This is a genomic window from Serratia sp. FGI94, from assembly GCF_000330865.1.
In the GTDB taxonomy this organism is placed as follows: Bacteria; Pseudomonadota; Gammaproteobacteria; order Enterobacterales; family Enterobacteriaceae; genus Serratia_B; species Serratia_B rubidaea.
In genome coordinates this window covers 1839054-1895069 of sequence record NC_020064.1, presented here as the reverse complement: position 1 = coordinate 1895069, position 56016 = coordinate 1839054, and the positions used below count along the sequence as shown (strand labels likewise).

The following is a 56016-nucleotide window of genomic DNA, read 5'->3' as shown; positions in this document are numbered from 1 at the left end:
TCGTCGATACCGTCGGCGACAATACGCTCGCGCACCTTAAGGCGCAGCACCCAGAAGGACTTACCGTCATCTTCCAGCGCGATGTTCAAACGCACCTGATCCAGCGCCGGGTGTGAGGCAAACAGCGCCGTTTTAAACGCCTCAAAATGGCTCTGCGGCACGCTGATCTGCGCGTTGATGCCCTCTTTCGCCACATAAATACGGCCGAACACCTTCAGTTTTTCAAACTGAATATACAGGCTGTCGCGAAAGGCTTTAGGATCGTCGATGGTGAAGTATTTATAAAAAGAAACCGTGGTGCGCGGCTCGGTTTCAGCCAGCATGCGCGCCTTCAGTTCCTCATTAGAGATTCGGTTATGTAACACTGGCATGGTGTACGTTCCTGTTCTTTCTGAGGGAAATAATCGCCGCGCGTCGCCCCCGGAGCGGCGCGCGGCGCACATCATACCTGAAAATATCAGGCAGCACATCATGAACTGCCCGGCCAGCCTGACGGCTGCTAAACTTGATGCAGTTCACACATCCACCTACGGATAGTGCCGGCACCCGATGCCATGTACCGCGAAAAGAGGATATCAATGAGCCAGCTATTCAAACCCATTTCCCTGGGGAAACTCGCCCTGCCGAACCGCATTATTATCGCCCCGATGTGCCAATATTCCGCCCAAGAGGGGGCAGCGACGCCTTGGCATACCATGCACCTGGGCAGCCTGGCAATGTCCGGCGCCGGCCTGCTGATTGTCGAGGCGACGGCGGTATCGCCGGAAGGACGCATCTCGCCGCAGGATCTGGGGTTGTGGGACAATACCACCGAACAGGCGCTGGCCGAGGTCGTCAATGCGGTCAGACAGCATGCCACCATGCCGCTGGGCATTCAGCTGGGCCACGCCGGACGTAAAGCCTCCACCGCCGTTCCCTGGGAAGGCGGCGGCCAGATTGGCCAGGCAAACGGCGGCTGGCAGACGATTGCCCCCTCCGCAACGCCGTTCCATGCCGAGGATGAAGCGCCGGAGGCGATGAGCCTGGCGCAGATCGACCTGCTGAAGCAGCAGTTTGTCGAGGCGGCCAAACGCGCCGATCGCCTGGGCTTTGAGCTGATTGAGCTGCATGGCGCCCACGGCTATCTGCTGCACCAGTTCCTGTCGCCGCTGGCCAATCAGCGTGATGACCAATATGGCGGCTCGCTGCAAAACCGTATGCGACTGCTGCTGGAAATTTTCAGCGAGGTACGCGCAGTCTTCCCGGCGCACAAAGCCGTCGGCGTACGCATCTCCGCCAGCGACTGGGTGCAGGACGGCTGGGATGAACAGCAGTCGGTGGCGCTGACCAAGGCGCTGAAAGAGCTGGGCTGTGACTATATCCACGTCTCCAGCGGCGGTCTGTCGCCGCAGCAGCAAATCCCCGTCGGCCCGAACTATCAGGTGCCCTTCGCCGAGACCATCAAACGCGAAGTCGGCCTGCCGACCATCGCCGTCGGCCTGATCACCGAACCGGAACAGGCTGAAGCGATCGTCGCCACCGGCCAGGCCGATATGGTGGGGCTGGCGCGCGGCATCCTGTATAACCCGCGCTGGCCATGGCACGCCGCAGCCAAGCTGGGCGCAAAAGCCAGCGCGCCGCCGCAGTACTGGCGTTCTGAACCTCATGTCCTGAAAGGGCTGTTCAACAGTAACTAAGCGCCTGACGGCAACGTCATGCTTCCCCGGGTCATTCAACCGAATGACCCGCCTTCTCTTCTCCCGCACGCCGGAAAAAATCCGCCGCAGAGCGCACCATAACCTAATTGAGGATTTTCCTGTCACGCCAGAAAATGCCACAATAACCATCATTACCGGCAGAAAATGATACGCGTGCACAGCGTCCATTAGGGCAACGGACCATGCTAATTCGCTGTTATTAAACCAATAATTACCAAAAAGCTGAGAATACATGACACAACTTCCTTCTTTTAATCGTTCCCTGCTGCATCCGCGTTATTGGCTGACCTGGTTCGGTATTGGTCTGTTATACCTGCTGGTATTGCTGCCTTACCCCGTCATTTACCGCCTTGGCACCTCGCTGGGCCGTTTCTCCATGCGCTTTCTGAAACGCCGCGTGACCATTGCGCAGCGCAATCTGACGCTGTGTTTCCCGGATATGCCGCAGGCGGAACGCGATGCGCTGGTAGTGAAGAATTTCGAGTCGGTCGGCATGGGTCTGTTTGAAACCGGCATGGCCTGGTTCTGGCCGGACTGGCGCATCAAGCGCTGGTGCCGCCCTGAGGGGCTGGAGCACATTCAGCAGGCCCGGGACAACCAGCAGGGGGTTCTGCTGATCGGTCTACATTTTTTAACGCTGGAGCTGGGCGCGCGCATTTTTGGCATCTACAACCCCGGCATCGGCGTTTATCGTCCGCATGACAACAAGCTGCTGGACTGGCTGCAGACCTGGGGTCGGATGCGCTCGAATAAATCGATGCTGGACCGCAAAGATATCAAGGGCATGATCCGCGCGCTCAAACAGGGCGATATCATCTGGTATGCGCCGGACCACGACTACGGCCCGCGCAGCAGCGTCTTCGCCCCGCTGTTCGCCGTAGAGCAGGCCGCCACCACCACCGGCAGCTATATGCTGGCGCGGATGGGCAAACCGGCAATTATCCCCTTCGCCCCGCGCCGCCTGCCGGACGGCCAGGGTTATGAATTACTGATTCAACCGGCGGTGGAAGACTTCCCGCTGGACAGCGAACTGAGCGCCGCCACCCGGATGAACCAGGTGGTGGAGCACGGTATTCTGCTGGCGCCGGACCAGTATATGTGGCTGCACCGCCGCTTTAAAACCCGTCCGGAAGGCCAACCTTCTCTGTATTAATGCTACCCGCCTAACGGCGGGTTTTTTATGTCTGATGACTTGAGCTACGAGTCAAACAGTGTGAAGGTAACGGTTACCAACGAACGCTAACCATGGAGCGCAGCATGTACATTGTCAGCCTGACCTACCACCGCCCGATTGAAGAGGTCGACAGCCATCTTGAGGGGCATATTGCCTGGCTGAAAAAATATTTTGCTCAGGGTGATTTTATCGCCGCCGGACGTAAAAATCCGCGCAACGGCGGCGTGATCCTCGCCAAACAGATGCCGCGCCCGCAGTTGGACGCCATTCTGGCGCAGGACCCGTTCACTGCCGTAGCTAACTACGAGGTGACCGAACTGGCGGTGACCGCCGCCGGCGAAGATTTCAACAACCTGCTCAACCAGTAATGTCCCCGTCCCGCGCCGCCCGGCGCGGGATTATCGTCACCCTCACTTTTTGAAACTTTATTTTAATTGCTGCCAATCCGCCCTGAACGCATTTGAAGTCCGCGCATCGAAGGCGCATACTGAGCAGGCTAACTTTTTGCCTTGGCCGCTGCGCCATCGCCAGGCTCTTCTTCTGCTGTTACGGTAACCCATGGCCCCGGTATCAGAACCCATAAACTGGAAACGCAACCTCTTTGTCGCTTGGCTCGGCTGCTTTCTTACCGGCGCCGCCTTCAGCTTGGTCATGCCCTTTTTACCGCTCTACGTCGAGCTGCTTGGCGTCTCCGGGCATGAGGCGCTAAACCTGTGGTCCGGGCTGGTGTTCAGCATTACCTTCCTGTTTTCTGCCGTGGCCTCCCCCTTCTGGGGCGGGCTGGCCGACCGGCGCGGACGCAAGCTGATGTTGCTGCGTTCTGCGCTGGGCATGGCAATTGTGATGGTGCTGATGGGCATGGCGCAAAATATCTGGCAGTTCCTGGCGCTGCGTGCGCTGCTCGGCCTGCTCGGCGGCTTTATTCCCAATGCCAACGCGTTGATCGCCACCCAGGTGCCGCGCAACCGCAGCGGCTGGGCGTTGGGCACTCTATCAACCGGCGGCGTCAGCGGCGCGCTGATCGGCCCGCTGATCGGCGGCCTGCTGGCCGACCAGTACGGGCTGCGCCCGGTGTTCTACATCACCGCCGCCGTGCTGTTTGTCTGCTTTATGCTGACGCTGTTTTTCGTCAGGGAGCAGTTCACCCCGGTGCAGCGAAAAGATATGCTGCACGCCCGTCAGGTGTTCGCCTCGCTGAAAAACCCCAGGCTGATTCTGGCGCTGTTTGTCACCACCATGATTATTCAGATCGCCACCGGCTCGATTGCACCGATTCTGACGCTGTACGTGCGTGATTTAGCCGGCGATATCCATAACCTGGCGTTTGTCAGCGGGCTGATCGCCTCCGTACCAGGCGTCGCCGCGCTAATCAGCGCGCCGCGCCTGGGGAAACTGGGCGACCGTATCGGGCCAGAGCGCATTCTCGTCTGCATGCTGCTGTTCTCCGTGCTGCTGCTGATTCCGATGGCCTTTGTGCAGACGCCGTGGCAGCTGGCGGTGCTGCGTTTCCTGCTGGGCGCCGCCGACGGCGCGCTGCTGCCCGCGGTGCAGACGCTGCTCATCTATAACAGCAGTAACCAGGTGGCCGGACGCATCTTCAGCTATAACCAATCCTTCCGTGACGTCGGCAACGTCACCGGCCCGCTGCTCGGCGCGGCGGTCTCGGCCAACTACGGTTTCCGCGCGGTATTTGGCGTAACGGCGCTGGTAGTGATGTTTAACGCACTCTATTCATGGCGCTGTCTGCAGCGCCGTCCTAAACCCCCGCGGGAAAAGCAGCTGCAGGAAGAGCCTTAATTTCCCCGCCCTGCACGATTTTTTCCCATTAGCCGTCATTTCCCCCACTTTTGTTACGCATTTCATTTCGCCGCCGCAGGGCGCTTCAAGCACGCCGTAAACACCATATCCCATTGTTTATTAAACAGAATATCAACCACCACGCCATAAAGATGCTGTCAATCATATTTCGCGTTTTTCCAACATAAAAACTAAAAAAGTAGATGTTTGTCGACTTTTCATCTAATAAATGGGATATAGGTACTAGACAAAACCAACGGCCGATTATCAAATGGCTAAATAATATCACGCTGAGTGCCTGCACCCGGCTAAGTGAAGAAATGGTCGCGATGCTTTCCACGGCATACGGGCGTTGCGACCGCAGTTTTGTCCGGTAATCCGCTTTTACGGGATTATCACGCTTAACAACATATACATACCACACAATAAGCCGATGCAATCGGCAGACTTCATTGGGAATACGTTATGCAATCCTCTAGTAATAACCAAGAAAGCCGGACCTTTTTCGGCCACCCTTATCCGCTCGGCTCACTGTTCTTCACCGAAATGTGGGAGCGCTTCTCGTTTTATGGCATTCGTCCGCTGCTGATCCTGTTTATGGCCGCCACGGTTTATGAGGGCGGGATGGGACTGGCGCGCGAAAATGCGTCGGCTATCGTCGGCATCTTCGCCGGCAGCATGTATCTGGCTGCCCTGCCCGGCGGCTGGCTGGCCGACCACTGGCTGGGGCAGCGTAAAGCCGTCTGGTACGGTTCTATTCTGATCGCTCTCGGTCACCTGTCGATCGCTCTGTCCGCCATCATGGGCAACCCGCTGTTCTTTATCGGCCTGATGCTGATCGTGCTGGGCTCCGGGCTGTTCAAAACCTGTATCTCAGTGATGGTCGGTACGCTGTACAAGAAAGGCGATACCCGCCGCGACGGCGGTTTCTCGCTGTTCTATATGGGCATCAATATGGGCTCATTTATCGCACCGCTGATTTCCGGCTGGCTGATCAAATCTCACGGCTGGCACTGGGGCTTTGGCATCGGCGGTATCGGTATGCTGGTGGCGCTGCTGATCTTCCGCATCTTCGCCGTACCGTCAATGAAACGCTACGACAAGGAGGTGGGCCTGGACTCCACCTGGAACAGTCCTGTCGTGAAGAAAAACGGCGTCGGCGCCTGGCTGGGTGCCATCGCATTGGTTATCGTGGCGCTGACAGTGCTGATCGCCAACGGGACGATCGTGATTAATCCGGTGGCCGTCGCCAGTATGCTGGTTTACGTGATCGCCGCCTCGGTGACGCTCTATTTTATCTATCTGTTCGCCTTCGCCGGTTTGAGCCGCAAAGAGCGCGCCCGCCTGCTGGTATGCTTTATTCTGCTGATTTCCGCCGCCTTTTTCTGGTCGGCCTTCGAGCAGAAGCCAACCTCATTCAACCTGTTCGCCAATGACTACACCAACCGTATGATCGGCGGCTTTGAAATTCCGGCGGTCTGGTTCCAGTCCGTCAATGCGCTGTTTATTATCCTGCTGGCGCCGGTATTCAGCTGGCTGTGGCCGGCGCTGGCGCGCAAGCAGGTGCAGCTGAGCAGCATCACGAAATTTGTGATTGGCATTCTGTTTGCCGCCGCCGGTTTCGGACTGATGATGATGGCCGCCCAGCACGTGCTGAACAACGACGGCGCCGGCGTATCACCGCTGTGGCTGGTTGCCAGTATTCTGATGCTAACGCTGGGAGAACTGTGCCTGAGCCCTATCGGACTGGCGACCATGACGCTGCTGGCGCCGGAAAGAATGCGCGGCCAGATGATGGGGCTGTGGTTCTGCGCCAGCGCGCTCGGCAACCTGGCGGCCGGCCTGATCGGCGGCCACGTGAAGGCGGATCAGCTGGACTCGCTGCCGGAGCTGTTTGCCCGCTGTTCCATCGCGCTGCTGATTTGCGCCGCGGTGCTGGCCCTGCTGATTGTGCCGATTCGCCGCATGCTGGCCAATACCAAGGCCCAAACCGGCACGGAGCAGACACCGGCCACCAGCGTCTGAACGACCTGAGCTGTCACACCAACCGGCGCCCTCCGCGCCGGTTTTTTTATGCCTGCCACTGCTGCCGCTGCAGCACAACGTGATAACCATCCGGATCGACAAAAGTCTGGCCGTTGACATCCGAAATTCAGGTTCAGGGAGCTGCATCGCTTTGATTTCAGTGAATTCCGGACAAAAAAATACCGCCGTCAGCGACGGCGGTATCCGGTCTTATCACGCGTCCGGCGAATTAAAACAGTCCCTGCGCCTTCTCGGAGTAGCTGACCAGCAGGCACTTGGTTTGCTGGTAGTGCTCCAGCATCATTTTATGCGTCTCACGGCCGATGCCCGACAGCTTATAACCGCCAAAGGCGGCATGCGCCGGATAGGCGTGATAACAGTTGGTCCAGACCCGGCCGGCCTGAATGCCGCGCCCCATTTTATAGGCCAGCGAGCCGTTGCGGCTCCAGACGCCGGCGCCCAGGCCAAACGGGGTATCGTTGGCAATGGCCAGCGCTTCGTCCGCATCTTTGAAGGTGGTTACCGCCAGCACCGGGCCAAAGATCTCTTCCTGGAAAACGCGCATATGATTACGCCCGAACAACACCGTCGGCTCCAGGTAGTAGCCGTTGCTCAGCTCGCCGCCCAGATCGACGCGGTTGCCGCCAATCAGCACCTCCGCGCCCTCACGCTTACCGATTTCAATGTAGTCCATGATGGTTTGCAACTGGTCAGCAGAAACCTGCGCCCCCATCTGCGTCGCCATATCCAGCGGACTGCCGCGCCGGATCTTCGCCACGCGCTCCAGCGCCCTGTCGATAAAGCGCTCGTAAATGGATTCCTGAATCAGCGCGCGGCTCGGGCAGGTACAGACCTGCCCCTGATTAAAAGCGAACAGGGCAAACCCTTCCAGCGCCTTATCAAAGAAGGCGTCATCTTTATCCATCACGTCGGCAAAGAAGATATTGGGCGACTTGCCGCCCAGCTCCAGCGTCACCGGAATCACGTTCTGCGCGGCATAGCTCATAATCTGCTGCCCTACTTCCGTCGAACCGGTGAACGCCACCTTGGCGATCCGCGGTGAGGTGGCCAGGTATTCGCCAATCTTGGCCCCGGAGCCGTTGACCACGTTCACCACCCCCGGCGGCAGAATATCCTGGATAATCTCCATCAGCACCAGGACGGACAGCGGCGTCAGCTTGGCCGGTTTCAATACCACGCAGTTGCCCGCCGCCAGCGCCGGCGCCAGTTTCCAACAGGCCATCAGCAGCGGGAAGTTCCACGGAATAATCTGTCCGACCACGCCCAGCGGCTCATGGTAATGGTAGGCGACCAGCTCCGACTCAATATCGCTGATGCTCCCTTCCTGGGCGCGGATACAGGCGGCAAAATAGCGGAAGTGATCCAGCGCCAACGGCACGTCGGCCCCTTGGGTCTCACGCAGCGCCTTGCCGTTATCCCAGCTTTCCGCCGCGGCCAGCAGCGGCAGGTTAGCCTCCATCCGGTCGGCGATGGCGTTAAGCAACGCCGCACGCTGCGCCACTGACGTTTTCGCCCAGCCTGTTTTTGCCTGATGCGCGGCATCCAGCGCCAGATCCACATCCCGCGTATCCGAACTCGCCACCTCGCACAGCGGCTGTCCGGTGACCGGCGTCAGGTTGGTAAAATACTCGCCGCCGCTGGGCGCCGCCCACTGGCCGCCGATAAAGTTGTCATAACGTTTTTTCAGCGCAAAACCGGGCGTGATGTTATTTTTTGTCATCCATTTTATCCTCGTTGTGGTTATCATTATCCAAATAGCCAGAGCCGGGCGAAATCCCGGAACGTTTATTCCTTGGCATTAACAAAAAACAGGAAAGCCGGCGCTATTGTTACCAGACTAATATGCTCAGGTAAATAAATACGGGCCAGAAAGGCATTTATCTGGCAAATCTCACCATTTACCCGCGAAACAGCGCGAATCATTAAGATAATTCCATTCATTTGTTTAATTTAATTAAGAATCATCATGTTAATGCGCCGTGTTTAATCGTGTTATATCACTGCGCATTCAAAGAACTAATGATTAATTCTCAGCGGCGCGTTATTTCGGCCATCGCCACCCTGATTCCGCTACGATATGGCGCCGTCACCGGCAGCGTAAAAATAATGCATAAAAAATTTGCATCCTGCGCGGCGGCGACAACAATTAATTTTGACGTTTGTCATCCTGCTTCAGGGTATTCCTGCCCTGAAGCCCGCCGTTCCACCGCACTGTGACCGGAGATGATTATGGACCTGTATGACACACTGGAAGAAGCGATTGAAGCAGCGCGTGAAGCCTTTATCGAGTCCGCCGAAGAGGACGATAGCGAACCGCCGGTACCGCAACAGTTCAATTTGCAAAAATATGTGATGCTGGATGGTGATATCCTATGGCAGGCGGAGTTCTTTGCCGAAGAAGGCGAGTCGGTAGAATGTCTGACGCTGCGCAGCGGCGCCGCCGCCCAGGCGATTTTTGCCGGCGACTATGACGAAATAGAGATCCGCGAAGAGTGGCTGGACGAAAATACCCTGTATGAATGGGATGAAGACGATTTCCAGCTGGAACCGCCGCTGGATACTGAAGAAGGCAAAACCGCGGCCGACGAATGGGATGATGACCGTTAGGTCCCCTCAGCGGCCGCGACAGGATGGAAGGAGCGAGCATGATCATCAGACCGGCGCAGCCCGCCGATTACCCCGCTATTCTGGCGCTGCAGGCGCAAAACGTGCCGGAGCAGCTCAGCGCCGAACAGCGGCGGCAAGGATTTATCGTTTCGACAATGGATGAGGCCCAGTTGGCGCGTATCAATGCGGCGCTCGGGATTCTGGTGGCGGAAGCGGAAGGAGAGCTGGCCGGCTTTGTCTGCCTGACGCAGGCCAACGTGCAGCCTCGCCCTGAGGTGGTGGACGCTATGCTGACGACGCTGGAGTCACAGCGCTTTGACGGCCGGCCGGTTAACCAGCAGCGCTATTTTCTCTACGGCCCGGTCTGTCTGGACCGGCGCTGGCGCGGCAAAGGGGTACTGAAACAGCTGTTCGCGGCGGTCAAGGCGCATACGCGCGCATCGTACGATCTGGGGATTCTCTTTATTGACGACGCCAACCCGCACTCGCTCGCCGCCCATCAGCAAGGGCTGGGCATGACGACGGTGACAACATTTAGCTGCCGGGGCAAGCGCTATTACCTGCTGGCGTTCGCCACCCGCGACGCCGGCTACTCATAAGGCCCGTGCCGCGCATCAAACGGCAGCATGAAGGTATCCACCACCATCGACAGCGGTACGTCAATCACCGTCAGATAGCGCCAGGGCGTGTCACGCAGGTCCCACTGTACGCCCGGATAATATTGATGGCCATGGCCGGCGCCGGGCACCGTCCGGCTGATAATACTGCCGCAGCCGGACAGCGTCATAACGCCCAGCGTTAACAGCGCCGCCCGCAGCAAGAAACCTGTTTTCACTCTCTTAACCTATCTGTCGCCGGATAATACTGACGCGCAGTGTAACATGACGCCCGGCGTACAGAATGTCAGCATAATGTAAGGGCAAAAAAAAGGACGCGTAACAACGCGTCCTTTCATCAGGTAGGCAAACCGGCGCTTAGCGCTGGCCGGCCGGGTGAGCCTGCGCATTATGCGGCAGCTGCTGATAATGCGCCCGCCAGCCTTCACCTTCCGGCTGCTGCCAGACGCGCTGATGCAGGCGGGACAGCGCCACCGGATCGCTGAGCAGCTCGAGGCGCTTCAGTTTCTCCAGTTTTTCCGGGCCGACCTGCATCGCCTCGTTGACCCGCTCTTCACGAGCGCGCTCAATCGCCGCGCGCAGATGGTGACGCGCCGTCGCCATCGCCGTCGCCAGCGCGTTGAAGGACGGATTCACCACCGCGTGCATAAAGCCGTTACGCAGCGCACGGTTGCGGTTCTGCTGCAGGTACTCTTCGGTCGCCACCAGCACTTTCGGCGGCGAGTACTCTTCCGGGATCAGGAACAGCTTGGCGCGCTTGCTTTTCAGGCCGAGCGTCGCGCGGCTGGAGAGCACCGACACGAACGGCGACAGAATCAGCGAGAACACGATCGGCGCCAGCCACCACAGGAAGCGCAGGTCCAGCCACGCCATGCCGCCGGCCCATACCAGCCCCAGCAGCATTTGCGAGCCGTGACGTTTGAACGCTTCGCCCCACGGCGTATCGTCGTCGTCACGCTGCGGCGAATTCCACACCACTTCCCAACCGAGGAACGCGCTGACCACAAACACGGTATGGAACAGCATGCGCACCGGCGCCAGCAGCACCGAGAACAGCATTTCCATCAGCATCGAGATCAGCAGACGGAACGCGCCGCCGTACTCCTTCGCGCCTTTCGCCCAGATCAGGATCACGCTGAGCAGCTTCGGCAGGAACAGCAGCACCAGCGTGGTGGAGAACAGCGCTATCGCCAGCTCCGGACGCCACTGCGGCCATACCGGGAACAGCTGTCTCGGCTGCAGGAAGTACTGCGGCTCCATCAGCGTATGCACCACCTGCAGCGCCGTCGACAAAGCCAGGAACATAAACCACAGCGGTGCGGACAGGTAGGACATCACGCCGGTCAGGAACACCGCGCGGTGCACCGGGTGCATGCCCTTCACCAGGAACAGGCGGAAGTTCATCAGGTTGCCGTGACACCAGCGGCGGTCGCGCTTCAGCTCATCCAGCAGGTTCGGCGGCAGCTCTTCATAACTGCCCGGCAGATCGTAGGCGATCCACACACCCCAGCCGGCACGGCGCATCAGCGCAGCTTCGACGAAGTCATGGGACAGGATCGACCCGGCGAACGAGCCTTCACCCGGCAGCGGCGCCAGCGCGCAGTGCTCGATAAACGGCTTGACGCGGATGATTGCATTGTGACCCCAGTAGTGGGATTCGCCCAGTTGCCAGAAGTGCAGACCGGCGGTAAACAGCGGCCCGTAGACGCGCGTCGCAAACTGCTGAACGCGCGCATACAGCGTATCCATCCCGGAGGCCTTCGGCGCCGACTGAATGATACCGGCGTTCGGGTTGGCCTCCATCAGGCGCACCAGCCCGGTGAGACACTCGCCGCTCATCACGCTGTCCGCGTCCAGAATCACCATATAGCTGTAGTCACCGCCCCAGCGACGGCAGAAATCATCGATATTGCCGCTTTTACGCTTCACGCGGCGACGACGACGGCGGTAGAAAATACGTCCGTGGCCGTCCACATCGCGGCACAGTTCCATCCAGGCTTTCTGTTCCGCTACGCAGATATCGGGATCGTAGCTGTCGCTCAATACGTAAATATCGAAGTGATCCAGCTGCCCGGTCGCCTTGACCGACTCGTAAGTCGCACGCAGGCCGGCGAAAACGCGTTCAACGTCTTCATTACAGATCGGCATAATCAGCGCGGTGCGGTGCGCCGGATTGATCGGTTCATCCCCCTTGATGGTGGAGGAAATGCTGTATTTATCCTTGCCAATCAGCAGCTGCAGGAAGCCCATCAGCGCCGTCCAGAAACCCGCCGATACCCAGCAGAACAAAATGGCGAACAGAATCAGAATGCCGGTTTGCAGCACATATGGCAGCAGTTGCAGCACCGACTGCATCAGATCCTGGTCGAGCATGGCGATAGGATCGATCAGCGCCCAGCCCTGATACGGCAGGATGGTTTTCATATACCAGGTGGCGATGCCGGTCTGCACCAGCATCAGCACCAGCAAGACATAGCGACGCATCGAGCCTGCAATACGCCAGCGGTTTTCCGCATCGGCCTCTTCCTTGCTGGCGTGGCGATTGTGCGGCGAGCGGCCGAGCAGCGAGTCCCAAAAGCGCGCCACCGGGTTGGTGCGCCAGGCTTCGGGGAACATACTGGTGCGTTTGATCGGCGGCGTTGCTTTCAGAATCGCGCGCCCTTCCGCATCAGTATCGAAGTTTTCGTCATCAACCGCGTCCGGCCAGGCGCTTTCAATGCGGTTTTTCACCGAGGCCAGCGCGATATCATCTTCCGACAGCGTGGCGACGTTGGCGTCTTCAGCACCCATCTGGCGGTGCAGCGCTTGCAAAGACTGGCCGCCATCGGCGGCCAGTTGCTGATTGAGCGCCTCCGACCGCTCAGCGGTCAGAGGCATTGCCGCAAGATAATCCTGGGCAGTTTGAGTAGGCTTATTCATTGGCAGGTAGCTGATAGCTCCAGGTTTCCGACAGGGTCTTATCACCATTAACCAGTGCTGCACGCATTTCTACAGGTTTCTTGTCGTCTTTCACTTTCACACGCAGCGTCAGACGCCAACCTTTAGTCACTGGGTTATAGCGAACGTTGTTTTCCACCATTTCGCCGTTATCGCCGACGCTGACCTGTGAAGCCACCGGTGCCTTCTCATCCAGGCCTTTCAGGACCGGACCGACGAAGTCTACCAGGAAGGCAACGCTGCCGTCCGGCTCACGAATCAGGTTGGACTGCTTCACATCGCCGGTGGAGCGCATGGTCTGACTCACATAGGCAATATCCTGTGAATGCAGTTTGTCCTCATCACGGGTGAAGTGCAGACGATAATTCAGCGCCAGCGGCGTTTTGGCATCCGGCAGCACGTCCGGCGTCCAGAACGCTACGATATTGTCGTTGGTTTCATCGGCGGTCGGGATCTCCACCAGCTCAACCTTACCTTTGCCCCAGTCACCGCGCGGTTCGATCCAGCCGCTCGGACGCTGATCGTAACGATCGTCGAGATCTTCATAATCCTTGAAGTTGCGACCGCGTTGCAGCAGGCCAAACCCTTTCGGATGTTCAACGGTATAGGTGCTGACGGACAGGTGCTTCGGATTGTTCAGCGGACGCCAGATCCATTCGCCGTTGCCGGCATGGATGGACAGACCGTTGGAATCATGCAGCGCCGGACGGTAGTTCATCGTCGGCGACGGCTGGTTCGGCCCGAACAGGAACATGCTGGTTAATGGCGCAATGCCCAGTTTGCCCACTTTGTCGCGCAGGAACACCTTGGACTGTACGTCCACGACGGTATCGCGGCCCGGATAGACCACAAAACGGTAGGCGCCGGTGGCGCGCGGCGAATCCAGCAGCGTGTAAATCACCAGGTGTTTGTCGCCCGGCTTAGGCCGTTCGATCCAGTATTCGCGGAAGCGCGGGAACTCTTCACCGGAAGGCAGCGCGGTGTCGATCGCCAGGCCGCGGGCAGACAGGCCATACACCTGATCTTTACCCACCACGCGGAAATAGCTGGCGCCCAGCATGCTCATGATTTCATCGTTCTTATCCGCACTGTTGATCGGATACAGCACTTTGAAACCGGCAAAGCCCAGATTCTTCACCGACTCAGGATCGTGTTTCACCGAGCCGAAGTTGAAGTAATCAGGACTATATTTGATCTGTTTGACCGTGGTCGCAGTGACTTCGTTGATTTTCACCGGCGTGTCGAAGTACATGCCCTGATGATAAAACTCAAGCTTGAACGGGGTTTTCAGCTTGTTCCAATAGGCTTTATCGTGATTGAACTGGATCTGCTGGTAGTCCGCAAACTTCATGTCGCGGAACTGAGAAGGAAGGTTGCTCTTCGGCGCTTCAAAACGCTTGCCCGCCAAATCCTGCGCCTGTTTGGCGACATCATCGAGCGTAAAGGCCCACGCCTGCGAGCTGAACAGCGTGAACAACACTGTGGCACCTAACCAACGAACGCTCACGGCGCGTGGCTGTCTGGATAAAATATTAACTGGCACATCCCCCCCTATTCGTGTGCTCAAATCATTTAAAATCCATATTAATGGATTATTCAGCTATCCGACAACATGATAAATGATTGGTTCATGTTTCTGGCTCAGAGTTTAGGCAGCTGACGAAGCCCAGCGTAGCAAGCCCGCGCGCAAGACGCTATGGAAAATTACGGGGTGATATAGTAGGGTCTGAAATGAGATTTAACCCATGCTTGATTAATAAGCAGGTTAAAGAAGCCTCAATAAAAACTATCTGCGGTATCTTATGACTAACGGAAACAACCAGCGCGAGTTTTTCCTGGACTCTATCCGGGCATATTTAATGTTGCTCGGCATCCCTTTTCATCTTTCTCTGATTTACTCCAGCCATACCTGGTCAGTCAATAGCCTCGCGCCGTCGTTTTCACTGACGGTGCTGAACGATGTCATTCATGCATTTCGTATGCAGGTGTTCTTCATCATCTCCGGCTACTTCTCCTTTATGCTTTACCAGCGTTATGAACGTAAACACTGGCTCAAGGTGCGGCTGGAACGGGTGGCGATCCCGCTGTTAAGCTCTATCCCCCTCATTACCCTGCCGCAGTTTTTCCTGCTGAAATACGCGACGCATAAACTGGACGGCTGGGACGGATTTGACCTTTATCAGAAAATTAACGTTGCCGTTTGGGAGTTGGTGTCCCATTTATGGTTTTTATTAACGCTATCGCTGCTCACCTGCGCCGGTTTTTACCTGTTCAGAAAAATTAAGGCGATAAAAACGCCGATTGCGCCGTTCCCAATAAATAGCATGAATAGTTTAGGAAAGATCTCACTGTGCTTTCTTATTTATGGGGTAGTCTATTCGGTGGCACACCGTATTATTTTAATTACCGTACCGCAGCTGCTCGGTAATGGGCTATTCAATTTTGTGGTGATGGAAACGCTGTTCTACCTGCCGTTCTTTCTCCTTGGCGCCTACGCCTTCAAATACGCCTGGTTAAAAGCGATCTTCCTGACTCCGTCACCCAAGGCGGCGCTGGGCGCACTGCTGCTGTTCATCGCCTATATGCTTAACCAGAAGCTGCTGGCCCATAACGACCTGATGTTTGAGGTGGAAGTTCTTATCAAGATCGTATTGGGCATCCTGATGACCAACGTGGTGTTTTCATGCGGCCACCGGTTGCTCAACTACCATTCGCCACGCATCACCTATCTGGTGAATGCCTCCTTATTTATCTATCTGGTGCACCACCCGCTGACGCTGCTATACGGCGCCTTTGTTACCCCCTATATCGACAATAATATTGTGGGATTTGCCGCTGGCCTGGTGTTTGTCTTTGGGCTGGCCTTTATATTGTATGAAGCGCATAAGCGTGTACCGCTGCTGCGTTTTCTGTTTTCCGGCAAGCCTCAGAAGTAAACCGAGGCACGCTTTCAGGAATCATCTCATTATTCCAACAAAAACATGGGGTTTATTGCCCCATGTTCTTCCCGGCCGAACCACGTCCTCCCCAAATTCGTTAAACGGCATATAATTTACTTTCGCAGCTATGGTCGCCCGAAGAGCACGCATTGCTCGCTGGCCGGATAATAATTGCGGCACAGTAAACGTGTGAACGGCGAACGCCGCCGCGTAGTAATGGAAATCCACATCCCTGCCTCACGGTAGCGATTGGGCTCACTGAACCCTAAGGGAAGGCGCTGCCGCCAACAGACAGCGTCAGCAGCATCTCCCTTCCGTCACGACAGAGAGGATTTTTCAATGACCGACCAAAACACCTCCGCTCAGGATGCCGCACCGGCCAATGCCACATTACTTAAAATTCTGGGCAGGTTGCTCTCCGCGCTGGATGCCTCAATCAGCGGCAAGGATCGCAGCGTACTGGTGCACGACCTGTCTCACTTCAATCTTGATGGCATTTCCGAAGCAGAAAGGAAGCTGGCGGCGGAGTTAATTAAACGCGCCCTGCAATCCCTCGACCATTAATGCAGCACTAGCCACCAACCATTAAACCTGACTCAGGTTTAATGGTTCGGTCGCCATGCCAGGGTTTGTTAGCAGCCTAGCTTTCCAATCATCTGATATAGTTATATAAAAGGCCGAATAACCACAATTTTGGCTCGTTAAGCCGGCTTTTAGTAAAAAAAAGCGATAATGCGCAGACAGCCGTCAATCATCCTTAGCGTTTTACCCTGAAAACAGGCTATCATTAAGCTGCCGCACGCAGTCGCGTACCGCCATACCCCGCCAAAGGAGAACGTTATTTTGGATGCCAGCACCATCAACAACCTGTTTATCATCGGCGCTGTGTTGGTAGGAGCCAGTATCCTGCTCAGTTCATTCTCTTCACGCCTCGGCATCCCTATTCTGGTTATTTTCCTTGCGATTGGCATGCTGGCCGGCGTTGACGGCCTCGGCGGTATCCCTTTTGACAATTATCCGGTCGCCTATCTGGTCAGTAACCTGGCGTTGGCGGTCATTCTGCTCGATGGCGGCATGCGCACCCGCGTCAGCTCTTTCCGCGTGGCGTTATGGCCCGCGCTATCGCTGGCAACCGTCGGCGTAGTGATCACCGCCGGCCTGACCGGCCTGGCCGCCGCCTGGCTGTTTAATATCGATCTGATTCAAGGGCTGCTGATCGGCGCCATTATTGGCTCGACCGATGCCGCCGCGGTGTTCTCACTGCTTGGCGGGAAAGGTCTTAACGAACGCGTCGGCTCCACGCTGGAAATTGAATCCGGCAGTAACGATCCCATGGCCGTGTTTCTCACCATCACCCTAATCGCCATGATTTCCGCCGGCGAGACCATGATCAGCTGGAGCTTCCTGCTGCATCTGCTGCAACAATTCGGTATGGGGATCGTCTTCGGTCTCGGCGGCGGCTGGCTGCTGCTGGGGCTGATCAACCGCATTAAATTGCCAGAAGGGCTGTACCCGCTGCTGGCCGTCAGCGGCGGCATTCTGATTTTCGCCCTGACGACCGCACTCAACGGCAGCGGTATCCTGGCGGTGTACCTGTGCGGCCTGATGCTGGGCAACCGCCCCATCCGCAACCGGCACGGCATTGTGCAAACCTTCGACGGGCTGGCCTGGCTCAGCCAAATCGGCATGTTCCTGGTGCTGGGGCTGCTGCTGACGCCGAGCAACCTGCTGCCGATCGCCATCCCCGCGCTGCTGCTCTCGCTGTGGATGATTCTGTTTGCCCGCCCGGTGTCGGTGTTTGTCGGCCTGCTGCCGTTTCGCAACTTCACGCTGCGCGAACGTATCTTTATCTCTTGGGTGGGTCTGCGCGGCGCGGTGCCGGTGATTCTGGCGGTATTCCCGATGATGGCCGGCTTGCCTAATGCGCACCTATTCTTCAACGTGGCCTTTTTCGTCGTTCTGGTCTCGCTGCTGCTACAAGGCACCACGCTGACGCTGGCGGCGAAAAAAGCCAAGGTGGTGGTGCCGCCGGCGCTGGCGCCCATCTCTCGCGTCGGGTTGGATATCCACCCGGAAAACCAATGGGAACAGTTCGTTTACCAGCTTTCGGCGGAAAACTGGTGCGTCGGCGCTGCACTGCGCGAGCTAAAAATGCCGCAGGGCACCCGCATCGCCGCCCTGTTCCGCGGTAAAGAGCTGCTGCACCCCAGCGGCAGTACGCGACTGCGTGAACAGGACATTCTGTGCGTTATCGGCCACGAGCATGATCTGCCGGCGCTGGGCAAACTGTTTAGCCAGGCGCCGGCCGTTACGCTGGACGAACGCTTCTTCGGCGACTTTATCCTGCAGTCGGACGCGCGACTCAGCGATATCTCTCAGGTTTACGGGCTGAATCTGCAGGATGATATCGATGAACAGCAAACGCTGGGCCAGTTCGTGATACAGATGCTCGGCGGGGAGCCGGTGGTCGGCGACCAGGTGGAGTGGGACGGATTGACCTGGACCATCGCGGAAATGGACGGTAAAGCCGTCAGCAAGATCGGGGTAAAAATCGACGCCGATTAATCATTTCGCCGGTGGCGCGAACGCGCCACCGTGCCGCCCTACCCGCCTGATCATCAGCATACCTCTTCCCCTATTGCCTCATCCGGCCACTGTGCCGGGGAACTTCTGCTCGTAAGTAAGTTCTTAATCAAGAGCGGTCGCTCCGCCCGTCCGCACTAAGAACGATAAAACGACAGGATAGGTATCGCGTGAATAACGGAAAAAAGTTCGTTTCTGCCATGCTGGTCTTGGCATTAGCGTTGGTTGGTTTGAACCTGGGCGTTGCCGATTTGGTTCATAAACTTATAGTTGGATAATTTATCGTGGCACAGCACGGGAAAGACAGGGATATTTTAGGCAAGGTGTTGCTCAGCGTTTCGGCGCTCTGCCTCGCCGTAGTGATTGGTTTTCTGGTCTGGGCGTTTGTCCTCGACTGAACCACAGCCAATAAAAAAACCGCCGTAGCGGTTCTTTTATTAGCAATGGCGATTAAATTTTGCAGCCTTCGCAATCTGCTTCATCCTCAAGGATGTCAGGCACTTCACTGGCCTTCTCCGCCGCTTTTTTTTCTGCTTTCGCGAGTTCGGCGTCAATATCAAAATCAAAAATCTCGTCACTCATTGCAACTTCCTCATGCTTCTTTACGGGCTCAAACGCTGAGTATAATCGACCCCGGAGTCGACGCAACCCTTAGTTAGCCAACGCCACCGATGCAGCGGGCGTATGCAGCTTCTTACCGTAGGCCAAATCATACACGTCGTAGAAGTCGATCTCGCCCTTATTGGCCAAAATCTCGCGTACGCGCGCCTTCAACTGCGGGTTGACCGACGGTTCCGCCAGTAATTCATCCACCGCCCGGGGCGCCAGCGCACGGGTAAAGTACCACTCGCCGTTATAACAGACGCGTAAATCCAGCACACCGATATCTTCAAAGCGATAAACAGGCTTGATCTCCATCAGCAGCATGGCAAACATAAACAGCACAAAGGCGGTAAAGCCAAGCAGCGCTCCAAGCCCCAGATAAGGCACCGGATACATCACGGCGATCACGGCAAAATAACCGGCGAACATCGCCAAACACAGGTAGCGGTGATTACGGGCAAATTCGCTGTTAAAACGCGGCTTGCCGTCGCGCCCTTCCCGCTGGTTGATCAGCTCAATCTCTTTCACCAGAATGTTTTTTATCGCGTCCATCAGTTACTGCCTTAGCCTGAGAGCAAAGTGGCTATCAATCGTTACCCTTCACGCTAACACAAGTACAGTTTCCCCGGGTATAGCAGTTAGCCAATTAAAAACCGGTAACTGTTATAGTCGAGCTAGCGCGGCTGCGAGGCTTTGCCCTGGGCGAACATAAACATCCGCTGTGCAACATCATCCGCCTGTTTGATCCTGTCTTGCTGCACGGCATTACCGCGTTGAATGGCGCGCGCATAGGCAATCTCGTGGGCGCGATCGATCATGCCGATAACATTATCACGCAGCGATTTATCCAAATTGCCCAGCAGGGTCGTCAGGATCGCCTGGTAGGCATTGGATTCCGCAGTCAGCGCCTTCTCCCGCGCTTCCAGCGCGGCGATACGTTGCATCAATTCTTGCAGTTGAGCGGACTCAGACATATCGACCTCCGGTTATCAGACAGAAAGGCTGCCTTGATAACAGTCTAGCAAAGGATCGATACGCGAAAAGAAACGCCGGATGGCGTGGACGGGTAAACAGGGTAAAGCACACCCGGAAATCCCAACGAGGAGTCGATAGTGCACATCAACCCGGGCATGCTTTATGCTGGCCACCAAGGCCGGAGGAGTTGGCGCGCTATGCAGGACTCGAACCCGCGTCTATCAATTTTGTAGCCAATTAAAGCATGTTAAAACCAATCACTCTGCCAACTGAGTTAATAGCGCACTCCCTTATGCTTTGGCGACATTATCCATAACATCGCCATGGGTACAAGATAAATCACTGGCAGTGAATGATTTTACAGATAAATCTCATAAAGACGACGTTATGGGCACAACGATCCACTTAATCAATCATCAAAGCTGCAATCATCGCAAGCGGCGCTAGGCCTGGTGGGGTTTTGCCAGATACTGGCAGGTCGCAAACAGGCAGAAAGCGTAGCCGACCAGTTCACAGCCCTCTTCCACCATATTTTTCACCACCCGGTTATAGCCATCCAGCAGCAACCCTTCCCACAACAGGTGCATGCCAAACAGACGGGAAAACACCAGAATGCACAGCAAGCCGGCGCACATCATGCCGTAGCTGGGATGGTTAAAGAAGTGGGCCAGGCCATGTAGCGCCGAGGCCGCATGACGCGCCGCGTAACCCAGACACAACAGCGTGGTCAGCAGAGCAAACCACACCCAAGCGCCGTGATGCAGATAATCAAAGGCGAAATCCAGCTCGCGGATCAACATGCACAGGAAAAAGCCGCCAATCAACACCCTGGCAGCGCGATACTCGGCATGGCGACGGGCGGAAACCAGGAAGCCTACCGCAATGGCGGCAAGGAATATCTCCTGCATCAGCTCCGTCAGCGACGTCTCATAGACAAAGTTATGTAGCCAATAAACATCAACAAAAATTAGCCCCAACAGCCCGGCCAGCGTTGCTGAATAAAGCAGAAATAAAGCGAGTTTTTTTACAATAATATTGAGGTCGGTACGGTACTGCATAGTCACTTCCGTTATTATATTCACGCGACATATGTTACCTACCGTAACCTCTTTTACCTTGGCTATTCATGCGCTTGCCGCCGATCTTCCGTAATTATTTATACGTCCGTATTGATAAATAAAACTGCTAGGTTTGATCCCGGTCACATATAACGTTAAGCTATATATGGATTTTTATTCGTCACGTAAGTGACAAGTTGATGGGGAAATAGGTCAAATTTCAACAATGTAATCAGTTTAATGATTGAGGGGCTCCAAAGTGCCAACGGCACACTAAAATTAGAATAGTTAATGTCTGGGCAGAAAAACGTGAAGAAAAACGATTGATTCACGTTCAACTCAATATTTAAGGGATGATGCTATGAAGCTGCGAAAAAAACGACATAAACCGCTACATATTAACGATATAACCATTATTGACGACAGCAAGCTGAAAAAAGCCATTACCGCCGCCGCACTGGGCAACGCGATGGAGTGGTTTGACTTCGGGGTTTACGGCTTTGTCGCCTATGCGCTTGGCCAGGTGTTCTTCCCCGGCGCGTCCCCCGGCGTCCAGATGATCGCTGCGCTGGCGACCTTCTCGGTACCGTTCCTGGTACGTCCGCTGGGCGGCGTATTCTTTGGCGCCATGGGCGATAAATTCGGCCGGCAAAAGGTCCTATCCGTCACCATCATTATTATGGCTATCAGCACCTTCTGTATCGGGCTGATCCCGTCCTATGCCAGCATCGGCATCTGGGCGCCTATCCTGCTGCTGCTGGCCAAACTGGCGCAGGGCTTCTCGGTGGGCGGTGAATATTCCGGTGCCGCCATCTTTGTCGCCGAATACTCGCCGGATCGCAAGCGCGGCTTTATGGGCAGCTGGCTCGATTTCGGCTCCATCGCCGGTTTCGTGCTCGGCGCCGGCGTCGTGGTGCTGATTTCCAGCATCGTCGGTGAAGCCAAGTTCCTCGACTGGGGCTGGCGCCTGCCGTTCTTCCTCGCGGCGCCGCTGGGCATCATCGGACTGTACCTGCGTCATGCGCTGGAAGAAACCCCGGCGTTCCAGCAGCACGTCGACAAAATGGAACAGGGCGACCGCGATGCGCTGCAGAATCCGCCGCGCGCCTCTTTTAAAGAAATCGCCACTAAACAATGGCGCAGCCTGTTGGTATGCGTGGGGCTGGTTATCGCCACCAACGTCACCTACTACATGCTGCTGACCTATATGCCGAGCTATCTGTCGCATAACCTGCACTATTCAGAAAGCCACGGCGTCCTGATTATCATCGCCATCATGATCGGCATGCTGTTTGTCCAGCCGGTGATCGGCCTGACCAGTGACCGCATCGGTCGTAAACCGTTTGTTATCGGCGGCAGTATTGGCCTGATGTTACTGGCTATCCCCTGCTTTATGTTGATCAACAGTAACGTGATTGGTCTGATTTTTGTCGGTCTGCTGGTACTGGCGGTACTGCTTAACTCCTTTACCGGGGTGATGGCCTCAACCTTGCCGGCCATGTTCCCGACGCATATCCGCTACAGCGCGCTGGCCATTTCGTTCAACATCTCCGTCCTGGTGGCGGGCGCGACGCCGACCGTTGCCGCCTGGCTGGTAGAATCCAGCGGTAATCTGTATATGCCGGCCTACTACCTGATGGCGGTGGCCGTTATCGGCCTGCTGACCGGCCTGTATATGAAAGAAACCGCCAACAAGCCGCTGCGCGGCGCAACGCCAGCCGCGTCGGACCGTTCCGAGGCCAAAGAGCTGCTGCAGGAAACCTACGATAATATCGAGCAGAAGGTGGAAAACATCAGCGATGAGATTGGCGACCTGGAAGAGCAGATCAAAGCGCTGGAGAAAAGAAAGCAGGCGCTTATCGATCAGCATCCCAAACTGGACTGATTAAAGCCAATAAAAAACCACCCCATTCATCCGGGGTGGTTTTTTTACGTCCGTCGTCACGCATCGTCAGAAAGAAAAATAGGCACAGCCTGCGCGTTAAATAAATCATCCAACGATCTTTTTTTACCCGATTTATTCTACTTCAGCGCGCATGGACCCCGACGGTCTCCAAAGCAACGCGATAATACTTCTGAATATCTTCCGGCTGCCGTTCAATTTCCCGCACCAGATACTTCATAATATTGTCTTTATTTACCGTACGTTGTGACGAAATCAAATGCAGCACGCTTTCACCGAAAATAACCATCAGCTTATCCCGGTAGATTTGTGCATTATCTTGCGGCATTCCGTACAGACTGTAATCGACCATTGTTAAATTTCTCTCAAACCAAACGCCGCTGGACTATCCTGGGTAGATAGTATTATCCAGCAATTACAATAGGATAATAAATGGCGATACTTCACACACTTAGTCGAACAATAAGAGTTTTCCTAGCAAACGGCAAGCATATAAAGCTCTAGCGCTTATGTTTAAGATTTTTCGCACCCTTCAGCGTTAACCGTTATATTTAACCATAATAAAAACGATGGATTTTAATTATTCCGACAGTCTTTACCAGCATACGGCAACCTTCATGCCAATATTTCGTATTTTAAATATTATAAATGCGATGAAGTTCACGTTTTTTTGGCAGATTAGCGATTTTATCTTGCCTCCGGCCATCTAGAAAGCTAGCTTGCTACGGCCGACTTGGTAAACCATTACTTTTAACAATATGAAATAAAAGGTTATTATGTCGATTACCGTTAAAAGCAAGAAAGAAGCTAAAGTTGCCATCTCGACAGGGAAAGCAAAACGCATCAAGCTCGATTATGCGGTCAGCGCTGACGATGTTTCGGAGCTGACGATGATATGCCGTGAAAAAGGCGCCAATATCATCAAAGACAATGATAATTTCATCATTGCCATGGGCAATCCTAGCATGCCTAAAGTGGCCAGTTTCCCATTCTGAGCCTCTTTAATCCCTTCGCCCCGAACGGGGCGTTGTTCCCTTTTCTCTTCCTCTCCCGATAGCGCCCAACAGCGGTGTGAAACAGTCAAAAAATGCGGCCTGACTTGAATAATTGAAGCGCTTCATTTACCTTCCCACCATCATCACCGCATGCTTCCTGCATGCGATAGAGCGCTTCACGAAGAGGTTATTATGAATTCCCTGCCAACCCGCCTGCGCCGCCTGAGAAGTTCCGAGGCGCGCCGTTCCCTGTTCCAGGAAGATGAACTGCGACTGTCCGACCTGGTGTTGCCCATTTTCGTCGAGGAAGATACCTCGGAATATCTGGAGCTGAGCGCGCTGCCGGGCATCAAACGCATCCCTGAATCCAGACTGGCTTTTGAGCTGGAGAAATACGCGAAAAGCGGTATCCGCAGCATCATGACGTTTGGGGTGTCTCACCATAAAGATGACACCGGCAGCGATACCTGGAACGAAAATGGCCTGGTGTCACGTATGGCGCGTATTTGTAAAGATACCGTCCCGGAAATGATCCTGATGTCAGACACCTGTTTTTGTGAATACACCACCCACGGCCATTGTGGCGTGGTGCACGATCACACCGTCGACAATGATGCCACGCTGCTGAATCTGCAGAAGCAGGCGGTAGCCGCTGCGCACGCCGGCGCAGACTTTATCGCCCCGTCAGCCGCAGCCGACGGCCAGGTGCAGGCCATCCGTCAGGCGCTGGACGCCGCCGGCTTCGGCAATACCGGCATTATCTCCTACTCCACCAAGTTCGCCTCCTCCCTGTACGGACCGTTCCGCGAGGCCGGCGGCAGCGAACTGAAGGGCGACCGTAAAACCTACCAGATGAACCCGATGAACCGCCGGGAAGCCCTGCGCGAGTCGCTGATTGACGAAGCCGAAGGCGCTGACGCGCTGATGGTCAAACCGGCCAGCTATTATCTGGACGTTATCCGCGATATTCGCAACGCCAGCACGCTGCCGGTTGCGGCTTATCAGGTCAGTGGGGAGTACGCGATGATTAAGTTCGCCGCCGCCGCGGGCGCGATCGATGAAGCCCAGGTGGTGCGCGAGTCGCTGTCGTCCATCAAACGTGCCGGCGCAGACTTTATCTTCTCTTACTTCGCCGCCGATTTGGCGCAGCAGGGCCTGTAAGTATGACAACGGCGCGGCCTCCTGGCCCGCCGTTACTCCCCTTCCCGCGGCACGCCGAGACTCTGACGTAAAACCAGCGAGCATGCCAGTTCGGCACTTTCGATAAACGTCGTTTGCTCCACCATACTGACAATGCGCCGGGCAGCCAGCGCGCCGATAGCGCGCGACGGCACGTCAATGGTCGTTAATGCAGGCTGCGCCAACGCGGAAAATTCAATGTTATCCATCCCGGTGACCGATATATCCTGTGGTACCCGCCAACCCGCCTGCCTCAGCTCATCAAGAACGCCCAGCGCCTGTACATCCGTCATGCACAGAATGGCCGTCGGCGGTTTGCCTGCGGCCAATAGCCGCCTGGCGGCCTCTCGTCCGCCTTCAATGGTGAACGGCGCCTCATAGACTTGCGACTCGTCCAGGCGTAACCGGCGCTCTTGCATTGCCTGAGCAATACCGTCAACGCGCTGGCGGCTGCGATTATTGTTCGCCTGGCTGCCGCAGACCACGGCGATCGCCCGGTGACCCAGGGCAATCACTTCCTGCGCCATCCGGTATGTCGCGCGCCAGTTATCGAAGCCAATGCTGACGCCATAGGGCGGTTCATCCCTCTGCCAGGTGAGCACCAACGGCAGCTGGCGCTGACGCAGCAGCTCATAAACCCGCTCCTCATGCGTAGAACCCACCAGAACGATGCCCTCAACGCCGCGTTCCACCAGCGTTTTGATTACGTCAAACTCACGCTCGGCCTGATATTCATGCGTCGCCAATATAACCTGATAGTTCATCGACCACAGCGTCGCCTGCAGGGTCTGTAAGGCATCGACAAAGGCCTGGTTATACATCGTTGGGAATACGGCGCCAATGGTATAGGTGCGTCGGGAAGCCAGTGCCCGCGCGGCGCCGTTGCTCACGTATCCCAACTGCTCGACGGCGGCGCGGACGCGCTGCAGCGTGGCGGGTTTAACCCTTTCGGGAACCGACAGCGCCCGTGAGGCACTGCCCAGCGAGACACCGGCCAGTTCGGCAACGTCGGCAAGGGTCGGGCGCTTGACGCTGTTTTTAATTGAAGAAGACATGAAACCACTTGAACCCATGGCAGGAGGCAAAAATTATACCCCTCACCCACGGTGATAGCCAGCCGACGGCTTCGCACGCCGTATTTCACCGCGAAAATCAGGACGATTGCGACAGGAATGATTAAATCGTCGTACAAAGAACCAATGGAGTAAGGTTGCTGACATTCCCTGTCATACTTTGTACGACGGAGTGTAACATAGCACCATAAATTACATATTGATACAGAAATTCAATGAGAATTATCTCAATAATCGGAGATTCTCGCCTCTACCACTACCATGTCTCCCCGATAGAAACGGCTAACATAGCCCAAATGGCTGCTGCACGTATCGCTGCGTACCTTGACAAGTATCAAGGCGAAAACAGGAATACGACGATACAAATAGATCGCCGCCAATCGCTATCAAAGAGGTCGCCATGTCCGAGATCATCGTAACCGCGTTGATAATGACCACCGTATCTATTTTATCTGCGCTTGTTTTCGTCAACTTCTTTATCATTAAACTCGTTTAAACGCGCCCTGGATTGCCCGTCGACATCACGCGCCCCCGCCACCTGACGAAAAGCCATAGCAACAAGCGCCGGTAAGTCGCTATCGCATACTTACCGTCGGCCCTTTATACGTTTTTACCGCTTAAGATATCTATCCGCGCTGGCGCATGCCCTTTCTCTTTTTTCCAGTAATATCCCGTCTGCAACAGCGCAATAAATTCATCCTGGGTTAAAGACAGCGTTTCAACCCGTTCCACCCGTTCCTGGTCCGAGGTTGGGCGCAGCACATCGACAACCAGCGTTCCCGGATCGTAAGACTGGCTTTCAATACGCAGGGGGAGTCGCTCAAACACCTTGGGTTCAGTAATCAGGTTTTCCGGCACGAAGTCGCCGGAAAAAAGGCCATCCAGCGTCGCAACCGTTTCATAACCGGCAAAACACTCGAACCTGACCTTCACAATAGCGGCATGTTCAAGCTTTAAAAATGCCGGCCAGTCCGTATAGCCGAGCTTATCGCTGTAAAACGCATCACCGCGATGAAAAGCATAGCGGTTTCCCTGGGTCCAAGTTTCATACTTATAGCCATCGAAGACCGCGGTGGTTTGTTTGATGTCCAACGCCTCTTTAAACACGGATTTCACGGCGAAGCGCCAGCCGACCGCATAACCGTCGACGAATTGCGCGATTAAGATATTGCTGCGCGGCAGGGATCTCAGCGTATTAAACGTGGCGGCGGCGCTCTCTCTTAACGCCTGCAGTTTATCGGGTTCGGTCGCGGTATTATCAGCCTGTCTGCCGTCGGTTTCTTTTGACTTATAGGGAATTTCCCCGGTAGCGATAAAATGTCGGAACTGGTCACCGCTCAAAATCAGAGCCCCTTTGGCATTCGCCTCCTCGATCTTGCGCCAGCCTGCATTGGCGCCGCAGCATAAGCATGTCAGCTTCGCCGTCACACCGCTTCTTACCTTAAGGTGGGATGAAACAGCCAGCGCGGCAAGTTCATCGTTTTCCCGCTTATCAAAGCCCGTGAAACAAATTTCCCAACCGCCGTTTGCAGCTGGCTGACGGCGGGAGCCCACCGCCGGCGAAACGTTAGCGTGTTGCTCCTGCGCCAGGTCAGCCTCTTCCAACTCGGCTTGCGTCGTGAACATTTTTACGATCCGATCTTTTCTAAACGTTCGATAACCGCGGCGTACGACCGAATAGCCCTGGATATGCGCATCCTTCTCAACCACGTTAACTAACGTATGTTTAGAAAATTCCTCCTCGGCGTTCAAATAAATAAAAAAGGCTTCCCTGTTGTTTACTTTATTCACATCAAACATCATTGTTACCTATCGTCATCATCCCGGATAACAGCGTCCCTGTTCGGCAGCTACCGTTACCAATCGCTTAGTCATTATTCAACTTAATAAGCAGCCATCTTAGTGCATCTTAATCGGAAGTAAATAGCCGCAACGCCTGTAGCGTAACTTCTCTTTAAAGCCGCCCTTATACCGCTGAGCTATCGGCAAAATTAACTAACCCCTGAGTAAGACCAACAATTAAAATTGCCGATGTAACAACCAAAATGGATTAATTTTATATATAGATAAACGGAAATACTCGTTAGCGAACTCGCTGCTCCAGGCACACCATTAACGCCTGCAGTCGCACAATAAATTCACGATGCCGCACATCGGCTTGTTGACTCTGTGCCAGAAAGTAATTTATCTCGTCTGTTAGCTGCGGATAGCGGCGGATAAACTTTATCGCATGTTCTTCAAGCGTATCCGGCCAGTCGCTATCCTGCTCTCCCCGCCACAAATTTGTGGCGCGAATCAGCTTTTTGGCCGCCGACTGCTGCAAACGCATCCGCTGATTCACGTCGTCCATATGCTGGATACGCTCAATATAGTCGAGCAACACGCTGGGGTAATCCCCGTTCAACGCCACGGCAATAGCACGTGAAGGTTTAAAGCGCGGGAAACGACCGGTCAGATCGACACCGCACACACAGCGGCAATGGTGTTTTAACCAATAGCCCCAGCTGTGCAGGTTCTCCGCCGCCATGACCTCCGGCAGAACGCCGCAGTCGAGATCAATCTTGCTGACCACGGGATGCGCTGCCTCAAGTCCCGAACGTACCGAGGCCAACGCGCGCTCCTGCACCGGCTGCAGCGAACGATAAAAGATAATACAAAGATCCAGATCTGAGCGTCCCACCTTCGCCTTGCCCCGCGCAACGCTGCCATAGACGTAAATGCTGTGCAGAACATCGCCCAGCACCGCCGCCAGCTGGCGTACGGCGTCATCCATCACGTCGGTAAATTCGGCCTGAAAACTGGCCTCGCCGGGCGTAGCGATATATCCATTATGGTCGACAGCCATCATCACCTTCCGAGGAGGCGCCCGCCCCAATGAGAGAGCATGCATAGTAACCATCACTGTATCACAGGAAAGATATAGCAGATGCAAAATGCCGCCAGCGTTCGCGGACTTTCACGGATGGCGTGGTCTGTCCAGAACAAACGTGTAGCATGAGATAGACTCAGGAAGCCTTTATGATGAAGGCCGTTATTTCTTGTTGATTTTTATATCCTTTATCCAATAACCGACAATACAGAAGGATTTTCGGCCATGCCGCGTAGCAAAACAGCGCTGATACTCACCTGCATTTTTCTCTCTTCCGCACTCTCCGCCTGTGCCAAAGAGGAAAGCGCCCCCTTCACGCCCGACCCTCAATGCCAGTTCACCCGGTTGACGGGCAAACATGTCACGGCCGTTCAACTATGTGCTGATGAGAAAACGGGGAACACAATTACCGTGGTCAAAGACGGGCAAGCCTATGATATCGCACGTATGGCCTATACCCGCTTCCAGCGCTTCAAGTTCAGTGCCGACCCGGACGCCTTCTTCAGCAAGGTCATTGAACCCAATCATACGGTGACGCCTTATCAGGGAAGTGCGCATCCACACGGCTGATCCCGCATGCCGCCGCACCGTTTTCTATGTTATGCCGGAGGAAGAATGTTAAACCCATCGAATATCATGATGGCCTGCCTGTTTTATATGCTGCTGCCCGCTCCCGGGCATGCCGCCAGCGTGCTACGTCTGAACTGCCCAGAGCGGGCCATGATGACCGTTACACGCTTTAACTATGGCCTGACCACGTTAGAGTGGGCTGAACGTCACTTCCAAGTCGCGGCGGGCGTGAAACGTAATCAAACAGCGGAAGGTTCGCCTTTTCGGGTGATCAGCTTCCGCAATGGCGACGACCTGGTGTACTTTCCTGAAAAGCATCTGCATATCTTTTTTTATGCCGACCGCGAGAACCCCGTCGTCTGCAAAGATATAGACACCTTTACTACGCATGCCATTAAGCTTCTGCGCTATCGTTAGCATGCCATAGACCAGAAATACCATATATTCAACGTAATATGATGTATAAAACCTCATTATGCCAATGCATTTTTGCAGCGGATTGATTGACATAAGTCAAATTTGAAAATATAGACTCCCGTATCATCACCAGTGAAAGATTTTCCCTGGTGTTGATGCCTTTCCCCTCCTTGTGAGGGGATTTTTTTCGCCGATGTTTACAGCCCTCGCACAGATAATAAAAATCGTCTGATGACGGCCATCTCGAAGCCATTTTCACACCAGGAAAAACATAACAGCCATCATTTATTAAATAAATGCACAAACGACATAAAATAATAATTACCTTTTACTTTCCCAGCTCATAAAACCAGCCAAAAGGACAATCTAAAAAAATAAAAAGAAAAACACTTCACATTAAATATAAAACATCAATACGTTGGCACATGATACTTCCCCTGTAACGTAAAAAATGTCACCCACAAGCTCAACCAGAGTTAATTAAAACCATTGGTTTTATTAAGATATTTTATTTATAGGCAATTACCATAAAAATTATATCTCTTAGACACAGCGATTATCGGCGCATCGGTATTCCCCAGTGCGGGAAATTGTCTGCAACGCCTGCCGCCCCGGCAGTTAAACCCGCTTGGCATATATAATCTCAAATGCGTATTTTTACTATCATTATCAATAGCCATAATATAAAAACTAGTTACATTCATAAAAGTTGAAATAGAATGTACATTACCAGACTATTCACAGGGGGAGTTTACTCTCCCCATTAATCAACAACCCTAAATAATTTCATACCATTTTCGCCGGACAGAGTTTGTTAACCCATTCCTCCACACCCCCTTCATTTTACACTCTGGCGCAAGATCACAAAAATGGCAATTGACGGGTAGCCTCTAAGCTAATAATCAGCCATTGCAACCTTAGACAGGGTTGATTATGTTACCACCATACCAATCGCTCAGAACCTCCACCACCAAACCCGGAGTATCAGCAATGATTGGAACCCTAATCGGGTTTGTTCTGTTGGTTAGCCCTTGTGGCTATGATGCATGCGACGCGCTACTGGCCTCTGAGACGGTTTACCCGACCCGTGAGGAATGTGTGGAGGTCAAAAAAGCTGTCCAGCAGCGTCTTCCTGATGTCGTGCTGTTTTGCCAAGAAACCTATCGATATGAAAACTGATGGCAGCAAGGTGAACTGCCCGCCACATGTGGCTGATTGAGCAACCCCACCATTATCCCCTCGTTCCACTAACGCTAACCTAAGGTACAGCATGAGCAAACTATACTATTCCCTGTGCTGCATCGTGTTGATCACCGGGATTGGCATCTCTATCCTCAGCGCCGAGTTCCCCGCCAACGCTGATAGTGGCGAGATGCCCCTGGCTTTTGGCGCCGGCCTGTATATCGCATTTATTGCTATTCTCGGCGTTACTGCAGGCTTGATAGCACAATGCCTCTCAGCGGTGATAAAAAAGCTAACCAGATAGCCGTTGCCAGCTATCAACATCCCGCCTTGGCATTGGGGAAGCTCTTAATGCAAATGGCGCAATTCTACGGAGTAGTGACAGTATTCAGGGGAGGTTTTGAGGGCACAAAAAAACCGCCTTTCGGCGGCTTACGACACTGCTTATTGCTTTGATTATTCTGATATTTCCCATGGTACCCGGGGCGGGACTTGAACCCGCACAGCCATAAGCCGAGGGATTTTAAATCCCTTGTGTCTACCGATTTCACCACCCGGGCTCGGGAAAATTGGAGGCGCGTTCCGGAGTCGAACCGGACTAGACGGATTTGCAATCCGCTACATAACCGCTTTGTTAACGCGCCATATTCTGTTTGCCTTTTCAGGCTGAAAGCTCGTGCATCACCAGCTTTCTCAATTTGGAGCGGGAAACGAGGCTCGAACTCGCGACCTCAACCTTGGCAAGGTTGCGCTCTACCAACTGAGCTATTCCCGCATCACCAGAACTTACTGATTTGCTTGCCAACTTTCTGCAAATCGTCGCTGCCGTCTGATGCGATGCATTCTACTTACCTGACGTGATGAGTCAACAAAATTGTTTACTTACCACAGCCGTTTGCCGATTTTTGCACCGAATCGATCACGGTTCCAGCAAATCGTTACGCGCGGCGTTCAAATATTGGAACATTGACCAGAAAGTCAGCACCGCCGCGATGTACAACAGGCCGATGGCCGCGTACTCGACGCTACGATCGGGACGCCATAGCAGCCCCACCAGCGACATCATCTGCGCACTGGTTTTCACTTTACCGATCCAGGATACCGCCACGCTGCTGCGCTTACCGATTTCCGCCATCCACTCGCGCAGCGAAGAAATAATGATTTCACGCGCAATCATCGTCGCCGCCGGCAGCGTAATCCACCAGGCGTGATAGTGCTCCGCCACCAGCACCAGCGCCATGGCGACCATCACCTTATCAGCGACCGGATCCAGAAACGCGCCAAAGCGGGTTGTCTGCTTCCAGCGGCGGGCTAAAAAGCCGTCAAACCAATCGGTTACCGCTGCAAACACAAAAATGATGGCGCAAACCATCGGGGCCCAAGTGAACGGCAGATAAAATGCCAGCACAAAGAATGGGATCAGAACTACGCGAAACAGGGTGAGCCAAGTCGGTATATTCAATTGCATAATGCTACGGTAACTATCTGGCTGGAGTGGAATTAAGGGTATGTTGCTACATTGGCTTCAGTGTTTCAATGCATTATAGATCTTTTCTGCCAATGCTTGTGAAATACCCGGCACTTTTGCAATTTCCTCAACGCTGGCGTTCATCAACGGTTGCAGACCACCCATAAACTTCAGCAGCGTTTGTCGCCGTTTTGGCCCCACGCCCTCAATCAGCTCCAGCGCGCTGGTATTTTTAACCTTGGCGCGTTTCTGGCGATGGCCGGTAATAGCATGGTTATGCGAATCATCGCGGATATGCTGGATCACGTGCAGCGCCGGCGAATCCGCCGGCAGCGAAATCCCCTCGCCTTCAGGCACAAAGAACAGCGTTTCAAGGCCGGCTTTACGATCGGCGCCTTTGGCAATGCCAATCAGCCGCGGTTTGCTTTTATCCCACGTCACGTCCAGCGCATCAAACACCTCCCGCGCCATGCCGAGCTGCCCTTTGCCGCCGTCAATAAAGATCACGTCAGGAATTTTTTTCTCCTCCAGCGCCTTGCCGTAACGACGTCGCAACACCTGCGCCATCGCCGCGTAATCATCGCCCGGCGTAATGCCCGTAATGTTATAGCGACGATACTCGGAACGCAGCGGGCCGTTCTCATCAAACACCACGCAGGAAGCAACGGTCTGTTCGCCCATCGTATGGCTGATATCAAAACATTCCATTCGGGTAATGCTATCCATCTGCAGAACCTTCGCCAGCTCCGTCAGACGCTGGTGAATGGTCGACTGCTGAGACAGCTTGCTGGTTAACGCCGTCGCCGCATTGGTGCGCGCCAGTTTGAGGTAGCGCGCGCGGTCGCCGCGCGGCTTGCTCTGAATATGGATCTTGCGCCCCGCCACTTCGGACAGCGACGCAGCCAGCAGATCTTTTTCCGGCAGCGTAAAGTCCAGCAGGATCTCCGTCGGCAAAGTACGCGACTGACTGCCCTGCAAATAAAACTGGCCGACAAAAGTCTGCACCACTTCGCTGATGTCGGTATCCCCCGGCACTTTAGGGAAATAGCTGCGGCTACCGAGCACCTGGCCCTGGCGGATAAACAACACGTGCAGGCAGGCCATGCCGGCCTCAAAGGCAACGCCGATCACATCCATATCATCGCCGTGACCGGAGACAAACTGCCGCTCCGTGACGCGGCGCACCGCCTGGATCTGATCGCGCACCCGCGCGGCCTCTTCAAAATTCAGCGCCTTGCTGGCGCTTTCCATGCGCTCAATCAGCTGATGCAACACCTGCTGATCCTTACCAGACAAAAACAGCCGCACATAGTCAACCTGCTGCCGATACTCTTCTTCACTCACCAGGCCGGCGACGCAGGGGCCAAGGCAGCGGCCGATCTGATACTGCAGGCAGGGGCGCGAGCGGTTACGGTAAACGCTGTTTTCACACTGGCGAACGGGAAACAGCTTTTGCAGCAGCGCCAGCGTTTCACGCACGGCATAAGAGTTGGGAAACGGGCCAAAGTATTCACCCTTAGCGTGTTTGGCACCGCGGTGAACGGCGAGTCGCGGATGGGTATCGGCGCTCAGAAAGATCAGCGGATAAGATTTATCGTCGCGCAAAAGAACATTATATCGCGGTTGATATAATTTAATGTAGTTATGTTCCAGCAACAGCGCTTCTGTTTCGGTATGTGTAACAGTAACGTCTATTTGCGCGATATTTTTAACCAACGTTTCGGTTTTACGGCTGCCGACCTGCGCACGGAAATAGCTCGCGAGGCGTTTTTTCAGGTCTTTGGCCTTGCCGACATAGATAACCGTGCCGCCGGCGTCATACATGCGATAGACGCCGGGCTGGCTGGTTACGGTTTTAAGAAAGGCTTTTGCATCAAAACGATCATTCACCGCTTAACAACGTCTCCGCATTGAACAATCCATGTCGGATAGCCAGGTGAGTCAGCTCCACATCACCGCTGATGTTCAGCTTGCTGAACATCCGGTAGCGGTAGCTGTTTACCGTTTTGGGGCTAAGGTTCAACTGCTCAGAAATTTCGTTGACCTTCTTTCCTTTGGTAATCATTAACATAATCTGCAGTTCACGGTCTGAAAGACAGCTGAACGGCGTTTCGGCCTCCGGCTCAAGCTGGCTTAACGCCATCTGCTGCGCAATGTCGGAGGCAATATAGCGTTGCCCTGCATGCACCGAACGTATGGCATTCACCACTTCCTGCGGCGCGGCCCCTTTGCTCAGATAGCCGGCGGCCCCCGCCTGCATCACTTTCGCCGGCAAAGGATTTTCTGTGTGGATAGTCAACATGATGACTTTGATGTCGGGTGCATAACGCACAATCTTACGGGTGGCTTCCAGCCCCCCAATACCCGGCATATTCATGTCCATCAGCACGATCTCAACAACATTGTTGCGACACCATTTTACGGCATCTTCACCGCACTGGACTTCACCGACAACCTTTATGCCTTTGATATCTTCAAGAATGCGTCGTATCCCTGCGCGCACCAGTTCGTGGTCATCAACAAGAAGAACGCTAATCAAGGAACAATCTCCAAAAAATAGGGGAGTAACGCAATCAGTCTCTGTTATCGCGACAGATATTACTTGTTTTTCAACAAAGAATGAATACAGATTAATATGTATGCTCAATTAACTCTGCGGAGCAGGCCTAATTTTTCGTATTTTTACACCTGACGACGCGAGCTTACGGCGTTGCGGGCGGATAAAAACCCGGCAGCGCATATACCTGATCGAGGGGTCGCTGACAAAACGCGGGTGCGGTAAACGCCCCGGCAGAGTAAAGATCAACGCGGGCAATCATAACCAAGCGTAATAATAACATCCTTTCCGCCGAGAATTAACCCTTTAAAATCACGGCGCTATAATAGCACATGCCGGAGCGCAGCGTTATCACTTTAGGCGTAAAATCATTGCCTGCCGCTATATGTATCAGCAAACCCAACATTATTTACGCTATGGCCCCGCCCGTCAGACAGCAGAAGCATGCACGTAAAGTGCTTATTAAGCATTTAAAAATATGTGTACATGCAAGCTTGCAGAGTTAATTCGACATACCTATTCATCAATGCGCAATAAACCCCAGGTATAATAAATATCATTAATACTCATCAGTCGACGCCGCCGCTGGCCCCAGCGCAGTTTATGTTATACTCGCCAGCAGAAAATGGCACCGCCGCGCGTATGCTGCGGGCGGCGGCCCAGCGCACAGGCGCACCTTTTTACGGCTACGGCCGCAGAGATTAGGAGATAAAATGAGCAATATCGATTTCACTACGTCCGCAAATCCAGAAACACTGGCAACCGAAGTTGCCTGCCTGAAAGCCACATTAACGCTGATACTGAAATCGATTGGTCAGGCCGATGCGGGCAAAGTCATTATTAATCTGGAGCGTTTTATTGCCCAGATCGAAGACCCGACGCAGGTGGAAGTGTTTAAAAACAGCCTGCAGCAAATCAAACACGCTTACCGCCAGTAAGCCACGCAGGAAACAGGCCGGCCACGCTGCACCGGCCTGTGCGATTCAGCCACGCCCGGGCTTCAGGATAAAGCCGCTCTGCATGTCGCCGCCAATCCGCAGATAGCGCACGTCCCCGGCGCGCAGGGTCATCGGCTGTTGCCCGGCGGTCTCGCGCCAGATGCACAGATGGCTTTCGATCATATCCTGACCAATGCTGACCACATGATTACCGACCGGCATGCGGAACTCCGCCTTCTCTTTCGTCGCCAGCGACGCGGCAAACTCGCCGTCAACGTAAACGCCGGTACGGCAGGAACCGGCCAACATGCCGCTGTCACGCACCACAACCACCGTGGCATACGGCGTAGTCGGCAGGTTTTGATAAAGCATCAGCCGGCTTGGCGGTGGGGATTTAGCCTGCTGCGGCGGCACCGCCTGGGTAGCGCAACCGGACAATAGCACAGAGGAAATAAGTAACGCGGCGTAACGCTTCATCCTGAACTCCTTAAAAAAATAGGCCCCAATAGTAACAAGATAATCCCGCCCTGCATCAAGCATCCCGCAGCCCGGCAAAAAATAAGACTAATCCCCACCACGTCCTGAAGCAACGCAGGGATTAGCGGTCGGGCGCAGAACGCTGCCAACAGACATATTTCATGGGCGCCGGCGACATATGTCAGCCAAACGACGCTCTGGCGCGACATGTCCTGGCATCAGAAGAATTAAACGTAAACCGATCTTCCGCGGTCTTTTTCCAGAATAAACGCCATAAACCATTTAGTAGGAAACGGAATATTCCTAACATAAATGAAGTATTAATCTTAACCGAACAATATGAATTGACGCGGGAAAATATCGACCGAAAAATATAAATTCCCGTTATTTTTCCTGATGACTTATATCCCCTATAATACCCGGCGTTTGTCGGCAACAAGTCGGCGTTATCCAGTACGCTGAATGTCCGTCAACCACGATAACGACCGGCCGGTCATCGACACGCTGACAACCTGTTGTCTTCAACGGCGTCGCATCATTGATGCCCCGCTCTTGTTAACACCGGCGCTTAAGGAAGAATATTCTTAGTTCACCGTGCGCCGCCGCGTGGTTATAAATAAGCTAATAGGGATATAATGAAAACATACGGACTTTTAATGATCATACCCGCATTTTTCCTCAACGGCTGCGTCCAGTGGGAGCGTAACGATGCCAGCAATACCCTCTGGCAGGCCGAATATGCCAAATGCAAAGAGCGCGCATACCAGCGCTTTCCGCCTGACGTCGTCAAAGACGTTGAAGTTGATTACAGCGATCAATACGTTCCCTGCAAGAAAAACAAGAAAACCTGCCCGGACGGCCATCGTTATGAATCACGGCCGACGCTACGTACATTACACAGCGACAACAACAAGGACGCCCGCAACGCCATCATAAAATCCTGCATGTACGAGAAAGGTTGGTATGAAAAGGTCTACTACTGGCCACACAGTTAAGCCGGCCTGAGCCTACTCGTCATCGCCGTGCGGCATGCCGGTTTTCGGCTTGCTTTTATTGTCGTGCGGCTTATCCTTCGCCGCTGATAATGCCTTGCCCATCAGCCATAACAGCAGCGGCACCAACAGCAGGCATAATCCCAGTGTAATCAGCGCGTTTGTCATCCTTCATCCGCCTGTTTCGTGGAGTATTATGCCTGAGTGTAGCAGTTTTACGCGTCGGATTCGCGCTCTGCGCCGCGCAGCAACGTCGCGGTGCGCACCGGCGCCAACGGCATCCGCGGTGGCGCCAGCGGCCAGTCGAACAGATAACGCGCCGCCGTTGCGCAAATTTTTCCCTGACAGGCGCCCATGCCGCAGCGACTGGCCAGTTTGGCGCTGCGCCAGTCCGCCTGCCCGGCCACCTGATCCAGCGTCACATCCTCGCAGCGACACAGCAGCGTTTGCGCCGTCGCCAGCGTCTTTAACGCCGGGTCCAGGTCAAAGGTTCCCGCAACCACGGCGGCAAAACGCTGCCAGCGCTCACGCGCCCGCAGCGCCTGCGACGGTGCCGCTGCACCGCTGGCGGCATAGCCGGCGATCGCCCCCTCCGCCAGCGCCAACTCGCTGCCCCCGACGCCGGTGCACTCCCCCGCGGCGTAAATATGCGCCACGCTGCTCTGCTGTCGGGCGTTAACGGCCACCGCCTGCCGCTCTATCCGACAGCCCAGCAACTGCGCCAGTTCAATATTCGGCACCAGCCCATAGCCGCAGGCCAGCCAATCGCAGGCCAGCCGGCGCACGCGTCCGCGTTCTTGCACCTCGATACTGTCCAGCCGGCGATCGCCGTGGGCAGCCAATACATAGCTATCGCCACGATAACGCGCATTAAACAGCCGCACGGACTGCCGCAGCTTGCCCGGCCAGCGCCATAACCCGCAGGCAAAGCGCGCCGTACGCCGCAACGGCGCCTGCTCCGCCAGCAGTACCACCTCGCCGCCGGCCCGACGTACCGTATCCGCCACCGCCAGCAGCAACGGCCCGCTGCCGGCGATCGCCACCCGCCGGCCGCGAACGTCCAGCCCCTGCTTGATCTGCGCCTGCAGTCCGCCAGCGCCGGTCACGCCCGGCAATGTCCAGCCGGGAAAAGGCAGCAGCAGCTCACGCGCGCCGCAGCACAGGATAAGATGCCGGAACTCAATCACGCCGCAGTGCTGCGCATCCTCATACAGCAGCCGCCGCGTGCCGCACAGCGCTACCACTTTGCAGCCGTGCAGCCAGCGGATATTTTTTTGTCCCGCCACAGCCTGACGATAACGCCGCGCCAGCGCCGGCAGAACGACCGCTGGTCCGGCGCGCCAGATTTGTCCGCCCGGATGCGGGTTATCGTCCAGCAACAGTACCGATTTACCACTTTGCGCGGCGGCCAGCGCAGCGGATAATCCGGCCGGCCCCGCGCCAATCACCACGATTTCACCGAACAGATCAGCCATTGTCACTCCTGGTAATATGCATATCGGCCCGGCACAGGGTCTGACAGGCCAGCCGCCGGACGCCATCAATGCTGACGCGGCACTCCTGACAGACGCCCATGCCGCAAAACGGCGTGCGCGGCTGCCCGGAGACCGACAAACGGCAGTGCGGCTGCGACGTCATACTCAACGCCGCCGCAACGCTGATGCCTACCTTGACCCACAGACGTTCTCCATCAATGGTGATGACTATCTTGCTCATACGGGCACCTCCTCGGCTGCCAGCAGCCGGGCTGGCAGGTAGGGCGTAGCGTCAATCGCCGGACGCTGCCGCAGCAAACGGTCAGCAATCAGCGCCGCGCTGCCGAGCGCGGTGGTCACGCCCAGCCCCTCATGCCCCAGCGCCAGCCACAGACCGTCGCGCGCGGGATGCGGCCCCAGCAGCGGCAGACCGTCCGCCGCCGCCGCGCGCTGCCCGGTCCAGCAGCGGATAATATTCATCTGCGCCAGCGACGGCACAAACTGCGTCGCTCGTCGCAGCATCGCCGCCAGCAGCGACATATCCAGCGCCTCGTCCGGCGCGTCAAACTGGCGCGAAGAGCCGATCAGCAACTGTCCGGTGGGGCGCGCCTGCAGATTAAACGCCACAGAGGTGCCGTCGCTGGCGTGTGCGCTGGCACCGTACCCCAGCTCCACCAGCTGATGACGCACCTGCTGCGGATAGCGATCGGTGATCGCCAACTGCCCTTTTTTGCCCCGCAGCAGCGGCTCCGCCAGCAGCGTATTGGCCGCCAGGCCGCACGCCAGCAGCACCGTATCGGCCGTCAGCCGCGTGCCATCGGCCAGTCGCACCGCCTGCGGCTCCAGCGCCACGGCATCGCCGCGATGGCGCACAATCGCCTCGCCCCCCTGCTCAACCAGCCAGCGGGCCGCATTCGGCGCGTACACAATGCCGTCGCCGGGAACCAGCAGCCCGCCGGCCAAACCGTGACGCAACAGCGGTTCGCAGCGCCGCAACTCGCCGGCGCTGACCAGGCGGCTCTCCGCCCCCGCGGCGGCCAAACGCCGCTGCTTTTGCTCCGCCAGCGCCAGTTCGTCGTCATGCTCCGCCAACCACAGCGTGCCGCAGCCGCGCCAGGCGCAATGCTCCGGCATCAGCGCGCTCACCTCACGCCACAGGCGCAGCGAATAGGCGCAGAGCGCCAGCTCGGCCGGGTTATCGTCCATGCAGACCAAATGCCCCATTCCGGCCGCGGTCGCCCCCGGCAGGCCATTGTCCAGCAGCGTCACCCGCAGTCCCCGCTGCGCCAGCTGCCAGGCGCAGGCGCTGCCGACAATACCGGCGCCGACTACAATCACGTCGGCGCGTTTCATGCGCGGATCCCCCATATAAACGGGTCGCGCGGGTCAAGCAGCAGCTGACTGTCGGCACAGACATAGGCTTCGCCGCGAATCGAGGGTCGGATCCCCTGCGCCAGCGGCTGATAGCTGGCGCGAAACTCGCTGCCGATCACGCTGGCCTGCCGCCAGACCGCCCCCGGCGCCAGCTTGCCGTCGTCCGCCAGACAGGCCAGTTTGGCGCTGGTGCCGGTGCCGCAGGGCGAACGGTCATAGGCGTTGCCGGGGCACAGCACAAAATTACGGCTGTCGGCGCGGTGGTCATCGGCAAACAGTTCGATATGGTCGATCACGCCGCCGTCTGCGCCGCATACTCCCGCCAGCTCCAACGCCTGCCGCACCGCCCAGCTGAACGTGGTCAGCGCATCAATATTGCCGCGCTCAACCGCCAGGCCATGTTCGGCGATCAGGAAGAACCAGTTACCGCCCCAGGCAATATCGCCGCAGACGCCGCCATAGCCGGGCACCTCAATGGTCACCGCACGGCGGTAGCGGTAGGCCGGCACGTTTTGCACCGTGACGCTGCCGTCCTGATGCAGCCTGGCGCTGACCGTGCCCACCGGCGTTTCAATCTGGTGATCGCCGGGGCGAATGCGTCCCAGGTAGGCCAGCGACGCCACCAGGCCGATGGTGCCGTGGCCGCACATGCCGAGATAGCCGGTATTATTGAAAAAGATCACGCCGGCGCTGGCCGTCGGCGAACAGGGACGGCACAGCAGCGCCCCGACCAGCACGTCATTGCCGCGCGGCTCAAGAATAATGGCGCTGCGCCAGTGGTCATAACGTTCGGCAAACAGCGCCTTGCGTTCCGCCATGCTGCCGCTCCCCAGCTCGGGGAAACCATCAACGATCAGGCGCGTGGGTTCGCCGCCGGTGTGGGAATCGATAGCCCGCAGTGCGGTGATGGACGTGGAATCGGTCATCGGGATCTCCAGCGAGTTGATAAAATCTCCACGTCAGCCTGACCGAATCCCCCGCCGTCGGCTTGATGCATTTCGGCGCAATGCATGGCGAAATCAGCACAGTCACCCCGACGCCGGCCTGCCGGTCAACAACGGCCCATAACAATCTCTTATTTATCATGGCGTTATTTTTATGCTAAATCAGCCAATGCCCACGCTGCGTCCGTCTGGGCGGCCCGGCGACGGCAAAATTATGCGGTGATCCGCAGTTTTGGCGGACGGCGCTTGCCAAGTTAAATAAAAGTTAATATTGATCCGAAACCGTTAAATTCAGCGGCCAACAGGAAAGGTACAGCGATGCGTTTAGCCAGCAATCCCCCGCCTCCCCCGCCGGCGCCCGAGATGACGGCCATGGCGGCAGACAACGACTTTGCCGTCGAACAACTCAGCCGGCTGTGCGACGGCCTGGCGCAGCAGCGCCCTCACGATCTGCACAGCATACTCAATGCGCTGGCGCTGATTGCGCCGCTGCTGAACGCCATTCCCAACGTGGTGTTTTTCCTGAAAGACGCCCAGGCGCGCTATCTGCTGGCCAACCTGACGCTGGCGAAACGCTGCGGATTCAAAACGGTAGCGCCGCTGTTGGGCAAAACCTCCGCCGACGTGTTTCCCGCCCAGCTCGGCGCCGGCTATACCGAGCAGGATCTGCGCGTGCTGCGCCACGGCGTACAGATTCAGGATCAGCTGGAGATGCACCTGTACAACGGCCGAGAAACCGGCTGGTGCCTGACGCAGAAGCTGGCGCTGTGCGATGCGCAGGGCAACGTTATCGGCATGGCGGGGATTTCACACGACCTGCAGGAGGCCAAAGCCAACCACCCGGCCTATCAGCGGCTGGCGGCGCTGGATGACTATATCCGCCGCCACTACGCCAGGCCGATCGCGCTGGAGGAGCTGACCGCGTTGACCGGGCTGTCGGTGGCGCAGATCGAACGCTACTGTAAGCGCATCTTCCACCTGACGCCGCGTCAGATGATTCACAAGGTGCGGCTGGAGAAAGCCAGCGCACTGCTGGCCGGCGATACGCCGATTACCGATATCGCCCTGCAGTGCGGCTATACCGATCACAGCGCTTTCAGCCGCCAGTTCAAAGCCATGACTGGCTCAACGCCGCGGGATTTCCGCCATTCGCTGCACGCTTAACCCCTGTAATTTTAAGCCGTTAAGGGGCCATCCGCCCGCGGCGGCGGCCGGCCTTTTTCCCGCTGACTGTGCTGATTTCGTCATGCCCGGCGACGAAAAGCGTCAAGCCGTCGCCGCGGATTACGGTCACTCTGTTATCGAATTTCACCAATCACTCACCATCAATTAACACATTCGACGACAGGAAAAACAGCATGAGCCAAAAAGCCATTAACTGGAGCGGCGTGTTCCCCGCGGTCAGCACCCAATTCCGCAGCGATTTTTCTCTCGATCTGGAAGCCACCCACCGGGTGGTGAGCAACCTGGTTAACGACGGCGTCTCCGGGCTGGTGGTGTGCGGCAGCGTCGGCGAGAACACCTCGCTCAGCGCGCAGGAAAAGCTGGCGGTGATCGAAGTGGCGAAAGACGCCGCGCGGGGTAAAGTGCCGGTGATCGCCGGCATCGCCGAATTCACTACCGCCTTCGCGCAGGATATGGCGCAACAGGCCGCCAAGGCCGGCGTCGACGGCATCATGGTGATGCCGGCCCTGGTGTATTCGTCCAAACCGCACGAAACCGCGGCGCACTTTCGCAGCGTCGCCGCCGCCACCGATCTGCCGATTATGGTCTACAACAATCCGCCGATTTATAAAAACGACGTCACGCCGGACATTCTGATCTCGCTGGCAGACTGCGACAACATCGTCTGCTTTAAAGACTCCTCCGGCGATACCAGCCGCTTTATCGATCTGCGCAACACGGTCGGCGATCGCTTCGTGCTGTTCGCCGGGCTGGACGATGCTGTGGTGGAAAGCATCGCCGTCGGTGCCGAAGGCTGGATTTCCGGCATGTCCAACGCCTTCCCGCGCGAGGGGGAGACGCTGTTCCGGCTGGCGAAACAGCAACGCTTCGACGAAGCGCTGGCGCTGTACCGCTGGTTTATGCCGCTGCTGCACCTCGACGCCCGGCCGGATTTGGTGCAGTGCATCAAGCTGTGCGAAGAGCTGGTCGGGCGCGGCAGCGCGGTCACCCGCCCGCCGCGTCTGGCGCTGAAAGGCGAAACCCGCCGCCAGGTGGTTGCCATCGTCGAGCAGGCGCTGGCGCAGCGTCCAGCGCTGCCGGACGTCGGTCTGTAAATCCTGACGCGCCCCTGCCGCGTCAGGGGTGCCGTAACCACAGCGGGGACACTATGCCTATCACCACCCTCAGCGGAAAACAGTTTATCGGCGGCCAACGCGTCGCCAGCGGCGCGGCCGAACTTATCAGCCTACGCGCCGATAACGGCCAGCCCACCGGCTATCGTTTCCATCCGGCCAGCCGCCACGAGGCCGATTGCGCCGCACGCGCGGCACAGTCGGCGTTTGTTGCCTACGCGCAAACCTCCTGCCGGCAGCGCGCGGACTTTCTGGACGCCATTGCCGACCAGCTTGATGCGCTGGATGACGTTTTTTTCACCATCGTGCAGCAGGAAACCGCGCTGCCGCCGGCGCGCCTGCGGGGAGAACGCGCCCGCACCAGCGGCCAGATGCGGCTGTTCGCCGAACTGCTGCGCCGCGGCGACGTTATCGGCGCGCGGATTGACACCGCCCAGCCGCAGCGCGCGCCGCTGCCGCGTGCGGATATACGTCAGTACCACACCGCCATCGGTCCGGTCGCGGTATTCGGCGCCAGCAATTTCCCGCTGGCCTTCTCCACCGCCGGGGGCGATACCGCCGCCGCGCTGGCCGCCGGCTGCCCGGTGGTGTTCAAAGCGCACGGCGGCCATATGGCCACCGCCGAACTGACCGCCGCCGCGATCGAACGCGCGGTCACTCAGCAGCAAATGCCGGCCGGCGTGTTCAATATGATCTTCGGTGAACATATCGGCGCCGATCTGGTGCAGCATCCGGCGATTCAGGCGGTCGGCTTTACCGGCTCGCTGAAAGGCGGCCGCGCGCTGTTCGATCTGGCGCAGCAGCGCCCACAGCCGATCCCGGTGTTCGCCGAGATGTCGAGCATCAACCCGGTGATCGCGCTGCCGCAGGCGCTGGCGCAGCGCGGCCGGCACATCGCCCAGCAGCTGGCGGCCTCGATCACCCTGGGCTGCGGCCAGTTCTGCACCAAGCCCGGACTGATCCTCGGGGTACGCAGCCCGGCATTCAGCCAGTTTATCGCCGAGCTGGGCCAGCAGATTGAGGCCGCCGAGCCGCAGACCATGCTTAATGCCGCCATCCTGCGCCACTACCAGCAGGGCCTGCACGAACTGGATCACTATCCGGGCATCGCACATCTGGCCGGGCGGCGCGCTACCCCGGCGCTGCAGGCCGGTGCGCAGCTGTATCAGGCGGAAGGCCGGCTGCTGCTGGCGGCAGATACGCGGCTGCAGGAGGAGGTGTTCGGCCCGGTCGCCATCGTAGCGGCGTTGGACAACGACGCGCAGCTGCTGCAGGCGCTGAACGCCCTACAAGGGCAACTGACCGCCACGCTGCTGGCCGATGACGCCGACCTGAACGCCGCCGCGCCGCTGCTGGCGTGTCTGACGCATAAAGCCGGACGGGTGCTGTTTAACGGCTACCCCACCGGCGTAGAGGTGTGCGACGCCATGGTGCACGGTGGGCCTTACCCCGCCACCAGCGACGCCCGCGGCACCTCGGTCGGTACGCTGGCGATCGCGCGTTTTATGCGGCCGGTCTGTCTGCAGAATACGCCGTCGTCGCTGCTGCCGCCGGCCCTGCAGGATGAGAACCCGCTTAATTTACTGCGACTGGTAAACGGCGTTTACCAGCGCGATCCGCTGTGACCAGCACCTGCCATGCGATAATAAAAGGGTAGCCACATGACCACACAGGGTAAATTCAAGAAGCAGCTTACGCTCACCGACCTGACGTTTATCGGCCTGGGCGCCATTTTTGGCTCCGGCTGGCTGTTTGCCGCCAGTCATGTCTCCGCCATCGCCGGTCCGGCGGGGATCTACTCCTGGCTGATCGGCGGGCTGGCAGTGTTGCTGCTCGGCATTGTCTACTGCGAGCTGGGGGCGGCGCTGCCGCGCGCTGGCGGCATCATCCGTTATCCGGTGTTTTCTCACGGCGAGCTGATGGGCTACCTGCTCGGCTTTATCACGCTGATCGCCTTCTCCAGCCTGATCTCGATTGAAATCGTCGCCGCCCGCCAGTATGCCGCCGCCTGGTTCCCCTTTCTCAGCCGGCCCGATTCGGGCGATCCCACCCTTATCGGCTGGCTGGTGCAGCTGCTCCTGCTGTGCCTGTTCTTCGCGCTCAACTACTACAGCGTGAAAACTTTCGCCAAATCCAACAACTTCATCAGCATTCTGAAATTCCTGGTGCCGCTGCTGGTGATTGTGGTGCTGTTCACCTTCTTTAAACCGGAAAACCTGCACAGTCAGGGCTTCGCCCCCTACGGCGCAGCCGGCGTGGAGGCGGCGATCTCCGCCGGCGGCATTATTTTCGCCTATCTGGGGCTGACGCCGATTATTTCGGTTGCCAGCGAAGTGCAAAAACCGCAGCGTACCATTCCCATCGCCCTGATCCTCTCCGTGCTGCTCTCGACGGTGATCTATGTGCTGTTGCAGCTGGCTTTTCTCGGCAGCATTCCCGCCGAGATGCTCAGCGGCGGCTGGTCAGGCATCAGCAAACAGTTCTCGCTGCCCTACCGCGACATCGCCATCACGCTCGGCATGGGCTGGCTGGCGTTTCTGGTGGTCAGCGATGCGATTATCTCCCCCAGCGGCACCGGCAACATCTATATGAACGCCACGCCGCGCGTGGTCTACGGCTGGGCGCGCGCCGGCACCTTCTTTAAAGTCTTTACCCGCGTTGACGGCGAGTCCGGTATTCCGCGCCCGGCGCTGTGGCTGACCTTTGCGCTGTCGATCTTCTGGACGCTGCCGTTTCCGTCGTGGGAGCGGCTGATCGGCGTGGTGTCCGCCGCGCTGGTGCTGAGCTACGCTATCGCGCCGGTCACCGCCGCCGGGCTGCGCCGCAATGCGCCGGATCTGGCGCGGCCGTTTTTGGTGCGCGGCTTCTGCGTGCTCGGCCCGCTGTCATTTATCATTTCCGCGCTGATCGTCTACTGGTCCGGCTGGAACACCATCTCCTGGCTGCTGGGCCTGCAGATCCTGATGTTCCTGATCTATATCCTGTTCAAAAAGCAGGTGCCGACGCACGCCGTCACGCTGCGCCAGCAGGTTTACTCCTCGCTGTGGCTGGTAGCCTTCTATGGGCTGATCATTATCGTCTCCTACCTCGGCAGTTTCGGCGGCATCGGCGCCATCGGCCATCCGTGGGATACCCTGACGGTGGCGGTGATTGCGCTGGCGATCTACTACTGGGGCGCCTATACCTGTTTACCTCAGGCAAATTTTGTCGGGGATGAAGAAGAGTAACTCAAGGGAGGATGTCATCATGACGGCAAGTATACGCCTGACGCTGGATCAGGCCTATCATCTGGCGCAGCGCGCGCTGCGCAGCAACGGCTTCAGCGCCGAACACGCCGACGCGGTGGCGCAGAACGTCACCGCCGGGGAGCGCGACGGCTGCGCCTCCCACGGGCTGTACCGCATTCTCGGCTGCGTACACTCGCTGCGGATGGGAAAAGTCTCCGCCGACGCCGAACCGGAACTGATCGACAGCGCCCCCGCCATTATGCGGGTGAACGCCCACGGCGCATTTTCGCTGGTGGCCTACCGCCGGGCGCTGCCGGCGTTTGTCGATAAGGTGAAACGCAACGGCATCGCCGCGCTGGCAATCAACCACTGCGTACACTTCTCGGCGCTGTGGGCCGACATCGAGCCGCTGACCGAGCAGGGACTGGTGGCGCTGGCCTGTACCCCCAGCCACGCCTGGGTGACGCCGGCCGGCGGCAATCAGCCGCTGTTCGGCACCAACCCCATCGCCTTCGGCTGGCCGCGGCCCGCACGGCCGCCCTTCGTGTTTGATATGGCCACCAGCGCTGCGGCGCGCGGTGAAATAGAACTGCACCGACGCGCCGGCAAACCGCTGCCGTCGGGCTGGGGCATCGACAAGGATGGCAATCCCTCAACCGATGCCGCCAGCGTACTGGCCGGCGCCATGCTGACCTTCGGCGGGCATAAAGGCTCGGCGCTGGCGGCAATGGTGGAATTATTGGCCGGGCCGTTGATCGGCGATATGACCAGCAAAGAGTCGCTGGCGTTTGATAACCAGACCGGTTCATCGCCTTACGGCGGCGAACTGATTATCGCCATGGATCCGCAACGCTTTCTGGGGGCACAGCAGGACACCTATCTGGCCCATGCCGAAACGCTGTTCAGCGATATGCAGCAACAGGGCGCGCGGCTGCCCGGCGAGCGGCGCTTTCGCCAACGTCCGCTGAGTGAGCAGCACGGCATCGAACTGCCGCAGGCACTGTACGAGGAGATTGAAGCGCTGTGCCAGTAACACCTCGCCCCTCTCCCCCGCCGGGAGAGGGGCGAATGATTATCTGACCACCATCACCGACGTTTTGGCATGGCGCACGATCGCCGCGGCGTTGGAGCCGAGCAGGTAGGTTTTGACGCTGGGACGCCGCGAACCGACCACGATCAGGTCCGCACCGATATCGTCGGCCAGCTGCAGCACCTCGTCACGCGGCGAGCCGAAGCTGATGGTGTAAGACAGACGCTCCAACGGCAGCTCCATTTCCGCAATGATATTCTTCAGTTTGTCGATAGCGTTAACTTCCGCCTGATTCTCAAACTCTTTGATGCCAAACGAATAGGCAGTCACGAATGCCGACGCATCCGGCAACGCATGGAACAGGTGCACCTTGGCGCCCGACGCCTTGGCCAGATACTCCACATGCTTGATCGCCTTGTCCGTCAGTTGCGGCTCTTCAAGATCAACCGGTACTAAAATCATCTGGTACATATATCATCCCTATTTGGTGGTAGCCCTGTGACTGCCAGCTTACTGCTGACGGCGGCGCGGATGAATTGATTTCTCGGTTTTTTGTGATCGGGGGTAAAGACTATTTAACCACCGGGACGGCGTTAATCAGGAAAGGCGCTGGAGCTGCGCCGGAGGCCGCATGCCGCCGCCTCCGGCGTATGCGTTATGCCTTGGTTTTTTCCAGCTGTTTGACCAGCACATAGCGCAGCGAAGAGGCATCGGCCGGCACGTTTTCCAGCTCGCTGACGTTCACCAGCAGCTTATAGCGGTAGCCGGGGGTAAACGCGAAGCCTTCAATCTGGGTGTAAAACAGTTCCCACTCTGCATCCGGCGCCTGACGCACCTGCATGCATTTCATCGGCGCTACGCCCACGCAGTCCACCAGGCGGCTGTTGACGTATAAGGTTTCGCTTTTTCCGGCCGCTGACGCAGACGCTTCCGGCGACGTTGACGACTGGCTACAGCCGGTCAGGCCGGCCAGTAATAAGAGCGCTAATGATTTGTTTTTCATACTTTGTTCCCTCAGAGGTTAAGCAGGCATGATAACAATATCAGTCGCCGTTCAACAAAATAAAAAACCAGTTTTTAACACATTACCAGCTAATCAAGTGGCAATAATGAAAAAACACAGGTAAGCCATCTGGTCATTCCTGTGGGTAAAAATCGGCGAATTCCTGGTCATCCGGCCACTGGCGACGGAAATTTTGTGCATGACAAGAAATAGGGATAAAACGCGCACCGGAGTGATAAACATGCGCCAGATCACCTTTCTGCACGCCAAGCGAAACGCTACTGCAATTTTGCGCGGCGCCGCACAAATTTAACGCCGTCATGCCGTACCGAGCCTGAACCAGGCGCGCTAAGCTAATGATTTTTAGCCGCCTGAGGCTTAACGCCCGCCGCAGGCAGTTGCAAACCGATCGCCGGCGCTCCCCCGCCAGACGTCGGCGGCCCGCCCCCAATTAGCGCCGGGCGTCTGCGGCGGGTCACCGTTTCCATGCATTAGTTTTTTTCATGCAAAAAATTTAACCCTTTGGTATATCAACAAGATAGCGTTGGCAAAGGCTGTTAATTTTTGATGCCTGAGGGTAACCTTGCGCTTTCTGAAGGTCCGATTTACCGCCTGTGTACAAGAAACAGTCAACTTTCCCCTTGGCGTCAAATGTTGTAAACATGTTACGCAAAGGTGAATTGGTAACACCACCTAAATTAAAGCCGGGCAGCCGGATAAACGTATAAGAAAGAGCCAATTTAGAGCTCGTAATTTCACTCATGACAGGTAAGACAGGACATCATCAGATGGTAGACCACGCTAAAATTACCACCGACGCCGCAGAGGCGTCAGACGATCATCTACGCAGAAACCTGACCAACCGCCATATTCAGCTGATCGCCATCGGCGGCGCTATCGGCACCGGTCTGTTTATGGGCTCGGGCAAAACCATCAGCCTGGCCGGCCCTTCCATCATCTTCGTCTACATGATCATCGGCTTTATGCTGTTCTTCGTGATGCGGGCGATGGGGGAGCTGCTGCTGTCCAACCTGCAGTACAAATCCTTCAGCGATTTCGCCGCCGATCTGCTCGGCCCGTGGGCCGGCTTCTTTACCGGCTGGACCTACTGGTTCTGCTGGGTGGTGACCGGCATTGCCGACGTGGTGGCGATCACCGCCTACGCCCAGTTCTGGTTCCCCGGACTGTCGCAGTGGATCGTGTCGCTGCTGTGCGTACTGGTGCTGCTGACGCTCAACCTGGCCACGGTGAAGATGTTCGGTGAGATGGAGTTCTGGTTTGCGATGATCAAAATCGTCGCCATCATCGGCCTGATCGTCACCGGGGTAGTGATGATCGCTACCCACTTCCAGTCGCCGAACGGCAGCGTCGCGTCGCTCTCACACCTGTGGAACGACGGCGGCATGTTCCCGAAAGGCATCAGCGGCTTCTTCGCCGGCTTCCAGATTGCAGTCTTCGCCTTTGTCGGCATCGAGCTGGTCGGCACCACCGCCGCCGAAACCAAAGACCCGGAAAAAGTGCTGCCGCGTGCGATTAACTCAATTCCGCTGCGCATTATCATGTTCTACGTGTTCTCGCTGATCGTCATCATGTCAGTGACGCCGTGGAATTCCGTGGTGGCCGACAAGAGCCCGTTCGTCGAGCTGTTTATGCTGGTCGGCCTGCCGGCGGCGGCCAGCGTGATTAACTTTGTGGTGCTGACCTCGGCAGCCTCCTCCGCCAACAGCGGCGTGTTCTCCACCAGCCGTATGCTGTACGGCCTGGCGCAGCAGGGCGACGCGCCGAAGTCATTCGCCAACCTGTCCAAACGCGCGGTACCGGCCAACGGTCTGACCTTCTCCTGCATCTGCCTGCTGGGCGGCGTGGTGCTGATTTACCTGATCCCGAACGTGGTGACGGTATTTACCCTGGTCACCACCGTGTCCGCCATTCTGTTCATGTTCGTCTGGACGATCATTTTGTGTTCGTACCTGGTGTACCGCAAGCGTCGCCCGCAGCTGCACCAGAAATCGGTTTATAAAATGCCGGCCGGCAAGCTGATGTGCTGGGTCTGTATGGCGTTCTTCGCCTTTGTGCTGGTGCTGCTGACCCTGCAGGACGATACGCGCCAGGCGCTGATGGTCACGCCGCTGTGGTTCGTGGTGCTGGCTCTCGGCTACCTGGTGGCGCGCAATAAAAAAGCGGCCTGACGCTAACGGGGAGGCCACGCCTCCCCGCTTCCTGCACTAACTCTCCGCCACGGCCTCACGCTTTTTCTTCCGCCGGATACGCAGTTCGCTGACAATCACCCCCAGCACGATCAACGCCCCGCCAAGCAGTGCGGCGCCTGGTAAACGTTCCCCGGCGATACGCCCCACCACGCCGGCCCACACCGGTTCACCGGCATAAATCACCGTGGCCCGCGTCGGCGAAATACTGCGCTGCGCCCAGTTCATGGTGAGCTGGATCAGCGCGCTGGCGATGCCAAGCCCCACGGCGCAGTACAGCAGATAGTCGGAATAAGCCGGCACCGCTTCGCCGCTCGGCAGCATCATCAGGAAAGAGAGCTGCGAGGCGGTCGCCAACTGAATGACGGTCACCCGCCTGACGTTCACCTTGCCGGCATAGGCGCCGATCAGGATAATTTCCGCCGCCACCGCGACGGTGCCGATCAGCGTCACGGTCTCGCCCAGACTAAAGCTGACCTCGCTGTTGCTCGGCCCGGCCAGCAGCATCAGGCCGCTGAAGGCCAGCAGGATGCCGACCCAGGCCATCAGGCCCGGAAAACGCTTGAGCACCAGCCACTGCAGCAGCGGCACCATCGGCACGTACATCGCGGTAATAAACGCCGACTGGCTGCTGCTGATGGTCTGTAGCCCGATGCTCTGCAGGCTGTAACCCACGGCGATCGTCACGCCAATCAGTATCCCCGCCTTGCACTCATACCAGGTCAGCCCGCGCAGGCTGTTCAGTGAAAACAGCGTTAACGCCAGTGCGGCGGTGCCGAAACGCAGCCCGACAAAAAAGAACGGGCCGCTGACCGTCATCGCATGATGAATCGCCAGAAAGGTGCCGCCCCAGATCATGGTAATCACAATCAGGATCGCTTCCTGCGGCCTGATTTTCAGCCACAGGCCTGGAGTAGAAGATGTTTTGCTCATAGACGCCGACTTGCCCTAGATAAATACAACGTGCACTATAATGCACAGATCCTGCCAGTATCGGACATCACGCAACAATGAGCAATATAGTGCACAACGACAAGCCCGACGCCCCCCAGGTGCTGCAGTACCTCAGCAGCAACGTGCGCGGTTATCGTCAGCAGGCGGCGCTGAGTCAGACGGCGCTGGCGGCGCTGTCCGGCGTCAGCCGCCGCATGCTGGCGGGGATTGAGGCCGGCGACCGCAACGTCAGCCTGGCGGTGCTGGATAAACTGGCGGCGGCGCTCCAGGTCTCTTTCAGCGATCTGATCCAGGCGCCGGTGGCGCGCGGCAGCCATCTGGTGGGCGAGCTGGCCTGGCAGGGCGAACAGGCGGCCAGCCAGGCGATTTTTGCCGCCAGCGTGCCGGCGCGCCAACGGGTGGAGCTGTGGCAGTGGACGCTGATGCCGCACGAGCAGTATCACTCGCAGCCCGATGCCGAAGGCTGGCGCGAGATCGTGTATGTGATTGAGGGCTGCCTGACGCTGCTGCTGGAGCAGCAGACGCTGACGCTGTGCGCCGGCGATACCCACGTTTTCAACAGCGATCAGCAGTACGCGTACGCCAACCGCGGTGACGGCCCGCTGCGCTTTATCCGCAACGTCTCCTTTTAAGGCTGCATCGCCGCCTGGCGCTGCAGCCAATGCAGCAAGGTTTCCGCCGCGCTGCCCGGCGCTACCGGCTGCGGCGTCAGCAGGCTGTAGCCGCTGTCGTCGTGGCGAAATCCGAACGGCGCCGCCAGCAGTCCGGCGCCGATATCATCACGCACCTGTTGCCACGGCCCAATCGCCACGCCCAGCCCGGCGACCGCCGCCTGCAGGCTAAAGTAGAAGTGCTCGAAACGCTGCTGCGGCATACCCTCAATCGATACCCCCTGCGCCTGCGCCCAATCCGCCCAGGCGTTGAGCCGGGTGGCGGTCTGCAGCAGTACCGCATCGCGCCGCAAACGCGGCTCTGTCTGACTGCCCTCAACAAACTGCGCCAGCATTTCCGGTTTGCAGACCGGGCCGATCTTTTCACTGAACAGCGGGATGCTGTGCACGCTGGCGCCCCAGTCAAAATCATTACGTCGAATCGCCAGCGTAATGCCATCCTGGAAAGCCACCGCGCCGCCACCGGCCACCAGCTGCACATGAATGGCCGGATGGGTACGCAGGAATTCCGACATGCGCGGAATCAGCCAGCGCATCAATAACGTCGGCTCACAGGAGAGAACGATCGGCGCGTTTTGCGCCTGCAGATACAGCTCCTGCACGCTCTGCTCAAGAATATCGAACGCCTGCTGGCTGGCCTGCCACAGCTTGCGCCCGGCCGTCGTCAGATAGACCCGGCGGTGACGTCGTTCAAACAGCGCCAGCCCCAGCTCATTCTCCAGCGCCCTCACCGCCCGGCTGATGGCACCATGGGTCAGGCTCAGGCTATGCGCCGCCTGGGTAAAGCTTTCCAGCCTGGCCGCCGCCTCAAAGCAGCGCAGCCCGCCCAGAGAAATGTTCCTGCCGATTTTGCGTGAGATAGGCTCACCGATTTTGTCAGTTTTCATCGTTTGTCTCCCTGTTCGCGACGTTCAACAATGCAACCCTATCTAATCAATATCTTATACAGGCCCACTATGACCGAACTTATTGCCGTCGTCACCCTGACTTTACTCGCCGTGATCAGCCCCGGCCCGGATTTCGCCATGGTATCGCGCAACAGCCTGAACGGCTCGCGCGCCGCCGGACTTTACTGCGCGCTGGGCATCGGCCTTGGCGTGCTGGTTCACGTGGGCTACACGCTGATCGGCGTCGGCCTGCTGATTCAGCGCTCGCTGTGGCTATTCACCCTGCTGAAATTTATCGGCGCGGCCTACCTGATTTATCTGGGCGTACAGATGTTCCGCCATGCGGCCACGGTGTCGGCATCCACGGCAGCGCCGGCGTCGCATATGGGTGACTGGCGCGCACTGAAAACCGGGTTTCTGACCAATGTGCTGAACCCCAAGACTACCGTTTTCATCGTCAGCCTGTTTATGCAGGTGGTTAACCCGCAAAGCCCGCTGTGGCTGCAGATCGGCTACGGGCTGTTTATTTCTCTGGCGCATATGTTGTGGTTTGGCGCCGTGGCGCTGTTCTTCTCCGCTCCCGGCGTCAGCGCGCGCTTTCTGCGCCTGCGCCGCGGTATCGACCGTCTGTTCGGCGGGTTGCTGGTTACGTTCGGCGCGCTGCTGGCGCTGAGCAACCTGAGCCGCTGACGCTATCCTTGCCGGGACACGCGCGGATCCGTCAATTTTTATGATATTTTTATATCGGCCGCGCTATTCTATAACGACATCTATCAATGTGTTGACGCACAGTCCTTCGGCAACCCGGGCGCAAGCATGGTCAAAACAAAACAACTGGTTATTGTTGTTCACCTTTGCAGTTTTTTAGTGGTTCTTTACAGCCTTTCCATGATTCCCCCGTTATTAATGGCGTTGCTCTATAAAGAAAAGAGCATCTTCCCGTTCTTCTATACGCTGGTGATCGCCGCCTCGGTCGGCGGCCTCGGCTGGTTCAGCAGTCGCCAGTCGAAGGTGCAGCTGCGCACCCAGGACGGTTTTTTAATCATCGTGCTGTTCTGGCTGCTGTTTTCCATCATCAGCGCCCTGCCGCTGTGGCTCGACGATACCCTGAATATCAGCCTGGTGGACGCCATGTTCGAGGGCGTCTCCGGCATCACCACTACCGGCGCCTCGGTGCTGAACGACGTCTCCTCGGTGCCGAAGTCCTTCCTTTACTACCGTGCGCAGCTGAATTTTGTCGGCGGTTTGGGGGTTATCGTCCTGGCGGTGGCGGTGCTGCCGCTGCTGGGGATCGGCGGCGCCAAACTGTATCAGTCGGAAATGCCCGGCCCGTTCAAGGAGGAGCGCCTGACGCCGCGCCTGGCCGACACCGCCAAAAACCTGTGGCTGATTTATCTCGGGCTGGGGCTGCTGTGCACCCTGGCGTTCCGCCTGGCCGGCATGCCCTGGTTCGACGCCCTGTGTCATGCGTTGTCCACCGTCTCGCTGGGCGGTTTCTCCACCCGCAATGAGAGCCTGGGCTATTTCGACAGCGCACCGATCGAGCTGGTCGGCGGTATTTTCTCCGTGCTGGCGGCCATCAACTTCACCCTGTTCTTCGTCGCCGTCAGCCGCCGCAGCCTGAAGCCGCTGCTGCGCAACCCCGAGCTGCGCTTTTTCCTGCTGATTCTGTCCATCATCGTGGCCATCGTGGTGATCGAGCTGTACCGCTCCGGCATGTACGGCCTCAAAGACGCGCTGGTGCACGGCTTTTTCCTCACCAGTTCGATGATGACCGACAACGGCCTGGCCACCGCTGACTATGCCAAAACGCCGACCAACGCCATCCTGCTGCTGCTTGGCGCCAGCTTCTTCGGCGGCTGCGTAGGCTCAACCTGCGGCGGGATTAAAGCGCTGCGCTTTCTTATCATGTACAAAGTGAGCCGCCACGAGGTCAACCAACTGGTGCACCCCAACGCCATTTTCACCATCAAGGTCGGCGATGCCTCGGTGCACGATCGCGTACTGCGTTCGGTATGGAGCTTTTTCTTTCTGTACGTGCTGTTCAGCTGCCTGTTCGTCTGGGCGCTGAATCTGATGGGGTATGACATGATGACCGCATTCGCCACCGTCGCCGCCTGCATCAACAATATGGGTCTGGGGTTCGGCGAGACGGCGGCCGGCTTCGGCACGCTCTCCGATCCCGCCAAATGGCTGATGTGCGCCGCCATGCTGCTGGGGCGTCTGGAGATTTACCCGATTCTGATTTTATGCTCCCGCACCTTCTGGCGTTTCTGATCCCTGCACCGGCGATT

General features: G+C 57.0%; 57 protein-coding genes and 4 tRNA genes (1 of these 61 cut by a window edge). 29 read left to right on the top strand and 32 right to left on the bottom strand.

Annotation, left to right across the window (positions count from 1 at the left end; all coding sequences use genetic code 11):
* Positions 1-371, bottom strand: the start of a protein-coding gene (locus D781_RS08640; protein ID WP_015671932.1) for a rhodanese-related sulfurtransferase. The gene continues 685 nt to the left of window position 1, outside the view; only the first 371 of its 1056 coding nucleotides appear in the window; its start codon is at positions 369-371; its stop codon lies off the left edge, out of view.
* A 207-nt stretch (positions 372-578) separates the two neighbouring features.
* On the opposite strand from D781_RS08640, the gene D781_RS08635 reads away from it, so the two are divergent.
* The 3 genes from D781_RS08635 to D781_RS08625 all read left to right on the top strand — a co-directional run bounded on the left by D781_RS08635 (position 579) and on the right by D781_RS08625 (position 3239).
* Positions 579-1676 carry an NADH:flavin oxidoreductase/NADH oxidase gene (locus D781_RS08635; RefSeq protein WP_015671931.1) on the top strand — a complete coding sequence of 366 codons (1098 nt, stop codon included), beginning with the start codon at positions 579-581 and terminating at the stop codon, positions 1674-1676.
* Between the two features lie 253 nt (positions 1677-1929).
* Positions 1930-2850: a Kdo(2)-lipid IV(A) acyltransferase gene (locus tag D781_RS08630; protein ID WP_015671930.1), complete on the top strand. Its 921-nt coding sequence runs from the start codon at positions 1930-1932 to the stop codon at positions 2848-2850.
* Positions 2851-2954: 104 nt separating this feature from the next.
* Positions 2955-3239 carry a YciI family protein gene (locus tag D781_RS08625; RefSeq protein ID WP_015671929.1) on the top strand — a complete coding sequence of 95 codons (285 nt, stop codon included), beginning with the start codon at positions 2955-2957 and terminating at the stop codon, positions 3237-3239.
* Between the two features lie 57 nt (positions 3240-3296).
* On the opposite strand, the gene D781_RS23955 is transcribed toward D781_RS08625, so the two are convergent.
* Complete coding sequence (locus D781_RS23955; RefSeq protein WP_199557180.1) at positions 3297-3524, bottom strand: hypothetical protein; 228 nt, start codon at positions 3522-3524, stop codon at positions 3297-3299.
* On the opposite strand from D781_RS23955, the gene mdtG reads away from it, so the two are divergent.
* On the top strand, positions 3430-4668 hold the full coding sequence (mdtG, locus tag D781_RS08620) for a multidrug efflux MFS transporter MdtG (RefSeq protein ID WP_015671928.1): 1239 nt from the start codon (positions 3430-3432) through the stop codon (positions 4666-4668). The genes D781_RS23955 and mdtG overlap by 95 nt on opposite strands.
* 465 nt (positions 4669-5133) lie before the next feature.
* Entirely contained in the window at positions 5134-6693 is a 1560-nt protein-coding gene (locus D781_RS08615) for a peptide MFS transporter (RefSeq protein WP_015671927.1), read from the top strand.
* Between the two features lie 229 nt (positions 6694-6922).
* Here the strand turns inward: D781_RS08615 and D781_RS08610 are convergent, their stop codons facing one another.
* Positions 6923-8461 carry an aldehyde dehydrogenase family protein gene (locus tag D781_RS08610; RefSeq protein ID WP_051032575.1) on the bottom strand — a complete coding sequence of 513 codons (1539 nt, stop codon included), beginning with the start codon at positions 8459-8461 and terminating at the stop codon, positions 6923-6925.
* Between the two features lie 272 nt (positions 8462-8733).
* Here D781_RS08610 and D781_RS23605 point away from each other — a divergent pair, with 272 nt between their 5' ends.
* Genes D781_RS23605 through D781_RS08600 form a run of 3 tightly spaced genes read left to right on the top strand, consistent with a single transcriptional unit; the run spans position 8734 to position 9920 of the window.
* The gene (locus D781_RS23605) at positions 8734-8931 is read left to right on the top strand and encodes a hypothetical protein (protein WP_124014441.1); all 198 of its coding nucleotides are present in this window, start codon (positions 8734-8736) and stop codon (positions 8929-8931) included.
* Positions 8932-8943: 12 nt separating this feature from the next.
* Positions 8944-9321, top strand: a complete 378-nt coding sequence (locus D781_RS08605) for a MysB family protein (RefSeq protein ID WP_015671924.1) — start codon at positions 8944-8946, stop codon at positions 9319-9321.
* A 38-nt stretch (positions 9322-9359) separates the two neighbouring features.
* On the top strand, positions 9360-9920 hold the full coding sequence (locus D781_RS08600; RefSeq protein WP_015671923.1) for a GNAT family N-acetyltransferase: 561 nt from the start codon (positions 9360-9362) through the stop codon (positions 9918-9920).
* On the opposite strand, the gene D781_RS08595 is transcribed toward D781_RS08600, so the two are convergent.
* The 3 genes from D781_RS08595 to D781_RS08585 form a co-directional block, all read right to left on the bottom strand.
* Entirely contained in the window at positions 9911-10108 is a 198-nt protein-coding gene (locus tag D781_RS08595; protein ID WP_051032622.1) for a YceK/YidQ family lipoprotein, read from the bottom strand. The two genes, D781_RS08600 and D781_RS08595, sit on opposite strands and share 10 nt — an antisense overlap.
* 187 nt (positions 10109-10295) lie before the next feature.
* Positions 10296-12857, bottom strand: coding sequence for a glucans biosynthesis glucosyltransferase MdoH (gene mdoH, locus D781_RS08590; protein WP_015671921.1), 2562 nt, complete (start codon positions 12855-12857; stop codon positions 10296-10298).
* Positions 12850-14418 carry a glucan biosynthesis protein G gene (locus D781_RS08585; RefSeq protein ID WP_015671920.1) on the bottom strand — a complete coding sequence of 523 codons (1569 nt, stop codon included), beginning with the start codon at positions 14416-14418 and terminating at the stop codon, positions 12850-12852. Before D781_RS08585 ends, mdoH begins: the two co-directional genes overlap by 8 nt.
* Before the next feature lie 259 nt (positions 14419-14677).
* On the opposite strand from D781_RS08585, the gene mdoC reads away from it, so the two are divergent.
* From mdoC to D781_RS08570, 3 genes are all read left to right on the top strand, one after another.
* Positions 14678-15811, top strand: a complete 1134-nt coding sequence (gene mdoC, locus D781_RS08580; protein ID WP_015671919.1) for a glucans biosynthesis protein MdoC — start codon at positions 14678-14680, stop codon at positions 15809-15811.
* 342 nt (positions 15812-16153) lie between these two features.
* The gene (locus D781_RS08575; protein ID WP_015671918.1) at positions 16154-16378 is read left to right on the top strand and encodes a hypothetical protein; all 225 of its coding nucleotides are present in this window, start codon (positions 16154-16156) and stop codon (positions 16376-16378) included.
* A gap of 279 nt (positions 16379-16657) precedes the next feature.
* Positions 16658-18379, top strand: coding sequence for a potassium/proton antiporter (locus D781_RS08570; RefSeq protein ID WP_015671917.1), 1722 nt, complete (start codon positions 16658-16660; stop codon positions 18377-18379).
* Between the two features lie 468 nt (positions 18380-18847).
* Here D781_RS08570 and D781_RS24265 read toward each other — a convergent pair whose 3' ends face one another.
* The 5 genes from D781_RS24265 to D781_RS08550 all read right to left on the bottom strand — a co-directional run bounded on the left by D781_RS24265 (position 18848) and on the right by D781_RS08550 (position 21033).
* Positions 18848-18979 (bottom strand): hypothetical protein, encoded by a 132-nt coding sequence (locus D781_RS24265; RefSeq protein ID WP_015671916.1) that lies wholly within the window; start codon positions 18977-18979, stop codon positions 18848-18850.
* Between the two features lie 69 nt (positions 18980-19048).
* Positions 19049-19552 carry a YlaC family protein gene (locus tag D781_RS08565; protein ID WP_015671915.1) on the bottom strand — a complete coding sequence of 168 codons (504 nt, stop codon included), beginning with the start codon at positions 19550-19552 and terminating at the stop codon, positions 19049-19051.
* 122 nt (positions 19553-19674) lie between these two features.
* Positions 19675-19974 carry a hypothetical protein gene (locus tag D781_RS08560; RefSeq protein WP_015671914.1) on the bottom strand — a complete coding sequence of 100 codons (300 nt, stop codon included), beginning with the start codon at positions 19972-19974 and terminating at the stop codon, positions 19675-19677.
* 189 nt (positions 19975-20163) lie between these two features.
* Positions 20164-20259 (bottom strand) — tRNA-OTHER (locus D781_RS23790).
* Between the two features lie 159 nt (positions 20260-20418).
* The gene (locus D781_RS08550) at positions 20419-21033 is read right to left on the bottom strand and encodes a hypothetical protein (RefSeq protein ID WP_015671913.1); all 615 of its coding nucleotides are present in this window, start codon (positions 21031-21033) and stop codon (positions 20419-20421) included.
* A gap of 361 nt (positions 21034-21394) precedes the next feature.
* Between D781_RS08550 and proP the strand changes: the two genes are divergently transcribed.
* Positions 21395-22918, top strand: a complete 1524-nt coding sequence (gene proP, locus D781_RS08545) for a glycine betaine/L-proline transporter ProP (RefSeq protein ID WP_015671912.1) — start codon at positions 21395-21397, stop codon at positions 22916-22918.
* 142 nt (positions 22919-23060) lie between these two features.
* Here proP and D781_RS08540 read toward each other — a convergent pair whose 3' ends face one another.
* A complete protein-coding gene (locus D781_RS08540; RefSeq protein ID WP_015671911.1) occupies positions 23061-23288 on the bottom strand; it encodes a hypothetical protein in 228 nt (75 codons plus the stop codon).
* Positions 23289-23712: 424 nt separating this feature from the next.
* On the opposite strand from D781_RS08540, the gene D781_RS08535 reads away from it, so the two are divergent.
* Both D781_RS08535 and hemB read left to right on the top strand, forming a co-directional pair.
* Positions 23713-23931, top strand: coding sequence for a hypothetical protein (locus D781_RS08535; RefSeq protein WP_015671910.1), 219 nt, complete (start codon positions 23713-23715; stop codon positions 23929-23931).
* Between the two features lie 192 nt (positions 23932-24123).
* The gene (hemB, locus tag D781_RS08530) at positions 24124-25092 is read left to right on the top strand and encodes a porphobilinogen synthase (RefSeq protein WP_015671909.1); all 969 of its coding nucleotides are present in this window, start codon (positions 24124-24126) and stop codon (positions 25090-25092) included.
* Between the two features lie 32 nt (positions 25093-25124).
* Here hemB and D781_RS08525 read toward each other — a convergent pair whose 3' ends face one another.
* The 3 genes from D781_RS08525 to D781_RS08515 all read right to left on the bottom strand — a co-directional run bounded on the left by D781_RS08525 (position 25125) and on the right by D781_RS08515 (position 29031).
* The gene (locus tag D781_RS08525; RefSeq protein ID WP_015671908.1) at positions 25125-26165 is read right to left on the bottom strand and encodes a LacI family DNA-binding transcriptional regulator; all 1041 of its coding nucleotides are present in this window, start codon (positions 26163-26165) and stop codon (positions 25125-25127) included.
* A 618-nt stretch (positions 26166-26783) separates the two neighbouring features.
* On the bottom strand, positions 26784-27986 hold the full coding sequence (locus tag D781_RS22220; RefSeq protein ID WP_015671906.1) for a BRCT domain-containing protein: 1203 nt from the start codon (positions 27984-27986) through the stop codon (positions 26784-26786).
* A 280-nt stretch (positions 27987-28266) separates the two neighbouring features.
* Positions 28267-29031: a nucleotidyltransferase domain-containing protein gene (locus D781_RS08515; RefSeq protein ID WP_015671905.1), complete on the bottom strand. Its 765-nt coding sequence runs from the start codon at positions 29029-29031 to the stop codon at positions 28267-28269.
* Positions 29032-29277: 246 nt separating this feature from the next.
* Between D781_RS08515 and D781_RS08510 the strand changes: the two genes are divergently transcribed.
* From D781_RS08510 to D781_RS08495, 4 genes are all read left to right on the top strand, one after another.
* Positions 29278-29622, top strand: a complete 345-nt coding sequence (locus tag D781_RS08510) for a hypothetical protein (RefSeq protein WP_015671904.1) — start codon at positions 29278-29280, stop codon at positions 29620-29622.
* A gap of 45 nt (positions 29623-29667) precedes the next feature.
* On the top strand, positions 29668-30039 hold the full coding sequence (locus D781_RS22215) for a hypothetical protein (protein WP_015671903.1): 372 nt from the start codon (positions 29668-29670) through the stop codon (positions 30037-30039).
* Positions 30040-31029: 990 nt separating this feature from the next.
* Entirely contained in the window at positions 31030-31218 is a 189-nt protein-coding gene (locus D781_RS24100) for a hypothetical protein (RefSeq protein ID WP_015671902.1), read from the top strand.
* Positions 31219-31309: 91 nt separating this feature from the next.
* Positions 31310-31525 carry a hypothetical protein gene (locus D781_RS08495; RefSeq protein WP_015671901.1) on the top strand — a complete coding sequence of 72 codons (216 nt, stop codon included), beginning with the start codon at positions 31310-31312 and terminating at the stop codon, positions 31523-31525.
* Positions 31526-31695: 170 nt separating this feature from the next.
* Here the strand turns inward: D781_RS08495 and D781_RS08490 are convergent.
* The 6 genes from D781_RS08490 to uvrY all read right to left on the bottom strand — a co-directional run bounded on the left by D781_RS08490 (position 31696) and on the right by uvrY (position 35228).
* A tRNA-Leu gene (locus tag D781_RS08490) sits at positions 31696-31781 on the bottom strand.
* Positions 31782-31791: 10 nt separating this feature from the next.
* A tRNA-Cys gene (locus tag D781_RS08485) sits at positions 31792-31865 on the bottom strand.
* Positions 31866-31920: 55 nt separating this feature from the next.
* Positions 31921-31996 (bottom strand) — tRNA-Gly (locus tag D781_RS08480).
* A 144-nt stretch (positions 31997-32140) separates the two neighbouring features.
* Positions 32141-32689, bottom strand: coding sequence for a CDP-diacylglycerol--glycerol-3-phosphate 3-phosphatidyltransferase (pgsA, locus tag D781_RS08475; RefSeq protein WP_015671900.1), 549 nt, complete (start codon positions 32687-32689; stop codon positions 32141-32143).
* Between the two features lie 57 nt (positions 32690-32746).
* Positions 32747-34579: an excinuclease ABC subunit UvrC gene (gene uvrC, locus D781_RS08470; protein WP_015671899.1), complete on the bottom strand. Its 1833-nt coding sequence runs from the start codon at positions 34577-34579 to the stop codon at positions 32747-32749.
* Positions 34572-35228, bottom strand: coding sequence for a UvrY/SirA/GacA family response regulator transcription factor (uvrY, locus tag D781_RS08465; RefSeq protein ID WP_015671898.1), 657 nt, complete (start codon positions 35226-35228; stop codon positions 34572-34574). The genes uvrC and uvrY overlap by 8 nt, the downstream gene beginning before the upstream one ends.
* Positions 35229-35959: 731 nt before the next feature.
* On the opposite strand from uvrY, the gene D781_RS08460 reads away from it, so the two are divergent.
* On the top strand, positions 35960-36184 hold the full coding sequence (locus tag D781_RS08460; RefSeq protein WP_015671897.1) for a DUF2594 family protein: 225 nt from the start codon (positions 35960-35962) through the stop codon (positions 36182-36184).
* A 45-nt stretch (positions 36185-36229) separates the two neighbouring features.
* Here the strand turns inward: D781_RS08460 and D781_RS08455 are convergent, their stop codons facing one another.
* Entirely contained in the window at positions 36230-36661 is a 432-nt protein-coding gene (locus D781_RS08455; protein WP_015671896.1) for a DUF2846 domain-containing protein, read from the bottom strand.
* A gap of 635 nt (positions 36662-37296) precedes the next feature.
* Between D781_RS08455 and D781_RS08450 the strand changes: the two genes are divergently transcribed.
* On the top strand, positions 37297-37656 hold the full coding sequence (locus D781_RS08450; RefSeq protein WP_041411766.1) for a hypothetical protein: 360 nt from the start codon (positions 37297-37299) through the stop codon (positions 37654-37656).
* 12 nt (positions 37657-37668) lie between these two features.
* On the opposite strand, the gene D781_RS23950 is transcribed toward D781_RS08450, so the two are convergent.
* Genes D781_RS23950 through D781_RS08430 form a run of 5 tightly spaced genes read right to left on the bottom strand, consistent with a single transcriptional unit; the run spans position 37669 to position 41428 of the window.
* Positions 37669-37821 carry a hypothetical protein gene (locus D781_RS23950; RefSeq protein WP_015671894.1) on the bottom strand — a complete coding sequence of 51 codons (153 nt, stop codon included), beginning with the start codon at positions 37819-37821 and terminating at the stop codon, positions 37669-37671.
* Positions 37822-37868: 47 nt separating this feature from the next.
* Positions 37869-39128: an FAD/NAD(P)-binding oxidoreductase gene (locus D781_RS08445; protein WP_015671893.1), complete on the bottom strand. Its 1260-nt coding sequence runs from the start codon at positions 39126-39128 to the stop codon at positions 37869-37871.
* Positions 39121-39369, bottom strand: a complete 249-nt coding sequence (locus D781_RS08440; protein ID WP_015671892.1) for a 2Fe-2S iron-sulfur cluster-binding protein — start codon at positions 39367-39369, stop codon at positions 39121-39123. Before D781_RS08440 ends, D781_RS08445 begins: the two co-directional genes overlap by 8 nt.
* On the bottom strand, positions 39366-40481 hold the full coding sequence (locus tag D781_RS08435) for an FAD-dependent oxidoreductase (protein ID WP_015671891.1): 1116 nt from the start codon (positions 40479-40481) through the stop codon (positions 39366-39368). Before D781_RS08435 ends, D781_RS08440 begins: the two co-directional genes overlap by 4 nt.
* The gene (locus tag D781_RS08430; protein WP_015671890.1) at positions 40478-41428 is read right to left on the bottom strand and encodes a 4-hydroxyproline epimerase; all 951 of its coding nucleotides are present in this window, start codon (positions 41426-41428) and stop codon (positions 40478-40480) included. The genes D781_RS08435 and D781_RS08430 overlap by 4 nt, the downstream gene beginning before the upstream one ends.
* Before the next feature lie 381 nt (positions 41429-41809).
* Between D781_RS08430 and D781_RS08425 the strand changes: the two genes are divergently transcribed.
* From D781_RS08425 to D781_RS08405, 5 genes are all read left to right on the top strand, one after another.
* Entirely contained in the window at positions 41810-42610 is an 801-nt protein-coding gene (locus tag D781_RS08425) for an AraC family transcriptional regulator (RefSeq protein ID WP_102024964.1), read from the top strand.
* Positions 42611-42804: 194 nt separating this feature from the next.
* Positions 42805-43725 (top strand): dihydrodipicolinate synthase family protein, encoded by a 921-nt coding sequence (locus D781_RS08420; protein ID WP_015671888.1) that lies wholly within the window; start codon positions 42805-42807, stop codon positions 43723-43725.
* A 53-nt stretch (positions 43726-43778) separates the two neighbouring features.
* Positions 43779-45368 carry an aldehyde dehydrogenase (NADP(+)) gene (locus tag D781_RS08415; RefSeq protein ID WP_015671887.1) on the top strand — a complete coding sequence of 530 codons (1590 nt, stop codon included), beginning with the start codon at positions 43779-43781 and terminating at the stop codon, positions 45366-45368.
* A 36-nt stretch (positions 45369-45404) separates the two neighbouring features.
* On the top strand, positions 45405-46970 hold the full coding sequence (locus D781_RS08410; protein WP_015671886.1) for an APC family permease: 1566 nt from the start codon (positions 45405-45407) through the stop codon (positions 46968-46970).
* Positions 46971-46989: 19 nt separating this feature from the next.
* Entirely contained in the window at positions 46990-48003 is a 1014-nt protein-coding gene (locus tag D781_RS08405) for an Ldh family oxidoreductase (RefSeq protein ID WP_015671885.1), read from the top strand.
* A 39-nt stretch (positions 48004-48042) separates the two neighbouring features.
* Here the strand turns inward: D781_RS08405 and D781_RS08400 are convergent, their stop codons facing one another.
* From D781_RS08400 to D781_RS23600, 3 genes are all read right to left on the bottom strand, one after another.
* Positions 48043-48471 (bottom strand): universal stress protein, encoded by a 429-nt coding sequence (locus tag D781_RS08400; RefSeq protein ID WP_015671884.1) that lies wholly within the window; start codon positions 48469-48471, stop codon positions 48043-48045.
* 184 nt (positions 48472-48655) lie between these two features.
* The gene (locus D781_RS08395) at positions 48656-49003 is read right to left on the bottom strand and encodes a DUF4377 domain-containing protein (protein WP_015671883.1); all 348 of its coding nucleotides are present in this window, start codon (positions 49001-49003) and stop codon (positions 48656-48658) included.
* A 133-nt stretch (positions 49004-49136) separates the two neighbouring features.
* Complete coding sequence (locus D781_RS23600; RefSeq protein ID WP_124014440.1) at positions 49137-49325, bottom strand: hypothetical protein; 189 nt, start codon at positions 49323-49325, stop codon at positions 49137-49139.
* Positions 49326-49791: 466 nt separating this feature from the next.
* Between D781_RS23600 and cycA the strand changes: the two genes are divergently transcribed.
* Positions 49792-51192, top strand: a complete 1401-nt coding sequence (gene cycA / locus D781_RS08390; RefSeq protein WP_015671882.1) for a D-serine/D-alanine/glycine transporter — start codon at positions 49792-49794, stop codon at positions 51190-51192.
* Between the two features lie 36 nt (positions 51193-51228).
* Here the strand turns inward: cycA and D781_RS08385 are convergent, their stop codons facing one another.
* Positions 51229-52143, bottom strand: coding sequence for a DMT family transporter (locus tag D781_RS08385; protein ID WP_015671881.1), 915 nt, complete (start codon positions 52141-52143; stop codon positions 51229-51231).
* A 77-nt stretch (positions 52144-52220) separates the two neighbouring features.
* Here D781_RS08385 and D781_RS08380 point away from each other — a divergent pair, with 77 nt between their 5' ends.
* Positions 52221-52796, top strand: coding sequence for an XRE family transcriptional regulator (locus tag D781_RS08380; protein ID WP_015671880.1), 576 nt, complete (start codon positions 52221-52223; stop codon positions 52794-52796).
* Here D781_RS08380 and D781_RS08375 read toward each other — a convergent pair.
* Complete coding sequence (locus D781_RS08375) at positions 52793-53722, bottom strand: LysR family transcriptional regulator (protein ID WP_015671879.1); 930 nt, start codon at positions 53720-53722, stop codon at positions 52793-52795. The genes D781_RS08380 and D781_RS08375 overlap by 4 nt on opposite strands.
* A gap of 69 nt (positions 53723-53791) precedes the next feature.
* On the opposite strand from D781_RS08375, the gene D781_RS08370 reads away from it, so the two are divergent.
* Together D781_RS08370 and D781_RS08365 are read left to right on the top strand one after the other, a co-directional pair.
* Complete coding sequence (locus D781_RS08370; RefSeq protein ID WP_015671878.1) at positions 53792-54412, top strand: LysE family transporter; 621 nt, start codon at positions 53792-53794, stop codon at positions 54410-54412.
* Between the two features lie 126 nt (positions 54413-54538).
* Positions 54539-55999, top strand: a complete 1461-nt coding sequence (locus tag D781_RS08365) for a TrkH family potassium uptake protein (RefSeq protein WP_015671877.1) — start codon at positions 54539-54541, stop codon at positions 55997-55999.
* The last annotated feature ends 17 nt before the right edge of the window (positions 56000-56016 follow it).

What these genes read in the sequence shown, in the direction of transcription:
- D781_RS08450 (WP_041411766.1), top strand. Translation starts at nt 37,297, where the DNA reads ATGAAAACATACGGACTTTTAATGATCATACCCGCATTTTTCCTCAAC.
- D781_RS08615 (WP_015671927.1), top strand. Translation starts at nt 5,134, where the DNA reads ATGCAATCCTCTAGTAATAACCAAGAAAGCCGGACCTTTTTCGGCCAC.
- D781_RS08395 (WP_015671883.1), bottom strand. Translation starts at nt 49,003, where the DNA reads ATGAAAAACAAATCATTAGCGCTCTTATTACTGGCCGGCCTGACCGGC.
- D781_RS08405 (WP_015671885.1), top strand. Translation starts at nt 46,990, where the DNA reads ATGACGGCAAGTATACGCCTGACGCTGGATCAGGCCTATCATCTGGCG.
- D781_RS24265 (WP_015671916.1), bottom strand. Translation starts at nt 18,979, where the DNA reads ATGAGTGACGAGATTTTTGATTTTGATATTGACGCCGAACTCGCGAAA.
- D781_RS23950 (WP_015671894.1), bottom strand. Translation starts at nt 37,821, where the DNA reads ATGACAAACGCGCTGATTACACTGGGATTATGCCTGCTGTTGGTGCCG.
- D781_RS23600 (WP_124014440.1), bottom strand. Translation starts at nt 49,325, where the DNA reads ATGACGGCGTTAAATTTGTGCGGCGCCGCGCAAAATTGCAGTAGCGTT.
- D781_RS23605 (WP_124014441.1), top strand. Translation starts at nt 8,734, where the DNA reads ATGATTAATTCTCAGCGGCGCGTTATTTCGGCCATCGCCACCCTGATT.
- D781_RS08495 (WP_015671901.1), top strand. Translation starts at nt 31,310, where the DNA reads ATGAGCAAACTATACTATTCCCTGTGCTGCATCGTGTTGATCACCGGG.
- cycA (WP_015671882.1), top strand. Translation starts at nt 49,792, where the DNA reads ATGGTAGACCACGCTAAAATTACCACCGACGCCGCAGAGGCGTCAGAC.
- D781_RS08595 (WP_051032622.1), bottom strand. Translation starts at nt 10,108, where the DNA reads ATGACGCTGTCCGGCTGCGGCAGTATTATCAGCCGGACGGTGCCCGGC.
- D781_RS08430 (WP_015671890.1), bottom strand. Translation starts at nt 41,428, where the DNA reads ATGACCGATTCCACGTCCATCACCGCACTGCGGGCTATCGATTCCCAC.
- D781_RS08365 (WP_015671877.1), top strand. Translation starts at nt 54,539, where the DNA reads ATGGTCAAAACAAAACAACTGGTTATTGTTGTTCACCTTTGCAGTTTT.
- D781_RS08550 (WP_015671913.1), bottom strand. Translation starts at nt 21,033, where the DNA reads ATGCAGTACCGTACCGACCTCAATATTATTGTAAAAAAACTCGCTTTA.
- D781_RS08425 (WP_102024964.1), top strand. Translation starts at nt 41,810, where the DNA reads ATGACGGCCATGGCGGCAGACAACGACTTTGCCGTCGAACAACTCAGC.
- D781_RS08510 (WP_015671904.1), top strand. Translation starts at nt 29,278, where the DNA reads ATGCCGCGTAGCAAAACAGCGCTGATACTCACCTGCATTTTTCTCTCT.
- proP (WP_015671912.1), top strand. Translation starts at nt 21,395, where the DNA reads ATGAAGCTGCGAAAAAAACGACATAAACCGCTACATATTAACGATATA.
- D781_RS22215 (WP_015671903.1), top strand. Translation starts at nt 29,668, where the DNA reads ATGTTAAACCCATCGAATATCATGATGGCCTGCCTGTTTTATATGCTG.
- D781_RS08515 (WP_015671905.1), bottom strand. Translation starts at nt 29,031, where the DNA reads ATGATGGCTGTCGACCATAATGGATATATCGCTACGCCCGGCGAGGCC.
- mdoC (WP_015671919.1), top strand. Translation starts at nt 14,678, where the DNA reads ATGACTAACGGAAACAACCAGCGCGAGTTTTTCCTGGACTCTATCCGG.
- D781_RS08375 (WP_015671879.1), bottom strand. Translation starts at nt 53,722, where the DNA reads ATGAAAACTGACAAAATCGGTGAGCCTATCTCACGCAAAATCGGCAGG.
- D781_RS08575 (WP_015671918.1), top strand. Translation starts at nt 16,154, where the DNA reads ATGACCGACCAAAACACCTCCGCTCAGGATGCCGCACCGGCCAATGCC.
- D781_RS08535 (WP_015671910.1), top strand. Translation starts at nt 23,713, where the DNA reads ATGTCGATTACCGTTAAAAGCAAGAAAGAAGCTAAAGTTGCCATCTCG.
- D781_RS08415 (WP_015671887.1), top strand. Translation starts at nt 43,779, where the DNA reads ATGCCTATCACCACCCTCAGCGGAAAACAGTTTATCGGCGGCCAACGC.
- D781_RS08445 (WP_015671893.1), bottom strand. Translation starts at nt 39,128, where the DNA reads ATGGCTGATCTGTTCGGTGAAATCGTGGTGATTGGCGCGGGGCCGGCC.
- D781_RS08420 (WP_015671888.1), top strand. Translation starts at nt 42,805, where the DNA reads ATGAGCCAAAAAGCCATTAACTGGAGCGGCGTGTTCCCCGCGGTCAGC.
- pgsA (WP_015671900.1), bottom strand. Translation starts at nt 32,689, where the DNA reads ATGCAATTGAATATACCGACTTGGCTCACCCTGTTTCGCGTAGTTCTG.
- D781_RS08370 (WP_015671878.1), top strand. Translation starts at nt 53,792, where the DNA reads ATGACCGAACTTATTGCCGTCGTCACCCTGACTTTACTCGCCGTGATC.
- D781_RS08435 (WP_015671891.1), bottom strand. Translation starts at nt 40,481, where the DNA reads ATGAAACGCGCCGACGTGATTGTAGTCGGCGCCGGTATTGTCGGCAGC.
- D781_RS08400 (WP_015671884.1), bottom strand. Translation starts at nt 48,471, where the DNA reads ATGTACCAGATGATTTTAGTACCGGTTGATCTTGAAGAGCCGCAACTG.
- D781_RS08385 (WP_015671881.1), bottom strand. Translation starts at nt 52,143, where the DNA reads ATGAGCAAAACATCTTCTACTCCAGGCCTGTGGCTGAAAATCAGGCCG.
- D781_RS22220 (WP_015671906.1), bottom strand. Translation starts at nt 27,986, where the DNA reads ATGATGTTTGATGTGAATAAAGTAAACAACAGGGAAGCCTTTTTTATT.
- D781_RS08460 (WP_015671897.1), top strand. Translation starts at nt 35,960, where the DNA reads ATGAGCAATATCGATTTCACTACGTCCGCAAATCCAGAAACACTGGCA.
- D781_RS23955 (WP_199557180.1), bottom strand. Translation starts at nt 3,524, where the DNA reads ATGACCAAGCTGAAGGCGGCGCCGGTAAGAAAGCAGCCGAGCCAAGCG.
- D781_RS08610 (WP_051032575.1), bottom strand. Translation starts at nt 8,461, where the DNA reads ATGATAACCACAACGAGGATAAAATGGATGACAAAAAATAACATCACG.
- mdoH (WP_015671921.1), bottom strand. Translation starts at nt 12,857, where the DNA reads ATGAATAAGCCTACTCAAACTGCCCAGGATTATCTTGCGGCAATGCCT.
- D781_RS08565 (WP_015671915.1), bottom strand. Translation starts at nt 19,552, where the DNA reads ATGGACGCGATAAAAAACATTCTGGTGAAAGAGATTGAGCTGATCAAC.
- D781_RS08440 (WP_015671892.1), bottom strand. Translation starts at nt 39,369, where the DNA reads ATGAGCAAGATAGTCATCACCATTGATGGAGAACGTCTGTGGGTCAAG.
- D781_RS08600 (WP_015671923.1), top strand. Translation starts at nt 9,360, where the DNA reads ATGATCATCAGACCGGCGCAGCCCGCCGATTACCCCGCTATTCTGGCG.
- D781_RS08630 (WP_015671930.1), top strand. Translation starts at nt 1,930, where the DNA reads ATGACACAACTTCCTTCTTTTAATCGTTCCCTGCTGCATCCGCGTTAT.
- D781_RS08625 (WP_015671929.1), top strand. Translation starts at nt 2,955, where the DNA reads ATGTACATTGTCAGCCTGACCTACCACCGCCCGATTGAAGAGGTCGAC.
- D781_RS08380 (WP_015671880.1), top strand. Translation starts at nt 52,221, where the DNA reads ATGAGCAATATAGTGCACAACGACAAGCCCGACGCCCCCCAGGTGCTG.
- D781_RS08540 (WP_015671911.1), bottom strand. Translation starts at nt 23,288, where the DNA reads ATGGTCGATTACAGTCTGTACGGAATGCCGCAAGATAATGCACAAATC.
- D781_RS08410 (WP_015671886.1), top strand. Translation starts at nt 45,405, where the DNA reads ATGACCACACAGGGTAAATTCAAGAAGCAGCTTACGCTCACCGACCTG.
- D781_RS08605 (WP_015671924.1), top strand. Translation starts at nt 8,944, where the DNA reads ATGGACCTGTATGACACACTGGAAGAAGCGATTGAAGCAGCGCGTGAA.
- D781_RS08455 (WP_015671896.1), bottom strand. Translation starts at nt 36,661, where the DNA reads ATGAAGCGTTACGCCGCGTTACTTATTTCCTCTGTGCTATTGTCCGGT.
- D781_RS24100 (WP_015671902.1), top strand. Translation starts at nt 31,030, where the DNA reads ATGATTGGAACCCTAATCGGGTTTGTTCTGTTGGTTAGCCCTTGTGGC.
- D781_RS08560 (WP_015671914.1), bottom strand. Translation starts at nt 19,974, where the DNA reads ATGTCTGAGTCCGCTCAACTGCAAGAATTGATGCAACGTATCGCCGCG.
- D781_RS08525 (WP_015671908.1), bottom strand. Translation starts at nt 26,165, where the DNA reads ATGTCTTCTTCAATTAAAAACAGCGTCAAGCGCCCGACCCTTGCCGAC.
- D781_RS08635 (WP_015671931.1), top strand. Translation starts at nt 579, where the DNA reads ATGAGCCAGCTATTCAAACCCATTTCCCTGGGGAAACTCGCCCTGCCG.
- hemB (WP_015671909.1), top strand. Translation starts at nt 24,124, where the DNA reads ATGAATTCCCTGCCAACCCGCCTGCGCCGCCTGAGAAGTTCCGAGGCG.
- mdtG (WP_015671928.1), top strand. Translation starts at nt 3,430, where the DNA reads ATGGCCCCGGTATCAGAACCCATAAACTGGAAACGCAACCTCTTTGTC.